This is a genomic window from Biformimicrobium ophioploci, from assembly GCF_030270605.1.
GTDB lineage: Bacteria > Pseudomonadota > Gammaproteobacteria > Pseudomonadales > Cellvibrionaceae > Biformimicrobium > Biformimicrobium ophioploci.
The window spans coordinates 230068-287738 of the sequence record NZ_BSYJ01000001.1; the positions used below are offsets into that span (position 1 = coordinate 230068).

Genomic DNA, 57671 nt, shown 5'->3' on the forward strand with positions numbered 1-57671 from the left:
GGTATCCTGCCCGCCCCGGTAATCTCGTGCATGGCGGCAATGGCGTCGCGCCGGAACTGGCCGGCGGAATAACTTTCGGAAGGGTCACAGATATCGATGAGGCGATGCGGGTAACGCGCCAGCTCCCCCGCGGTGGGTTTGGCGGAGCCGATATCGAGGCCGCGATACACCAGCGCCGAGTCCACACTGATCAGCTCCACCGGCAGCGCATCGTACAGCGCCATGGCAAGATCAGTCTTGCCCGACGCGGTCGGCCCCATCAGGAAGATTGCTTTAGGTTTCGGGGCCATTTACTGTCCGCGTAAAAACCATTTGTCCATATCGGCCAGTTTAACCTGCGTCCAGGTAGGGCGCCCGTGATTGCACTGGCCGCTGCGCTCGGTGTGCTCCATATCGCGCAGCAGCGCATTCATTTCCGGGATGCTCAGACGGCGGTTGGCGCGCACGGAACCGTGGCAGGCCATGGTGCCAAGAATGGTGTTGATATGCTCGCGAATACGGTTGCTGCTGCCCTGCGCAATCAGGTCGGCCAGCACATCGCGCACCAGCTGTTCCACCGGGCCCCGCGCCAGCAGTGAGGGCGCCTGGCGCACCAGCAGGGACTCCGGCCCGGCACGCTGCAGCTCAAAACCCAACTGCCCGAACACTTCGGCCTGCTCCTCCGCCACATTCGCCTCTTTCTGGCTGACTGCAATGCTGAGCGGCACCAGCAGTGGCTGCGCCTGCAGCCCACCCTCATCAAGCGCCGCCTTCATCTGCTCGTACACGATGCGCTCATGTGCCGCGTGCATGTCCACCACCACCATGCCATCGGCGTTTTCCGCAAGGATATAGATGCCGTGCAGTTGCGCGATGGCGAAGCCCAGCGGCGGGACTTCCTGCTCCGCGCCGTCCGCCGGTGGCTGGGCCACGGCGTAGGGATTGTGCGAGATTTCCCGTGCAGCGGTTTCCGCCGCGCCCTGGTGCAGCGCGCCGAGGCCTGCGATGGCCGCCGGGGAGGGCACGGACGCACCCTGCTGCCAGGCCGGCTGGCCACCGCCGTAGCCGGCGCCTGTGCCAGTCCCACTGCTCGCTAAACTGTTTGCCGGCATGGCAGGCGCCAGTGGCATGCTGCCCTGGCCGGCAAATTCGCCCGCCTGCAGGCCGCTGACCGGCGCCTGGTTCACCTGGGCCGGGCTGTCGCTGCCGTCACCCGGGCGTACATCGGCCAGCGCGCGGTGCAGCGCACTGTAGAGAAAGTCGTGCACCAGGCGCCCGTCGCGGAAGCGCACCTCGTGCTTGGTCGGGTGCACATTGACGTCGACCGAGGCCGGATCCAGCTCCAGGTACAGGACAAACGCCGGATGGCGCCCGTGGTACAGCACATCGGCAAAGGCCTGGCGCACCGCATGGGTCACCACCCTGTCGCGGATCGCACGGCCATTGACGTAGAAAAACTGCAGGTCGGCCTGGGAGCGGGAAAACGCCGGCTGCGCCACCCAGCCCCACAGGCGCAGGCCGCTGCGCTCCATATCGATATGCAGTGCATTCTCCATAAATGCGGGCCCGCACACCTGGGCCACGCGGCGCTCCTTCTCCACCCGGGCTTCACCGGCGCGCAGGTTGTGCACACCCTTGCCGTTGTGACGCAGGTGGATGGCCACGTCAAAGCGCGACAGGGCCAGGCGCTTGACGGTCTCGTCGATGCGCCCGAATTCGGTTTTCTCGGTGCGCAGGAACTTGCGTCGTGCCGGCGTATTGAAGAACAGATCGCGCACTTCCACCGAGGTACCGCGCGGGTGTGCCGCCGGCTGCAGCTGCGCTTCCATATCGCGGCCCTCGGCAGTCACCTGCCAACCCTTGCCCGAGTCATCGCGACTGGAGGTCAGCTCCAGGCGCGCCACAGAACTGATGGAGGCCAGCGCCTCACCGCGGAAGCCCAGGGTGCCGACCGCCTCCAGGTCATCGAGCTCATAGATCTTGGAGGTGGCGTGACGCGCCAGCGCCAGTGGCAGGTCTTCGCGGTAGATGCCTTTGCCGTTGTCGCGCACCTTGATGCGCTTGATACCACCCTTCTCAACATCGATATCGAGGCGCGTAGCACCGGCGTCGAGGCTGTTTTCCAGCAGTTCCTTGATTACTGAGGCGGGACGCTCCACCACCTCGCCGGCGGCGATCTGGTTGGCGAGGCGCGGCGACAGCGACTTGATGTGTTGGTTCATGGGCGCACAAATCTTCGGGAAAGCGCCAGTTTACCGCTGACCGGCGATTCGGCGAAATGGGCGCGGCGCCCGAATTGCGCCGCTCAGGGAATCCGCAGCTTCTGGCCCACCCGCAGCGCCGAGCTGCGCAGGCGGTTGGCACTCTTCAGCGCGGCCACCGAGACGTTGTAGCGCGCCGCGATACCGGACAGGGTATCGCCGCGGGCGATGATGACCTGGTCCGGCTTCTGCGGGCCGGCTTTGGCCAACAGGCTGTCTTCCGGCGGCTTGCGCTCGAAATAGGAGGCCACGCCCCGCGCCACCTGCCGCGCCAGCTTGCGCTGGTAGGCCGGGGTTGAGAGCGCCCTGGCTTCGGCGGGGTTGGTGATAAAGCCGGTTTCCACCAGGATGGAAGGCACATCCGGGGAACGCAGCACGGCGAAGTTGGCCTGTTCCACCCTGGGCTTGTGCAGGCGGGTCACCTGGCCCATCTGCTCCAGCACCGAGGCACCCGCCTCCAGGCTGTCATTCATGGTGGCGGTCATGGACAGGTCGAGCAGCACCCCGGCCAGCATTTCATCCGCATCGCTCAGGTCGAGCGTGCCGCCGACACCACCGATCAGGTCGGACTCATTCTCGCGCTGCGCGAGGAAGCGCGCCGTCTCCGATGAAGCACCGCGCTGCGAAAGCGCGAATACCGATGCGCCATTGGCACCCTTGCGGGTGAACGCATCCGCGTGGATCGATACAAACAGGTCGGCCCCGAAGCGCTTGCCCTTCTTCACCCGGTCACGCAGCGGGATGTAGTAGTCCCCGTCGCGCACCAGCTTCGCCTTGAAGCCGCGCATGGCATTGATTTCCTTGTGCATCGCCCGCGCGATGGCGAGCACCACATCCTTCTCGCGCACCCGGCCGGGACCCAGGGCACCCGGATCCTCACCACCGTGGCCGGCATCGATCGCAATGATGATATCGCGGTCACCACCACTCGATTTCACGTCTGCGATGGTCTTCTCAACCGGCGCCACGGTGTCGTGCAGGTCGATCACCAGCCTGTCCGGCATCTGCTGCAATGGTTTCAGGGGAAAACTGCGCGGCTTCACCGCCCGGCTGAGATCCAGCACCACACGCAGGTTGGCCCCGTCGTGCACCGCATGGCGCACCCGTGAGATCGGGGTTTTGTCCAGTTCCAGCGCATCGAAGTCCGCGGCGTTACTCGCCCCCTTCATATCGATCACGATACGATCCGGGCCGCGCAGGGTCATGAGGTTGTGCTCGACCGGACCACTCAGGTCCAGCACCAGGCGGGTGTGATCCGGGGCGCGCCACAGGCGCACGCCTTCCACGCTGACCGTCTGTGCCAGCGAGATCGCCGGGAGCAGCAGCATTGCCGCCAGCGCTGATAAGGTGCGGGTAAAGCCTGCACGCATAGATCGGACCCGTATTTTTTATTGCCGTGGCATGATCGCGCCGCGCGCGTCATGCCCGTTTTTTATTTCAACAGTTTATTTACCGCATCGAGCCAGCGATTGCCAGCCTCGGTACCGGCACTGAACGTCAGCTCTCGCCCGCTGCCCACCACGCTGATATCCAGCGACAGGTCCGGCTCGGGCAAAATTCCCTGCCCCTGGGAGGGCCATTCCACCAGGCTCAGGCTTTTTCCGCGGAAATAGTCGCGGATGCCCATGTACTCCAGTTCCTCGGGATCACTCAGTCGGTAGAGGTCAAAGTGATAGACCTGGAAGCTGCCAAAATCATAGGGCTCCACCAGCGTATAGGTGGGGCTCTTGACCGCGCCGGTGTGACCAAACGCGCGCAATACGCCGCGACTGAACGTGGTCTTGCCAGCACCCAGCTGCCCCTGCAGGAAAATACACAGGGGTTGCTGTTGTGCCAGCGCGGCCGCCGCCCTGCCAATCGTCTCGCCCGCGGCCACCATCTCGGCCTCGCCGTCACAGCGGAGTGTCAGCAGCGCATTTGCATGCATCGTCATTCTATTCAGCCAATAATTTCACGCACGACGGGGAGCAGGTCCGTTGCCAGCATGCCGCGCATACCCTGCGCCGCGACCCTGTCCGCTGCCTCGCCGTGCACCCAGGCACCCTGGTACGCCGCTTCCAGCGGCGACAGGCCCTGCGCCATCAGCCCTGCGATTATGCCGGTCAGCAGGTCGCCCATGCCGCCGGACGCCATGCCGGGATTGCCGGCACGGACAATTTCGCAGCCACGCTTATGCGCAATCACAGTGCCATACCCTTTTAATAGCACCACGCCGCTGAATTTTTCCTGAAGGGCTTTTGCCGCCCCGAGCCGGTCGCGCCCGATTTCAGCGCTGGAGCAGCCCAGCAGCCTTGCGGCCTCGCCGGGATGCGGGGTCAGCACCCAGTCATCGCGACGCACACCGGCCAGCACACGACCGCCGGCGAGGATATTCAGGGCATCGGCGTCCACCACGAGCGGCGCCTGCGCGCGCCCTGCGCGGGCCAGCATCTGCTCACCCCAGGGACGCTGGCCGAGGCCCGGCCCCAGCGCGATGACGCTCGGCGCTTCCAGCAGTGGCTCCAGCTCCTGCCCGGATACCACGCCACTGGCCATCACCTCCGGCACCCGTGCGAGGGTCGCGTTCACGTGTTCGGGCCGGGTCGCCAGACGCACCAGGCCGGCGCCAGTGCGCGCACTGGCCTCGGCGGCGATCATCGCCGCCCCGCCGTAGCCGCTGTCGCCACCCACCACCAGTACGGTGCCATAAAGGTTCTTGTGTGCATCCGCCGGACGCGGCGCGAGATGTACGCCACCCCCGTATTGGTGCGCCAGAGGCTCGAGCCCCTCGCGCACTTCCGCCGGCACCCCCAGATCATCGAAAACGATTTCCCCGGCACAGGCGCCACCCGCGCCTGTATAGAGGCCGGCCTTGCGCCCGATAAACGTCACGGTACAGTCAGCGCGCACGGCCAGGGGCGCATGGCCGGTATCTGCCTCGACCCCGGAGGGAATATCCGCAGCGATCACCGGCAGGCCCGAACTGTTGACCTGCTGCACCGAAGCGGCAAATTCGGCACGCAATTCCCCGCTGAAACCGGTGCCGAGCATCGCATCCACAAGTACACCGGCAGGGTCGTCGAGCTGCGTCCGGGGCAAGAACTCAACCCCTTCCTGGCGCGCAAACTCCATCGCCGCGCGGGCATCGCCCTTCAATTCGTCCGGCGCTACCAGCCACGCAACCCGCGCGCGCAGGCCGCGCTGGGCGGCAATCGCTGCCACCACATAACCGTCACCGCCATTGTTGCCGCCGCCACAATAAACTGTAATTTCCTTACAGTCCGGCCAGCGTACCTGCAACTGTTCGAACACGGCGCGACCGGCACGCTTCATCAGCAGGCTGCCGCTTATACCGATATTGTCGATCGCATTGGAATCCATGGCGCGCACCGCGGCGGCGCTGTAGAGGGACAGGAAATAGGGAGAATCTTGCTGCATGGCGTTCCGTTCAGATTAATATGCCAGAATGACGCCCTGAAGATTATACGTAGTTTGCCACCATCCATGTACGATTCTGCCGACCTGAATCATCTCGCCGCACTGATCAGGGACTGGGGACGCGACCTCGGCTTCCAGCAGGTAGGCATCAGCGATTGCGATGTCACCGATCACGCCGCGCGCCTGCAGCAATGGCTCGATGCCGGCTATCACGCGGATATGGAGTGGATGCGTACCCACCAGGCCTTGCGTGCCGACCCGCCCGCGCTGGAGCCCGGCACCCTGCGGGTGATCAGCGCACGCATGGACTACCTGCCGCCGGATACAGAACCGGTGCGGATCCTCAAGGATTCCCGCAAGGCGTATGTATCGCGCTATGCGCTGGGGCGCGATTATCACAAACTGATCCGCAAGCGCCTCGCCCGGCTGGGCGAACAGATCAACCGCTTCGCCAGCGAACATGACTGGGACAGCAGCAACCGCGCCTTCACCGACAGCGCGCCGGTACTCGAGCGCGGTTTCGGCGAAAAAGCCGGGCTCGGCTGGATCGGCAAGAACTGCATGCTGCTCAATTCCGGGGCCGGCTCCTGGTTTTTCCTGGGCGAACTGTTCGTCAACCTGCCACTGCCCGTGGACCAGAGCGAGCAACCCGACCGCTGCGGCACCTGCAGTGCCTGCCTCAAGGTCTGCCCCACCGATGCCTTTATCGGCCCCTACCAGCTCGATGCATCGCGCTGCATTTCCTACCTGACGATAGAATACGACGGCGTGATCCCGGAAGAGTTGCGCGAGCCGATGGGCAACCGCATCTTCGGCTGCGACGACTGCCAGGCAATCTGCCCCTGGAATCGCTTTGCAAAACCCACAGGCGAAGGCGACTTCCATCCGCGCCACGGCCTCGGCGACAGCGACCTGCTGCAGCTGTTTGGCTGGTCGGAACAGGAATTCCTGGACAATACCGCCGGCTCCGCAATCCGGCGCTCCGGCTACGAGCGCTGGCGGCGCAACCTTGCGGTAGCACTTGGAAATGCAGAACCGAGTGCGGAAATCATCGAAGCTGTGCGCGCTGCCATCGACGAGGACACACCACTGGTCGCCGAGCACCTGCGCTGGGCGCTCTCGCGCCTGCAAAGCCCGCGCCGGCGCAAACGCAAGATACGCCGCAACCGCTGAACTTCCGGGAAATTCCGCGGCCCCTAACTGCCTGCTATCTATTTTTTATCGACCGAGTCGGCTGAGCGCGACTGCGATTCGGGTTATCCTGTGCGACAACCACAGTACAGAGGGGCTTCACCTTGCAGTACAAAACCATCCTGTCGCCGGCACGCAAACGCATCGCCCTGGTAGCGCACGATAACCGCAAGCCAACCCTGATTGGCTGGTGCCAGCGCCACCGCGAAGTACTCGCGCAGCACGAACTTTTTGCAACCGGTACCACCGGCGGGCTTATCGGCAGGGAAACCGGGCTTGAATTGAGTGCGCTGTTGAGCGGCCCACTCGGCGGCGACCAGCAGATCGGCGCCAAGATCAGCGAAGGCGGTATCGATATGCTGGTGTTTTTCTGGGACCCGTTCGAGCCGATGCCGCACGATCCCGACGTCAAGGCACTACTGCGGATTGCGGCGGTGTGGAATATCCCGGTGGCCTGCAACCGCGCCTCGGCGGATATGATGCTGACTTCCCCCCTGATGGCCGGGTCCTACGAACGCGATATTCCCGATTACGAGGGCTACCTGGGCGCGCGCAGCTGATCCCGTTCAGGGCTGTGGTGTTTCCGCGCGGAAAAAATGCGCGCGGTAATGGCGCAGCTCATTGATGGAGTCGAGCACATCGTCGAGCGCCAGGTGATTGCCCTGTTTGACCACACCCTTCAGGACGTCCGGACGCCAGCGTCGCGCCAGCTCCTTGACGCTGCTCACATCCAGGTTGCGATAGTGGAACCAGGCCTCGAGCTTCGGCATATAGCGGTTGAGAAAACGCCGGTCCTGGCCAATGGAGTTGCCGCACATCGGTGATCTCCCCTCCGGCACCCACTTGCTGATGAACTCCAGTGTGCGCTGCTCCGCAGCCGCCTCGCTGACCTTGCTTTCGCGCACCTTGGCCGTCAGGCCACTGTTACCGTGCTGGCGTGTATTCCACTCATCCATCGCATTGAGCAAGGCGTCGTCCTGGTGCACGACCATCTGCGGGCCGGTCGCGAGGATATTCAGGTCGCTGTCGGTAACGACGGTCGCGATTTCGATAATCCGCTCCCGCTCGGGGTCGAGGCCGGTCATCTCAAGGTCGATCCAGACCAGGTTGTTTTCGTTCTGCATAATCGCCCCACAGCCAGATTTTCCGTGCAAGTTACCGTATTTTACGGCACACGCCTATAATCGGCGCGTCGCACAAGCAGATTCTTCATGAGCAAACGTAAACTCAACCGCCGCCAGCAATGGCGCATCAACAAAATCCAGGAAGAGCGCGAGCGCCGTGCATCCGGGCGCGAGGAAAAAGCGCTGCAGCAGCTCGACGAGGGCATACTGGGGCCAGAGCAGACCGGACTGGTGATTGCGCATTACGGCACCCAGGTGCTGGTCGAGGGGGAAGATGGCAACCGTCAACGCTGCCACATGCGCGCCAACCTGGACCCGCTGGTGACCGGAGATCGAGTGGCATGGCGGCCATCACTGGCGGAGAAAGATGCACTCGGCGTGGTGGGGGCGCGTATGGCGCGTGACTCGGAACTGCTGCGGCCGGACCGGCACGGCGACCTGCGTGCCGTGGCAGCCAACATCAACCGCATTGTGATTGTGGTGGCACCCTACCCGCAGGCGCATGCCAACCTGATCGACCGTTATCTGGTGGCCTCGGAATCAGTGCATATCCCGCCACTCATCCTGCTCAACAAGACCGATCGTATCGACGACAGCAATCGCGACGAGCTGGAAGCGCTGCTGGCACCCTACCCGGAGCTCGGTTATCCGGTATTGCCTGTCTCCACCAAAACCGGGGACGGACTCGGCGAACTCAAGCAGCTGCTGGCGCAGGGCGCCAACGTATTTGTCGGGCAGTCCGGGGTCGGCAAGTCCTCACTGATCAATGCACTGTTGCCCGGTGTGGATACGCGGGTCGGGGCCCTGTCTGAGGCCCGCCAGAAAGGCACCCACACCACCACCACCGCCGAGCTGTTCCATTTCCCGGATGGCGGCCACCTGATTGATTCTCCCGGCATCCGGGAGTTCGGCCTGTGGCACATGTCGGATGAGGAGCTGCTGGAGGGCTTTGTCGAGTTTCGCCCGTTTATCGGCCACTGCCGTTTTCGCGATTGCCGCCACCAGGCCGAACCCGGCTGCGCCATCAACCAGGCCGTCGAGGATGGCGCCGTTAGCCAGCGCCGCATGGACAGCTACCTGCACCTGCGCAACAGCCTCAGTGAATAGCGCGGCCCATCGGCCAGCAGGTGACCCGGTAAACAGGCTGAACCCGCGCCGCGCATTGCGCTAGAATGGCGCCCCACCCAGGAAAGGAGCCCAACTTGGCCGACAACCTGCCCTACATCCTCGAGCCGCAAGAACTGCAGGCTGCCATGGACCGCGGTGACAAACTGCTGGTTCTCGACCTGTGCGCCGAGGACCGCTATACCCATGGCCACATTCCCGGCGCCATCTATGTGCCCCCGCGCCAGTTGATGGCTGGTACACCCCCCGCCCCGGGCAAATTCCCCCCGCACGAGCGGATCACTGCACTGCTGCGCAGCCTTGGGATCGAGGCGGACACCCATGTGGTTGCCTACGACGACGAGGGTGGTGGCTGGGCCGGGCGCCTGCTCTGGACCCTGGACGTAGCCGGCCACCGCAACAACAGCTACCTGAACGGCGGTTACCACGCCTGGGAGGCCGCGGGCCTGCCGCTGTCGCAGGAAGTGCCAGCGCCGACCCCATCGGATTTCGAGCCTGCCTGGGATGAGGCCAGCGTATCGATCGACCTGGAAGAGATCATGCAACGCCTGCAGGCAGGCACCCTGCAGGTACTGGATGCACGCTCCCCTGCGGAGTATCGCGGTGAGCGAGTACTCGCCCTCAAGGGCGGCCATATCCCCGGCGCCATCAACTGCGAATGGACCAGCCTGATGGACCCGCAGCGCGACCTGCGTATTCGCACCGACGCCGCCGAACACCTCGCCGCGCTCGGCTTTGACAAGGAGCGGGAACTGGTTACCCACTGCCAGTCCCACCACCGCTCGGGCTTTACCTACCTGGTAGGCAAATCCCTGGGCTACAGGATGCGCGCCTACCCCGGCTCCTGGAGCGAGTGGGGCAACACCGAACACACGCCTGTTGAGCCCTGAGGCACAACCGTAAAAACTGAAGACCCGGATCCATGCAAGAAAAACTTTTTATCGCACTGCAATACATCACCCCGCAGAGACTGCTTTCCCGCGCGGCGGGATGGCTGGCCGAGACCTCCATCAGCTGGATCAAGGATCCCTTCACGCGCTGGTTCGTGGACCATTTCGACGTCGATATGGATGAAGCGGTGGAGGAGGACTGCACCGCCTACGGCAGCTTCAACGATTTCTTCACCCGCGCACTGAAACCCGGCGCACGCGAGATTGTTTCCGGCAGCAAGACCCTGGCCTGCCCCGCAGACGGTGCCATCAGCCAGCTCGGTGACATCCGTGACGGTCGCATCTTCCAGGCCAAGGGCCAGGACTACAGCCTGATAGAACTGGTGGGCGGCGATCCCAAGGTAGCGGCGCCTTTCATGGGCGGCCAGTTCGCCACGGTTTACCTGTCGCCGAAAGACTACCACCGCGTGCACATGCCCCTCGGTGGCACACTGCGCAGCATGATCCATGTGCCGGGCGACCTGTTCTCGGTCAACAAGGCAACCACCGAGAATGTGCCGCGCCTGTTCGCGCGCAACGAGCGCGTTGTGGCGATCTTCGACACCGACGCCGGGCCCATGGCCATGATCCTGGTAGGCGCCATGATCGTGGCCAGCATCGAAACCGTATGGGCCGGCCAGGTAACCCCGGTTCCGCGCGAGATCCGCGCCACCCACTATAGCGAGCAGGAAGAGATTCGTCTGGAGAAAGGTGAGGAGATGGGCCGCTTCAAGCTCGGCTCTACCGTGATCATGCTGTTTGGCAAGGACCAGGTGGAATGGCTCGAGGCACTGGGTGCCGATAGCGAAGTGCGCATGGGCGAGCACTTCGGCGACCTGGATTAATCACCCCCAGAAACTGAAAAGGCCGGCTGCAATCGCACCGGCCTCCTGTTTTTCGTTCTGTAACCCGTCCGGGTTCGTTTATTCCCGCTAACGCCCTGTTCAGCGCCCAAGCAGCGCCCCCAGCAGGGTCTTCTTCTGCTGGTGGAACATGTATTGATCCCTGATCTCACCCACTTTCACAGTTGGGTAGACCCCGGGCTCGACATCCTTGGTAATGCTGAGCGGCGCCGGACCTGCGGCATTGACCTTGCCGCGCTCCAGCAGGCTCTGGCGGCGCTGCTGCTCCTTGAGCAGGTCGATCAGGCGCGGCCTGGCGAGCAGTTGTTTGTTCGCATCCAGCACCACCATGACCTTGGGATGCAGGCGATTGTGGAAAGTCTGCTCCACCACGACCCCGATTTCGCCGCTGCTGAGCTCGACCTGGGTACCGGTGGGGTAGATGCCGATCGACTGGATGAATTCCAGCGCAAGCTGTTCCTGGAATGCCCTGCCGCGCAAATCATACAGACGGCTCACCGCCCTCGATGGCGCCACCGGGAATTCCGCGCCGCGCGGGTTGGTGGCCTCGTCGTAGAACGACACGATGCCGCACATTCGCGCCAACACCGGGACCTGGTCGCCGCGCAGGCCGCGGGGGTAGCCGCTGCCGTCGTGCAATTCACGGTGGCACAACACGATGTTGAGTACGTCCGGGTCTATGTCCGGAATGGAGGTGAGGATATCCACACTGTGGCGGATGAAAGTGCGGAACTCCAGCTCCTCGCGCGAGCTGCGCTGGCGCGCCTTGAGCAGGTCGTCCGGCAGGCGGGTCTTACCCACATCCTTGAGCAGGGTGGCAACGCCCAGCGCTACCAGTTCGCGCCTGGCAAGGCCGATATGGCGACCAAACACGATTGCCCAGATACCCGCGCGGATGGAGTGTGCGTAGGTGTATTCATCCTTGCTGCGGATTCGCGCCAGCCACGAAAATGCATCCGGGCTGCGCAGCACGCTGTCGACCATCTCCTCCACGGAGCGGGTAACCTGCTGCACCGGCAGGGGCATCTCAGCGTCCAGCTGCACCATCACTTCCTGCATGGCATCGTGCAGGCCCTTGTGCAGGCGCGCCGCATTGAAAGCCTCGCGCTTGAGTGGCGCAGGTTCCGGATAGGAGTTATGAGAGACCTTGACCGGGCGACAGGGAATGACGACTGGTACCGCAGCCCCTGGCTTGGCCGAAAACTTATTGATGCCGCTGGCCGAGCTGGACTGGCGCCGCAGCGCCACCCCCGCATCACCGACACTCTTGACGATATCGACATAGACGTAGCGGCAATGGTGCTGGAGCTGGCGGATTTCCTCGCGGTCACGGATATAGAAACCCTGCAGGGCGAACGGCGTCTGGGTCCAGGGCTTATCCAGCCTGGAAACAAACATGCCTTTTTGCAGGTCTTCAACAAAGACCCGTGCCTGCTTCAGTGCCACGGTAAATGATTCCGTTACGGTAGGTTTATCCTTATTGTCCCGTCCAGTGCAACACTACCTCTGGCACCAGGGTTCCATTTGAAAACAGGGCGGCGGGACTTCTCCATGTTCACCCGGCAGTCTAGCCATACAGGCGGCACAAACTGTGCGGACGATCACATATCTTATCCCCGCGCCCCGCGACATACAATCACTGCTCGTGATATTTCCCCGAAAGCTCCACTACCGCATCAAAAAATGCACCGGCGTGCGCCGGGTCTACCTGCGGGGTTACGCCGTGGCCCAGGTTGAAGACATGGCCGCTGCCGCGACCAAAGGATTCCAGGATCACGCCAACCTCTTCGCGGATGCGCTCGGGGCTCGCATAGAGCACCGCCGGATCCATATTGCCCTGCAACGCCACGCGATCGCCCACACGCTTGCGAGCCACGCCGATGTCTGTGGTCCAGTCGAGACCCAGTGCCGTCGCACCAGTGTCCGCCATCGCTTCGAGCCACTGGCCGCCGCCCTTGGTAAACAGGATCACCGGCACCTCGCGGCCCTCGGATTCCCGCGTGAGGCCCGCCACAATACGTTGCATGTAATGCAGGGAAAACTCACGGTAGGCGCGATCACTCAGGGCCCCGCCCCAGGTATCAAAGATCTGCACCGCCTGGGCGCCCGCGCGGATCTGCGCATTCAGGTATTCCGTCACCGCGTCTGCCAGCTTGGTGAGCAGCTTGTGCATCACCTCGGGCTGGTCGTAGGCCATGGCCTTCGCACGGCGAAAATCCTTGCTTGAGCCGCCTTCGACCATGTATGTGGCCAGCGTCCAGGGGCTGCCGGAGAAACCGATCAGCGGTACCCGGCCATTCAGCTCGCGGCGGATAGTGGACACGGCCTTGACCACGTAATCCAGGTCGCGCTCGGTATTCAATGCCGGCAGCGCGTCGACCGCGGCCTCATCGCGCACGGTCTTGCGGAAGCGCGGGCCCTCACCGGTCTCGAAATAGAGGCCCAGGCCCATGGCATCCGGGATGGTCAGGATATCGGAAAACAGAATGGCGGCATCGAGCGGATAGCGCTCCAGCGGCTGCAGGGTCACTTCGCAGGCGGCGTCGGGATTGGTGCACAGGTCCATGAAGGAGCCGGCAGCGGCCCGGCTGGCGCGGTACTCCGGCAGGTAACGACCGGCCTGACGCATCATCCAGACGGGCGTGCGATCTACGGGCTGGCGCAGCAGGGCGCGCAGGAAGCGGTCGTTCTTGAGTTCGGTCATGGGATACTGCTCGGCAATTATGCAAAACGGCGTATTCTAAGGGCGCCCATCCGTGGGCGCCACCGTTTGCACGCAGGTCAGCGGCAGAATCCCGCTCAGACAGGGCCGCGCAGTCAGAGGTCCAGGTAGTCGAGAATGCCCTCGGCAGCCTGGCGACCCTCCCAGATGGCCGTTACCACCAGGTCGGAGCCTCGCACCATGTCTCCGCCGGCAAAGACCTTGGGGTTGCTGGTCTGGAAACGGTACTGCTGCTCTTCCTCGGCCACCACACCGCCCCACTCGTTGGTGTCGATGCCGTGCTGGACGAACCATTCTGCCGGGCTCGCCTGGAAGCCGAACGCCACCAGCACCACGTCCGCCGGAATAATCTCCTCGGAACCCGGTACCGGCTGCGGGCGGCGGCGACCGCGCTCGTCGGGCTCACCCAGCTCGGTGGTCACTACCTTGACGCCTTCGACCTTGCCGTCGCCGACAATGGCTACCGGCTGGCGGTTGAACAGAAAGTTCACGCCCTCTTCGCGGGCGTTGGTCACTTCGCGGCGTGAACCGGGCATGTTTTCCTCGTCGCGGCGGTAGGCACAGGTCACGCTGCGCGCGCCTTGGCGGACACTGGTGCGGTTACAGTCCATCGCGGTATCACCACCGCCGAGCACCACCACGCGCTTGCCGCGCACAGAGATAAATTCGTCCGCGTCCTTTTCCCAGCCCATGTTGCGATTCACGTTGGAGACCAGGAACGGCAACGCATCGTACACACCGGCCAGGTCCTCGCCAGGGAAACCGCCCTTCATGTATTTGTAGGTACCCATGCCCATAAAGACCGCATCGTAATCGCGCAACAGGTCATCCATGCTGACATCGCGACCGATCTCGGTGTTGAGGCAGAACTCGACACCCATCTCCTCGAACAGCGCGCGACGCTTCTGCATCACCGATTTTTCGAGCTTGAATTCCGGGATACCGAATGTGAGCAGGCCACCGATTTCCGGGTAACGATCGAACACCACCGGGGTCACGCCGTTGCGCACCAGCACATCGGCGCAGGCGAGGCCTGCCGGGCCGGCGCCGATGATGGCCACCTTGCGATCGGTTTTCTGCACATTGTCCAGGTTTGGCTTCCAGCCCAGGGCCAGCGCGGTATCGGTGATGTATTTCTCGACGTTGCCGATGGTCACCGCCCCGAACTCGTCGTTCAGGGTACAGGCGCCCTCACACAGGCGATCCTGTGGGCAAACCCGGCCGCACACTTCCGGCAGCGAGTTGGTCTGGTGCGACAACTCGGCGGCCTCAATGATATTGCCTTCCGATACCAGCTTGAGCCAGTTCGGAATGTAGTTGTGTACCGGGCACTTCCACTCGCAGTAAGGGTTGCCGCACTCGAGGCAGCGATCCGCCTGACCCGCCACTTCGCGCTGGGTATAGGGCTGGTAGATCTCGACAAATTGCTGCGTGCGCGCATGCAGATCTTTCTTGACGGGATCCTTTCGCCCCACCTCGACAAACTGAAATACGTTCTTTGCTTTGTTTTCCATAGGGCCCCCTTACTCGCCTCTCGCCCGCACGTCCTGCAACAGGCCACTGAGGCTGGCTGCCTTGGGTTTCACCAACCAGAAACGGCCGATGTAATCGTCGAGGTTTTCGCAGAGTTCACGGCCCCACGCGCTGTCGGTTTCCTCCGCGTACTCCTCGATCACACTGCGCAGGTGGCTCTGGTAGGCCTCCAGCTGCTCGGTGTTGATTCGACGCAGTTCCACCAGCTCGTGGTTGACCTTGTCAAAGAAGTCACGGTCCATATCCAGTACATAGGCAAAACCGCCGGTCATGCCCGCACCGAAGTTGACCCCGGTGCTACCGAGCACCGTGACCACACCGCCGGTCATGTATTCACAGCAGTGATCACCTGCTCCTTCGACCACCACATGGGCGCCGGAGTTTCGCACGCCGCAGCGCTCACCCGCACGGCCCGCAGCAAACAGCTTGCCACCAGTGGCGCCGTACAGGCAGGTATTGCCGATGATGCTGGTTTCATTGGAGGCGAAGGTGCTGCCCTGCGGCGGACGGATCACGATCTTGCCGCCGGCCATGCCCTTGCCCACGTAGTCATTGGCATCGCCCTCGAGATACAACTCCAGGCCACCGGCATTCCAGACCCCGAACGACTGCCCGGCAACGCCGCGCAGGTGCAATTTCACCGGTGTGTCCGCCATCCCCTCATTGCCGTACCGGCGGGCGATCTCGCCGCTCAGGCGCGCGCCGATGGAGCGGTCACAGTTGGTGACCTCAAACTCGAAGTCGCCACCGGAGCGCGCCTCGATCGCCGGCAGGATTTCCTGAACCATGCGCTCGGCAAGCTGGCCCTCATCCCAGGGGTGGTTGCGTTCCACCTGGCAGGTCTGCGGCTTGGTCTGCAGCACCGCATCGGTGTGCAATAGTGGTGCCAGGTCGAGCTTCGCGTGCTTGTCGGTCTTGCCGGCAAGCGGCTGCAGCAGCTCCACGCGGCCGACCAGCTCATCCATGCTGCGCACGCCGAGTGCCGCCATCCATTCGCGCACTTCCATCGCCACAAAGCGGAAGAAGTTCATCGCCATTTCCACGGTGCCGTGGAAATGTTCGTCGCGCAGCTCCTGGTTCTGGGTCGCGACACCGGTTGCACAGTTATTCAGGTGGCAGATGCGCAGGTATTTACAGCCCAGCGCCACCATTGGCGCGGTGCCGAAGCCAAACGTCTCGGCGCCGAGGATCGCCGCCTTGATCACATCGAGGCCGGACTTTAGGCCGCCATCGGTCTGTACCCGCACCTGCCCGCGCAGGTCATTGGCGCGCAGCGTCTGGTGGGTTTCCGCAAGGCCCAGTTCCCACGGCGAGCCGGCGTAGCGGATCGAGGTGAGCGGGCTGGCGGCGGTGCCACCGTCGTAACCGGAAATCGTGATGAGGTCCGCGTAGGCCTTGGCCACGCCGGCGGCGATGGTGCCCACGCCCGGGCGCGACACCAGTTTTACCGAGACCATGGCCTGCGGATTGACCTGCTTGAGGTCATAAATCAGCTGCGCCAGGTCCTCGATGGAATAGATATCGTGGTGCGGCGGAGGCGAAATCAGGGTCACGCCCGGCACCGAGTAACGCAGCCGTGCGATCAGGTCGTTGACCTTGCCGCCGGGCAACTGACCGCCCTCACCGGGCTTCGCACCCTGCGCCACCTTGATCTGCAGCACCTCTGCATTGACCAGGTAATGCGGCGTCACGCCAAAGCGGCCGGAGGCGACCTGCTTGATCTTGGACACCCGGTTGGTGCCGTAGCGGGCCGGGTCTTCACCGCCTTCACCACTGTTGGAGCGGCCACCCAGCGTGTTCATAGCCTGCGCCAGCGCCTCGTGGGCCTCCGGTGACAGGGCACCGAGGGACATCGCGGCGGAATCAAAACGGCACAGGATCTTCTCGATCGGTTCCACCTCTTCCAGCGGTACCGGCTTGAGGTCAGCGCGCGGCGCCAGCAGGTCGCGCAAGGTCGCCACCGGGCGCTCATTGACGAAACCGGCGTAATCGCGCCAGGCATTGTAGTCGCCCTGCTGCACAGCCCGCTGCAGGGTCTGCACCACGTCCGGGTTGAACGCGTGATACTCCTGTCCGTGTACGTACTTGAGCAGGCCACCCGGGTTGACCGGGTAACGGTTTTTCCACGCAGCCGCGTTACGCTGCGCCTGGTCGGCCTGCAACTCGGCAAAACCCGCACCGCCAATGCGGCTCGGCGTATCGCCGAAGCACAGCTCGATCACTTCCCTGTCGAGGCCCACCACTTCGAACAGCTGCGAGCTGCGGTACGAGGCAATGGTGGAAATGCCCATCTTGGACATGATCTTCATCAGGCCCTTGTTAATGGCCTTGCGGTAATTCTTCTGCCCGCTGGCGGCATCGAGTTTCAGTTCGCCACTCTGGATCAGGTGGTTGATCACACTGTAGGAAAGGTACGGATGCACCGCGGTGGCGCCGTAGCCGAGCAGGCACGCCACCTGGTGTGCGTCCCGGGCGCTGGCGGTGTCCACCACGATATTGGTGTCACAGCGCAGGCCGGTGCGCACCAGGCGCTGGTTCACTGCACCGGTGGCCAACAAGGCCTGGATCGGCAGGGTGTCGGCGCTGATACCGCGGTCACTCAATACCGCAATGCCGATGCCGCCGCGTGCCGCTGCCTCGACCTCGTCACAAAGCGCGCGGATGGCGCTGCCCAGATCCTGTTTTGCCGGGTCATAGTGCAGCGAAAAGACTTTCGCTTCGAAGCCGGGCATATCCAGGTCCAGCAGCGCGGAGTACTTGATGTGGGACAGAACCGGCGAGGACAGGATCACCCGGTTAGCGTGCTCCGCGGTTTCCTGGAATACAGAGTATTCACGGCCCAGGCAGGTTTCCAGCGACATGACGATCGCCTCGCGCAGCGGGTCGATCGGCGGATTGGTCACCTGGGCAAACTGCTGGCGGAAATAGTCGTACAGCGAACGGTCTTTCTCCGACAGCACCGCCATCGGGGTATCGTCGCCCATGGAACCGACAGCTTCCTGCGCCGACTCTGCCATTGGCCGGATTACCTGGTCGCGCTCCTCCAGCGAAGAGCTGAACAGCTTCTGGTAAGCCTTGAATTCTTCGGTGGAAAAGCGGTTATCCACCGGGTCCACCACCAGCGTGGAACGAATGCGTCGCGCGTTCTGGCGCAGCCACAGCTTGTAGGGCTTGGAGCCCTTGAGCATGTTGTCGACATCGGTGGTATGCAGCAGGCGGCCGCTTTCGGTATCGACGGAGAGTATCTGGCCGGGACCGAGGCGACCCTTGGCTACCACGCTCTCCGGGGCATAGTTGTGGACGCCCACTTCCGATGCCACCGTGATCATATCGTCATCGGTGATCACCCAGCGCGACGGGCGCAGGCCGTTGCGGTCGAGCGTACAAACGGCATACCGGCCGTCGGTCATTACGAGGCCCGCGGGACCGTCCCACGGCTCCATGTGCATGGACATGTACTCGTAGAAAGCGCGCAGGTCCATGTCCATGCTGTCGACATTCTGCCACGCCGGCGGCACCAGCATGCGGATCGCCTTGTGGATATCCATACCACCGGCGAGCAGCACTTCCAGCATGTTGTCGAGGCTGGAGGAATCGGAGCCGGTACGGTTCACCAGCGGGGTCAGCTCCTGCAACTCGGGCAGCAGCTCGGAGACAAATTTCGGAGTGCGCGCAACCGACCAGTTGCGGTTGCCGGTGATGGTGTTGATCTCACCGTTGTGCGCGAGCATGCGGAACGGCTGCGCCAGGGGCCAGCGCGGCATGGTGTTGGTGGAGAACCGCTGGTGGAACACACAGATTGCAGTCTGCATCTGCGGGTCGGCGAGGTCACTGTAGAAGCGCGGCAGGTCGGCCGGCATCATCAGGCCCTTGTAGACCAGCACATCGACAGAAAGGCTGGCGATATAGACGTCGGCAAGGCCCGCCGCACTGATGGCCTGCTCTGCGCGGCGACGCGCGACAAACAGGCGGGTGTTGAGCTGGCGACGGTCCATGCCCGGCGCCTGCACGAAGACCTGCTGGCAATCCGGCAGCGACGCAAGCGCTATTTCACCGAGGCACGATGGATCGGTTGGCACAGTGCGCCAACCGACCAGCTGCAGGCCTTCACCGGCAATGGCCGAATCGATTTTTTCGCGAGCGGACGCGGCCGCAGCAGCGTCGGCCGGCAACATCACTGCACCCACGCCGTAGGTTGCTTCGAGGTCGCAGCCAAATGCCTCTTTTGCCTTCAGGCGCAAGAAACTGTCGGGTTTCTGCAGGAGCAGACCACAGCCATCACCGGTCTTGCCGTCGGCATTGATGCCGCCGCGGTGGGTCATGCAGGTCAGGGACTCGATGGCAGTGGCCAGCAGCTTGTGGCTCGCCTCACCTCGCAGGTGCGCGATCAGTCCGAAACCACAGTTATCCTTGAATTCATCCAGCCGGTACAAGCCGTCACTCATAAGCCCCTCTCACAGGTCGCTATCACTATTTTATGCAGTGACGGAGGCTTCGCAGGGTCAGTAAATTACCCCGGGTTCGCGCTGACTTTGCTCATGATTTTGGGTTTTATTGTTGTGCAATGATCGCGGCTGCGGACTTTTCGAAAAGCTCCAGTCACACCAGACAGAGAGTACCCGGCGCGGGCATTCTTGAATGGGGTAGCAATACTACAAACGTACCCCTGATTTTGCAACCAAATACAGATTTTTGCTCTGTAAAACAACTGCTTAGCCGCAAGATCGGCGGCGTGAACCTAGGTTCGCCGCAGCAGTCACACGGCGCCGCACGCGCGCAGGGTTTCTTCCACCTGTGTGCGCGGCACCCCGGATTCGATCGTCGCACCGCCCAGGGCACGCAGCAGCACCAGACGCAACTGTCCATCCAGGTTCTTCTTGTCCACCGCCATTACCTCGAGGTAGCGAACGGTACTCATGCCCTCCGGTGACCGCACAGGCAAGCCCGCGCGCTCGAACATGCTGCGGGTGCGCGCACCGACCGAGGGATCTATCCAGCCCAGCCGCGCCGACAGGTCCAGCGCCATAATGGTACCGACGGCCACCGCTTCGCCGTGCAGCCAGTTGCCATAACCCTGCACGGTTTCGATCGCGTGGCCGAAGGTATGGCCCAGGTTCAGGATCGCGCGCAAGCCGCCTTCGCGCTCGTCCGCAGCGACCACCCGCGCCTTGTTGTGGCAGGACCGTGCAATCGCATAGGTGAGCCCTGCCTCGTCACGCGCAAGCAATGCTTCCAGGTTCTGTTCCAGCCAATCGAAAAACGGCGCATCGGCGATGAGGCCATACTTGATCACCTCGGCGAGGCCGGCGGCCAGTTCCCGATCCGGCAGGGAGCGCAGGCTGTCGGTATCCGCCAGCACCAGCGATGGCTGGTAGAAGGCACCGATCATATTTTTACCAAGCGGATGGTTGACCGCGGTCTTGCCGCCCACGGAGGAGTCGACCTGCGCAAGCAGCGTAGTCGGCACCTGCACAAAGCCGACACCGCGCTGGTAACAGGCTGCGGCAAAACCGGCCATATCACCCACCACGCCACCGCCAAGCGCGACAATGGTGGTGCTGCGGTTGTGCTGCTTCTCCAGCAGGGTATCGAAAATACTATTCAGGGTATCGAGGTTTTTGTGGGCCTCGCCGTCCGGCAGGACCACGGTATCGACCTTGTCGAGGCTCGAAAGCGATGCCTGCAGCGGCTCGAGAAACAGTGGCGCGATGGTGGTATTGGTAACGATGCAGACCTGGCGCCCGCGGATGTAGGGCAGTATCAGATCGGCCTGGCCGATCAGCTGCTTGCCAATACAAATCGGGTAGCTGCGCCCACCCAGCTCGACGGTTACCTGTTCCATAAAACCCCGGCCTAGTTGCGGTGTGGCGCAATACTCCCTGCGCCATTCAGGGTTCCGCAGTTTAGGGGCAGGCGACGGTGAATGCTAGCGCTCTTCCAGCCAGCGCGCGATCCGCTGTGCAACCTGGCGCGGTGAGGCGCTGGCGGTATCGCAGGTGAGGTCGGCCACATCGCGGTAAAGCGGGTCACGCTCGCGCAACAGACGCTCGATGGTCTGGCGCGGGTCGTCTACCTGCAACAGGGGCCGGTTGGAGGATTTACTGGTGCGGGCCACCAGCAGGTCGGTGTCGGCGGTGAGATAAATCACGATACCGCGGCTGACCAGCAGCTGGCGATTTTCCGGCGCCAGCACGATGCCGCCACCGGTGGCGACAACCTGCACCACATCCTCACATAGGTCGGCCAGCACGGCGGACTCGCGCCTGCGGAAACCCTGCTCGCCCTCGACGTCGAAGATCCAGGGGATGTCAGCGCCGGTGCGCTCTTCCAGCACCCGGTCTGAATCGACAAAAGGCAGCCGGAGTTCGGCTGCCAGAAGCTTACCAATGGTGGTTTTGCCGACCCCCATGGGGCCGACAATAAAGACCGGCTGTTTGAGCATTAACGCTTACTTGCTGAAACCGCCACCAAACACTTCGTCCTCGACGATGCGCGGAGTGATGAAGATCAGCAGCTCGCGCTTGTCGTCCTGGCGAATGGTTTTCTTGAACAGGTTGCCGAGGTACGGGATATCACCCAGCAGCGGGATCTTGGTCTCGCCTTCCACCTTCTGGTTCTGGAAGATACCGCCGAGCACCACGGTCTCGCCATTGGCAACCAGCACCTTGGTCTGCAGCTGGGTCACGTCAATGGTCGGGACACCGGTCACGCCCACGTCGCCAACACTGTCCTGGTTAATCTGCAGATCCATGATGATGTTGTCGTCCGGGGTGATCTGCGGGATCACATCCAGTTTCAGAACCGCTTCACGGAATGCGATGGAAGCAGCACCGGAAGAAGTGGCTTCCAGGTACGGCACTTCGGTACCGGACTCGATGGACGCCTGCTGCTTGTCACCGGTCACAACCTTCGGCTGGGATACGATCTCGGCCTTGCCCACGTCTTCCAGTGCAGACAGCTCAAGGCCCAGCTCAAGGCCATCCTTGAAGATGGTATAGGCAATCTGGCCGGCCGGGTTGGCCACACCCAGGTCCACCAGCAGGGTGTCTGCCAGGCTCGGAGTCCAGAACTTGTCTTCCACTTCGATAGGTTCGCCGTTTGAGTCGAAGCCGACGATCACGTCTTCTTCGGTCTGGTTGTCCTCCAGGAAGAAGGAACCGCCCAGGTTACCGGTTACTTCCTGGTCGACGGAATCGACATGGCGCTGGAAGGTCTGACCGGTAGTCGGATCCACCACAATCGGGTTGTTGCGGTCGTGGCTGTGGTACGCCGTATTCCAGCGCACACCCAGCTCCTTCATAAAGTCGGAATTGGCAATCACGATACGCGCCTCGATCATGACCTGACGAATCGGGATATCCACCGCCGCGATCAGCTCGCGGAACTGGATGATCTTCTCTTCGGTGTCGGTCAGGATGATGGAGTTGGTGCGCTCATCGACAATAGCGCTGCCCCGCTCGGACAGGATGCTGCGGGTGCTGTTCTCATCCTGACGACCCTGGCCGAAACCGCCGCGCTGGGCCGCATCGTCACCGCGCTCGCCCTGGAACAGCTTGAACAGCTCCTTGGCATCGGCATAGCGAACCTGGATAAATTCGGTGCGCAGCGGCGCCAGGCTCTGCAGTGCCTTGCGGGTCTCCAGCTCCTGGCGCTCGCGCTCGGCGATTTCCGCTGCCGGGGCCACCATGATCACGGAGCCTTCCTGGCGCTTGTCCAGGCCCTTGGCCTTCAGGATCAGGTCCAGTGCCTGGTCCCAGGGCACACCGTCGAGGCGCAGGGTAATACGACCTTCAACCGTGTCACTGGCCACCAGGTTCAGGTCGGTGAAGTCGGCAATCAGCTGCAGTACCGAGCGTACTTCGATGTCCTGGAAGTTCAAGGACAGCTTCTCGCCGCTGAACTGGAACTCCTTCTTCTGCGCGGCCAGCTCGCTGCGGGTCAGCGGCTTGACGCTGAGTACGTACTCGTTGTCGGTCTGGTAGGCCAGGTAGTCGTATTCGGTATCGGTCGGGTCCACGGTGATAACGGTGTTGCGGCCGTCATAGTCCACCACGATGTTTTCCACCGGGGTCGCGAAGTCCGTCACGTCGAGTCGCTGGCGCAGGGAGTCCGGCAGGGTCGCGCCCAGGAATGTCAGCTGGATGCGGCCCTTGTTGCGCTCCACATCGATGTTCACCGCCGGGTCGGTCAGGGTGACGATGACCTTGCCCTCGCCGCCTTCACCACGACGGAAGTCGACATTGCTGACACCGACTCCGCTGGCCGCCTTGAAGCGCTGCTGGCCGCCACTGCTGGCAGTGCTCGCCGGTGCAGCGACGGTACCGGCCACAGCCTGATCGGCACCGACCTGGATAATGACGTCGTTGCCCTCACGGCGCGTGCTGTAAAGCGGCAGCTCGTCGAGGTTGATGATCAGGCGGGTGCGATCCTCGCTGGAGATAATCACCGCGCTGCGGGCAGCGCCGATATTCAGCGGATACTTCTTGGCCTCCAGTGCGCTCTCGACACCGGCAAAATCCATCACAATACGGGCCGGTTGCTCAATGGTGTAGCCAGCAGGTTCCGGGGGCAGCTCGGAGAAGCTCAGGCGCATTTCCATGCGATTGCCGGGCAACTCCGAGAACTTGATGTCATTCAGCTCGTTGGCCCAGGCCTGTACGGCCATGGCAGCCATGGCCAGTCCGGAAAGCGCAACCCTGGCGACTTTGGTCAAGCTTGTCTTATTCATTTATTGGGATCCTTCTCGTCCAAAGTAAGTGCGCGCGGACGCTCCAGCCAGCCGCCCATACCATCCGGAACAATTTCCATAATATCGATTTGCGCTGTTGAGGTATTGACGATGCGACCGTGGTTCTTGCCGACGAAGTTGCCGACTGTCACCCGGTGAATACCCCCGTCACCGTCATTAATCAGCGCCCACAGCTGGCCGCGGCGCTCGAGCGTGCCGACCATCTGAAGGGCATCAAAGTTGTAGCCCTCGAGCATTTCCCGCTGGCGGTTCATATCCGGGGTAATTCCGGAGCGCTGACCCACGAGGCGGTTATCCACCTCCGGGATCGGCGGCGAGAACGGACTGCGCAGTGCAGTCGCCGCGTATATAAACGGGCTATAGGGCTCGAAGATCGGCACCGGCTCGATGGTGCCCTTGGGTTTGCGCTTGACCTCGCCGATGCGGCGCTCTAGGTCGCCGTGACCACTGTCAAACGCGCAGCCACCCAGCAGGGTGGCGGCGACCAGCACTAGGGAGAGAGACTTGCCTGCTTTCATTGACCGTCCTCCTCATCCTTGTAGCGATAGGTCCTGGCCTCAACGGTCATGGTCAACAGGTTGCTGTTGTCCTTGGAAGCCTGGATTTCAAAGTCGTGCAGGGTCACGATGCGCGGCATGCCGGCGACGCTGCTGATGAAGTTGCCGAACTCATGGTAGCCGCCCTCGACCTCGATCTGGATCGGTAACTCGACATAAAACTCGCCGACACGCTCATCTTGCAGGTCGATTTCCTTCTGGGTCAGGCCGGCGCCGTGACGGAAATCATCGATATCGTCGATCAGGCCCGCAACCTCGGTCTGCTTGGGCAGCTGCTGCAGCAGCGCACCGAAGGACTCGTTCATCTGGCGCAGCTGCTCGCGGTAGTCATCGAGGTTCGCCGCCTGGAACGCCTTGCGTTCGAACTCCGCAAACAGCGTGGTTTCCTTGCGCTCGACAATCTCCAGGGTCTGGTAACGATCCTTGATCGCAAAGAAGTAGCCGCCACCGATAATGACTGCGGAAATGATCACCAGCAGGGCCACGCGGCCCGCAAGCGGCCACACGCCCACCCGGGAGAAATCCAGGCTGGCGAGGTCCAGGTTATTCAGCTCTTCGAGGGTATCCTTTAAAGCCATTATTTTGCCCCCTTCGCCTTACCGGCACCCTTTTTCTGGGCGTCTTCCTCGATTTTGCGGCCTACCAGCGAGGTGTTCAGTTTGAACTTCATCGCCTGTTCGCCGAATTCCGGGTTCGCCGTGATTTCATCGAGGTCCGAGTTTGTGTACCACTCCGACTGGTCCAGGTTGCGCATCAGCGACGAGATCCGCGGGTTGGACTCCGCGATGCCCTCAATTTCCAGCTTGTTGCGCACGCGCTTGACGTTGGTGAGCCACAACCCTTCCGGCGCGGCGCGCACCAGCTCGTCAAAGTAGCGTACGGCCAGCGGACGGTTGCCCTGCAGCTCCTGGATCACGCGCATGCGGTCCAGCAACTCCTGCTTGCGCTTTTTCAGGTCCTTGATTTCCGCGACCTGCTTGTCGAGCACACGGATTTCATTCTGCAGGCGCGCGTTGCGGGCATTCTGGTTGTCGATCTGCCCGTCGACGGTCTTCATCCAGCCAAATGTCGCACCGGCGGCCGCAAGTACCACTACCACCGCGAGGTTGGTGAATTCTTTCTGTTTCTGTTCCCGATATTCCTGTCGCCAGGGGAGCAGGTTAATTTTTGCCATGATTAATACTCCCGCTCCCGCATTGCCAGGCCGGCCGCGATCATCAGCGATGGCGCATCATTCGCGAGCGCCACACTGTTTACCCGTGAAGCCACGGTCATGTCCTTGAATGGGTTGGCCACCAGCGTTGGCTTGCCGAGCTTCTCGCTGATCATATCCTGCAGGCCTTCCATCGCGGCCACGCCACCAGCCAGCACTATGTAGTCAATATCGCTGTAGGAGCTGGAGGAGTAGAAGAATTGCAGTGAACGGGTAACCTGCTGCACCACCGCATCGCGGAAGGGCTCCAGCACCTCGCTCTGGTAGTCGTCCGGCAGGCCGCTGCCGCCCTGGCGCTTGGCCGTGGCCGCTTCTTCCGCGGAAAGCCCGTAACGACGCTGGATTTCATCGGTCAGCTGCTTGCCGCCGAACAGCTGCTCGCGGGTATAGACCGTGGTGCCATCCACCAGAATGGAAAGCGCACTCATGGTCGCCCCGATGTCCATCACAGCCACCACCAGCTGTTCCTGCGGTGGTAACTGCTTGTTCATCAGGCCGAACGAGCGCTCGATCGCGTAGGCCTCGACATCGACCACGCCCGGATCCAGGCCGGCCTCCGACAGGGCGCCGACACGTTGCTCGACGTTTTCCGAGCGGCACGCGGCCAGCAGCACGCGGACCTGGCCTTCGTTTTTCTCGGATGGACCCTGCACCTCGAAGTCCAGGTTGACCTCGTCCAGCGGATAGGGAATGTACTGATCCGCCTCAAGCGCGATCTGCGCTTCCAGGGCATCGTCATTGAGCCCGGACGGCATCTCCAGGATCTTGGTGATCACTGCGGAACCCGATACGGCAACCGCCGCCCGCTTGACCTTGGTCTTGGAGCGCTGGATTACCTTGCGCACGGCCTCGGCCGTGGCTGCAGGGTCATTGATATTCTTGTCAACGACAGCATTGGGTGGCAGCGGCTCGACCGCATAACTCTCCACCCGGTACTTGTCCCCGGACCGACTCAGCTCCAAAAGCTTGACCGCGGTGGAACTGATATCCAGCCCGATCATTGATTTTGGACCCTTCTTCAGAAATGGCAGGATCCCCATTTTCTTATCTTTTTCCGTAGGTTATGGGAGTTTCATGTTATAGCACTTTAAATTACCGCTGCAACAGGGTTTTGAATAGGTATCAGCGCACATTCTCCGTATAATGAATCTGATTAAATATGGTCAGATGTTCAGCACCGAGAATTATGCCCGATATGTCCCGATTTGGCCGGTCCAGACTCATTTCCCTGTTTTTCCTGGCACTGGCTGCAGCCGGCGGCGGAGTCATGGGTTTTGCCAGTATTTTCCTGTACCTGCAGCCCGGGCTGCCCGCCGTGGACAACCTGAGGGACGTGCGCCTGCAGACTCCGCTGCGGATCTACTCCGCCGATATGCAACTCATCGGTGAATTCGGTGAGAAACGCCGCAAGCCGATTGCCTTCGAAGACACCCCGCCACTATTCGTCCAGGCCATTCTCGCCGCAGAGGACGACGGCTTTTACGAGCACCAGGGCGTATCGCTCAAAGGGCTGGTTCGGGCGGCGGCAGAGCTGGCCAGGACCGGCTCCATCCAGTCCGGCGGCAGCACGCTCACCATGCAGGTGGCCAGGAACTTCTTCCTGAGCCGCGAGCAGCGCTTCATTCGCAAATTCAACGAGATACTGCTGTCCCTGCAGATCGAAAGGGAGCTGACGAAGGACGAGATCCTCGAACTTTACATCAACAAAATCTATCTGGGTAATCGCGCGTACGGCTTCCAGGCCGCATCACAGGTTTATTATGGCAAGAATATAGACCAATTGACGCTCGCGCAGTGGGCAATGATGGCTGGGCTGCCAAAAGCGCCCTCCGCCTACAACCCGATCGCCAACCCGTCGCGTGCGTTGCAGAGGCGCAACTGGATCCTGCGCCGCATGCTCGACCTTGGCCATATCGACAAGGAAAGCTATACGCTCGCGATCACCGCCCCGGTGACGGCCAAATACCACAGCCGCAACCTGGATATCAGCTTCCCCTACATTGCGGAAATGGCCCGCAAGGAAGCTGTTGGACTGTTTGGGGAAAGCGCCTACACGGATGGCTACCGGGTGATCACCACGGTGGACGCGCGCCTGCAGGCCGCGGCCCGTGATGCGCTGCAGAAAGGCCTGCTGACCTACGACAAGCGCCACGGCTATCGCGGACCGGAGCAACGCCTCGACCCTGCCATCCTGCACGACAGTGACAAGTTGATCGACGCACTGAAATCCGTACCGGTGCTGGGTGAAATGGTGCCAGCAGTGGTAACCGAGGTCGAGGAGCGATCCCTGAAAGTCCAGCTGGACGATCGCCGCGTGGTTACGGTCGAATGGGAAAACGGCCTGTCCCAGATTCGCCCCTATATCTCGGAAGACGCGCGCGGCCCCAAAATCAATGCCGCTGCGGAGATATTCGCCCCCGGTGATATCGTGCGCTTGCGGCACGAAGTGGTCGAGGTGGAAACCGGCTCCGAGGAAGGTTACGCGGACGTTGGCGACCCCTTCGCGGCCAATGTCGACTCCATCCAGGTCGAGCCCACCACTGTGACAACCGAGCGCTGGATCCTGGATCAGGTCCCGGAAGCCCAGGGCGCACTGGTTGCACTGAACCCGTCAGATGGCGCCATCCGCGCGCTTATGGGCGGCTTTGACTTCAGGCAGAGTCACTTCAACCGCGTTACCCAGGCAGCGCGCCAGCCTGGCTCCAGCTTCAAACCGTTCATCTATGCGGCGGCACTGGCCAACGGGTACACCGCGGCAAGCATCATTAACGACGCCCCCATCGTATTCGATGATGCCAACCTCGAGGATGTATGGCGACCGGAAAACGACGGCGGCACCTTCCTCGGCCCCACGCGGCTGCGCAAGGCCCTGTACCTGTCCCGCAACCTGGTTTCGATCCGCTTGCTGCGCGCACTCGGCATGCGCCGTGCAATGGATTTCGTGGAGGGCTTTGGCTTTGACACCAGCAAGATGTCCCGCGACCTCTCTGTGGCGCTGGGCAGCCAGGCGCTGACCCCGCTGGAGATCGCCACCGGCTACGCGGCATTTGCCAATGGCGGCTTCCGGGTGGAGCCCTACCTCGTAAACCAGGTACTGGATGTCAACGGCAGCGAGGTTTACACCGCACTGCCGCCGACCGTGTGCAACATGTGTCCTGATGAAACCGAGATGGAGCCGCTGGACCTGCAGGTAATCCAGGCCGAATCCGTCGAGGTTGGCGAGACCGAGGAAGCAATGGAACTGGAGGCGCTGTCCATTTCCCCGGCAAGCGGGGCAGCACTGTCACTGCCGCGCGCGCAGCGCATCATGAGCCCGCAGGTGGCGTTCATCATGGACTCCATCCTCAAGGATGTGATCCGCAAGGGTACGGGCAAGAAGGCTCTGGCCATGGGGCGCTCCGACATCGGCGGCAAAACCGGCACCACCAATGGCCCGCGGGATGCCTGGTTCTCCGGTTACAGCCAGCACCTGGCCGCTTCGGCCTGGGTAGGCTTCGACAGCAACACCCCGATCGGGCGCAACGAGTACGGCGGCTCTGCAGCACTGCCCATCTGGATCGACTTTATGTCGACAGCACTGGAAGGGCTGGAAGAGAAGAACATGCTGCAGCCGGAAAATATCGTTACCGTGCGCATCGACCCGCGCACCGGTCGCCGCGCCCGCGGCGGCAGTGGCATCTTCGAGATTTTCGAGGCCGATACGGTTCCCGGCGGCAGCAGCACACGACTGGGCGGCAACCCGGATCCGCAGCCCGCACCGGCGGACAACAGCCGCGTGGTCAACAGCACAAACGAGGAGGCGCTGCCGGAAGAGCTGTTCTGACCGGGCAGGTTCGCGAAACTCGCATCATTGTGCAAATAAAAAAGGGGCGAATGCCCCTTTTTTTGTTACCCGCCCAATACTGCCAGCTGGTGAATGGACTAACTCAGTACCGTACCCCGGCGCCACTCGGCACAGGCCTGCTCCAGCATGGGCAGGTCCGGAATCACGGCATCCTCGCCACTCACCGAAACGTGTACGAGTTCACCCTGCTGGCAGGGGTTGGTCCTGGCCACCAACTCTGACTCCTCTACCCGAACCAGTCTCGGTGTGCCCTGCACCACCATCGCGTAAAAAGGCAACTTGCTGTCATCGCCGGCATTGGCGATGACAGCAATGCGGCAATTACTTTTCAGGGTCGGCTGATTGCCACCGCGCATGACCTCATACGAGATAAGCGGCAGGCGCTGGTCACGCCAGCTGATTTCGCCGAGCATCCACGCGGGGGAGTCATAAACTGCGACCGGAATCTGCAGCCCGACAATTTCGACCAGGGTTTCCACTGGAACCAGCAACTGGCCGTCGGACAGGTGCAGCAACAGGCTGCTGATTTCCTCGGGGTTCTGCTGGCCAATGAGCTCGGGGGTTTTCATATCGATTACTCAGTGCTTATCTCAGATCGCTTCCACTTCGCTCAGGTTTTCGCGAATGGCATGCAGCAGTACATCTTCCTGGTAAGGCTTACCGAGGTAGTGGTTCACGCCCAGCGACAGTGCGTGGTCGCGGTGTTTTTTACCGGTACGAGAAGTGATCATGATGATCGGGATATCGCGCAGCGTATTGCTCGAACGAATATGGCGAGCAACCTCGAAACCGTCCATACGTGGCATTTCGATATCCAGCAAGATCAGGTCCGGCGTGTAGTCCTGCAACTGGATCACCGCATCCTGGCCATCCTTTGCAGTAGTCACTACAAAGCCCTCACGCTCGAGGAAGCGGCTGGTGACCTTGCGCACGGTAACAGAGTCATCCACCACCATGACATTGATGGGGCGATCCTCCGCGACCGGCACAACCTCGGCATCATCGATGAGCAGCTTGGGCTTGGCCTGCAGCGCGGCATCGCGACGAATCAGCGCATGCGTATCGAGAATCACCACCACGGTGCCATCACCCGTTACAGTTGCACCGGAGAGGCCGTCCACACTGGCAAACTGCGGACCCAGGCTCTTCACCACGATTTCCTGGCTACCCATGATGCTGTCTACCTGCAGCGCCATGGCATGGTCCTCGCCGCGCACCAGCAATACCGGCAACTGTAGCTGCTCGGTGTTCAGCTTTGGCTGCGCGCGCGATTGCAACAGGCTGCCAAAGTAATTCACGGCATAGTGCTCACCGGCGTACTCGAAGCGCGCATCACTGCTGCGGTAGTAGTGCTCGAGTTCAAAGGGGCTCAGGCGCACGATACCTTCGATAGTGTTGAGCGGCAGTGCGAATACGTCGTCACCAGTGCGAACCATCAGGGCCCGGTTGACGGAAACGGTAAACGGCAGGCGAATCACGAACTCGCAGCCCTCACCGGCTACGGAACTGATCGCGACGGTACCGCCCATCTGCTTGATCTCGGCGCTCACCACATCGAGGCCAACACCGCGGCCGGAGATCTGGGTAACCTGCTCGGCTGTGGAGAAGCCGGCCTGCAGTACAAACTGCAGGATCTCGTTATTGGACAGCTCGGCGTCCGGGCGCATCAGGCCATTTTCGACCGCCTTGCGGCGTACTTTCAGCAGGTCGATACCGGCACCATCGTCATTGATGGTGAGCACCACATCACTGCCCTCGCGCGCCAGGGCGACGGAAATCCGGCCGGTGGCCGACTTGCCATTGGCACTGCGCAATTCAGGTTTCTCGATGCCGTGGTCGATGGCGTTACGCAGCATATGCTCCAGCGGCGCCACCATGCGCTCAAGCATGGAGCGATCCAGTTCGCCCTCGACATTGGAGAAGTCCAGCTCAACCTGCTTGCCGAGCTCCGAACTCACCTGCCGCACGATCCGGCGCAAACGCGGTACCAGGCGCGAGAAAGGTACCATGCGGCTGCGCATCAGGCCTTCCTGCAGTTCGGTGTTGATACGCGACTGCTGCAACAACAGGGTTTCTGTATCGCGTGCCTTGCCGCCGAGGGTGCTGCGGATATCCTGCAGGTCGGAGGTGGCCTCGAGCAGGGAGCGGGACAGCTGCTGGATTTGCGAATAGCGGTCCATCTCCAGCGGGTCGAAATTCGCATCCGCTTCACTGAGCTGCTCCTGGCGGAACATGATCTGCGCTTCGGTTTCAGTGTCCAGACGGCGCAGCTGGTCATTGAGGCGGCTCAGCGTCGCGTCCATTTCGTCGAGCACGAAACCGAACTCGGACATCTGCTCCTCGAGCCGGCCGCGGGAGATGGAGGTTTCACCGGCGAGGTTTACCAGCTCCTCAAGCAGTTCCGAGGCAACCCGCACCATTTCCTGCGGCTGGCCGCGGCCGCCAGACTGCTGGCCACCGCGAGCGGCCTGCTTGCGCCCGAACGGCAGTATATTGCTGGCCGGTTCCAGTGCGGCAGATGCGGCGGGTGCAACGGGCAGGTCCGGCGTTGCGGGCGGTGCCGGCGGCATCTCAGGAGTTGCCGGTTCGATCACCTCAGCCGCGGGCGCATCGGCTTCTCTGACATCGTGCTCAATGACTGGCTCGTCGGATTCGACCGGCAGCTCCGGCGCGTCCTCTTCGGTTTCGTCAGTGGCCGCCAGCGCGTCCGCCCACTCAGGCTGCAATAGCGCGGTAAACACCGGCGAATGTTCGCCGTTCATCCATGTGCGCACAGCTTCCACACCCGCCGCCATCAGGTCGTAGGCGAGATTCGCGCGGCGGAACAGTGCAGGGCCGGGTTCGGCACCCGGGGCAAGGGATTCAATTTCGGTTTCGAAGCGGTGCGCAACTTCACCAAGGCCCATCAGACCGGCCATACGGGCACCGCCCTTGAAGGTGTGCAGGACGCGCTTGAGCGCATCGGCGGGACCGGTGTCGAATGGTGCACCCTGCCATGCCTGGATGTGCTCATCCAGCTCATCAACCAGGTCCGGGGCTTCTTCCATGAATACTTCGACAATGTCGGGATCGACATCATCGAGGTCATCAGTGGATTCGGCAGGAGCGCCCGGGCTTTGCACTGCCTCGGCCGCAACTTCAATATCAAACGGTTCTTCAGGTTGTGTCTCGTCAGACTGCGGCTCGTCGGGCGGCGAGACTTCGACAACCGGCGCCTCGATGCCAAACCCGGGCACCTCAACGTCAAGCAAGGGCACCTCGGCAACAGCCTCGGGCGCCTCGATATCGGACGCCTCATTAACTGGCTCGTCGAATACCGGGGCAGCAGGTGCCGGTGCCTCTGGTTCCGGTGCCTCTGCTTCCGGTGCATCTGCTTCCGGTGCATCTGCTTGCAAGGTCCCGGTTTCCGGGCTTTCCGCTTCGGAAGCCTGCGCCTCTGGCTGATCAAAACCTTCGAGGAAAGCCGGATCGAATTCGAGCTCCACTTCCTCTTCCGGTTGCGGCTCGCCGGCGCTCTCCAGCAATACCTGCAGTGCCTGGCAGACCGCCTCGCTTACTTCGGGCAGGTTCTGGGTGGCCGCCACCGCGTCGACCATATCGAGCAGCTCGTTGTGGCCCTGCGACAGGGTGGACCAGAGCGCAGGCTCGCATTCGAGGCGACCCTGCAGGATTTCCTCGTAACAATTGAGAAGCAGGCCCGCAATCGATTCGAGTGGCGGCAGGGCCGCACGCGAGGCGGCTTCCTGCAGAATACGCAGCTCGTCGCGCACCGGTACCAGCACTTCAACCTGGGCCGGCTCAGAGCGCCAGGCGGCGAGTACCTGCTCCACATCCAGCAGTACCCCCATGCCATCGGCCATGATCACAGCCAGCAGCTGCGGATCCACATCGATGGTGGTGGCGGCCTCGCGTTCGCGGATCAGGTGGCCAACACTGCGTTCCTTGAGTTCGGATACCCGCGCCAGGAACTGTTCCTCGCGCGGGATAAGGATTTCTGTAGCGCCACTTTTAATCTGGCCCAGGGCATCGCGCACGTACAGCACCATATCGTTGATCAGGTCATAGATGTCCTGGTCAATGGCTACCTGGTAGGTGCGCAGCTCTTTTACGAACAATTCGAGTGGCGCAACCAGCGCCGCTACCGGGCGCACGTCGGCCATATGCGCACTGCCCTTCAGTGTGTGCAGCGCACGATGCATCGGATCCGACGGTACCTCAAAGATCGGCGCGGCGGCCGCCATGGCCTGCAGGTATTCCGCGACGATCTCCAGGTGACCTTCGGCCTCGGAAACAAAAATGTCCCAGAGCTGGTCGCCGTCATCGTCCTCCTCAGCCTCTTGCAGGGCCGGTTCCGGCTGCAGTGCCGGCGCCGCAGGCGCTGCTTGCGGTGAATCCTGGTCTGCTCCGGCAGCCGACCCTGCCTCGAGCAGTGACAGCGCAGCCTCGACCTCACCCTTTGCAATCCTTCCTGCCAGCGCCTGCAGCTCTGCCGTGGCGGTGGCATCCGGGTCCGGGGTGCCGGTGCGGAATGCGTCGATCATGGAAGGCAGTTTTGCACGCACGCGCTCGATCAGCAGCGTGTGTGCAGCGTGGGCTTCGACGGTGCCATCGATGACCCGGTTGAGCATGTTTTCAACCGACCACGCCAGCTCGCCAATCGATTCGGCCTCAACCATGCGCCCAGACCCCTTGAGGGTATGGAAGCCACGGCGGAATTCGGTCAGTGCGTCGCGGTTGGAGAAGTCCTCCGCCCAGCGCGGGAACCACTCGCCGATGGTCTCGAGTACCTCGCCCGCTTCCTCAAGGAAAATTTCGACGATCTCGTCATCGATCAGACTCTCCTCTTCGCCCTCCAGTGCCGGGGCGGGCTCCGGCTGCGCCGCTTCAGCTGCGCTGACCACCATTTCCTCGGCGCTGGCAGGCTGGTGCTCGACAGCTTCGATATCGACGTCAGGCGTTTCGACGGCCGCTACCGGGTCGCCTGTGAGCCCCGTCTCCTCGGCGAGCGCATTCGCGGCGGAGGCCGCGTCTGGCTGGTAACCCGGTACGGGATAGCCCAGTTCGTAGACACTCTCCTCCGCCAGTGACAGCAGCATGGCCACATCGTCACTGCCCTCGAGCGTGCGCTCGAGGAAATATTCAATACTGGTTACCGCATCGGCGAGAACATCCAGCAGGCCCCATTCGGGCTGCTGCTCCGCCTCAATCATGCGTTCGCGCACAAATTCGGAGCACGAAACCAGGATGCTTGCAGCGCGGCGCAGGTCGACGATTTCCAGACCGCCGCAAACTTCCTGCAGGCGTTGTGGCACCTGCGCCAGGAACGTAACATCGTAATGGCCGGCGATGTACTCGACGATTGCTTCCTTGGCGATTTCAAGGCCGGTGCGCGCTTCGCGCAGCACCGTCTCCATCGCGTCGCCCATCAGGGGCTGCGCGGCATTCACCGGATCGCCCGCTGCTACCGCAGTCAGGCTAGCATCCAGTTCAATCAGGCCGGATGCGGCATTCAGTAAAAGCTCCTGCTGTTCAGGGCTGTCGAGCCCGAGGCGCGACGCATCCCGGATCAGTTCATAGACCTCGCGCGCGCGGGTGCGCTGTGCTTCGAGGCCCAGCACACTCAGGGTATCGCTCACGCGTTTGGCGGATTGGGCAGTTTCAGACAACGGCACCAGCTCGCCGGCGGCGACGCTCGGATCCAGGGCATCCTGGATCCGCCGCATTTCTTCCTGCAACGCTGCCACGGCGGAGCCCAGCGCTTCCGGGCCCATTGCCAGCGCATCACCGCTATCCGGGCGCGGCGCGCCGGGTACCGCTCGACCCAGCGAAAACACCTGGTAAAGCGCAGCGGCGCGTGGCATATCCGGGCCGCACATAAACACGTAGAAAAGCAGGTTGCGAACGAACCTCTCGTCCAGCGGTGCGCGCAGGACGCGGGCGCCCTGGCCTTCGAGCAGGCGGAATTCGATATCGATGCGACGCAGCAGCATACGCAGGGCCGGCTGTACCGCCAGCTTGTGCTCCGCCATGCCTTCCAGCAGGGATTGCAGGATCAGCCACAGGTGCCGGCGCGGTGAGCCCTGGTACAGAGCCAGCATTTTGTCGGTCACGCGCTCGAGGTACTCGAGGCTGTTGGAGCCGTTGACCTCGCGAATCAGCCCCGCGGCGGCGACGTGGTACATCTTGCGAAGCTTGCCGATAACGTCTTTCAGTCGTGCGGCATCCGCCACGATCGGCGACAGCTGCTCGGCCGGGGCTTTCAGTGCAGAGAGGTCGGGCGTAAACAGGGGGCCCTCGGTGACCAGGTTTTCGCGCCGCACGGCACGCAGGTCATTGAGGAGCGGCAGGAGCAGAACCGGGTTATCGCGGCGCTGGAACGCCGCCTTCTCCAGGTAGAGCGGCAGCTCCAGCAATGCACGCATCAGGAACTCGCGCGTTTCTTCGCTGTTCTCGAGGTCGCCCTTGCTGAGCGCGTGGATCAGCTGCTCCATTTCCTCGGCCAGCAGGCCGGCACCGGACAGCTCGGCCATATACAGGCTGCCGTGGACCTGGTGGATGCTGTCCAGGCAGTTGCGCAGCAGGCCAGCCTGCGATGCATCCGCGGCAAAGGCTTCAAGTGCCTGGCGCGCCTGCGCCAGGGTCTCGTTGATTTCGCCAATCAGCCAATCCAGGGCTACAAAGTTCGGATTGTCGCGGGTCACGGCAGGCCCTCAGTATCGTTTTCCGGGCGGGGCAAGCCATGCCCCGCTATTGCTGCTTGTGTGTTGCCCGCTTTCCAGAGCGCCGGCGGGCACACCATCAGGCAGGTGAGCGCTCTTCTTCCAGCGACTTCTTAAAAGACTCATCATCCAGCCCTTCGTAGTCGTCACTCACCAGTTCCGGATCCAGCTCCGGCAGTTCTTCGGTAACTTCGGGCAGGTCCACTTCAAAGTCTGCATCATCGACTGCAGTCTCGATGGTTTCCGGCAGTTTGAAGCCCGCCACCGATTCACGCAGGTCCATCGCGGTGTTCGCCAGGTTACCAATGGATTCCGCAGTGGCCTGGGTACCGGCGGACGTCTGCGAGGTAATCTCCTGAATCACGTTCATCGTGTTGGAGATGTGGCCCGCAGAGGAGGCCTGCTGGCGTGCAGCGTTGGAGATGTTCTGGATGAGTTCCGACAGGTGCGCGGATACGTCTTCAATCTCGCCGAGTGCAACACCCGCATCCTGTGCCAGGCGTGCACCGCGAACCACCTCGGTGGTGGTCTGTTCCATCGAGATAACGGCTTCGTTGGTATCGGACTGAATCGTCTTAACCAGCGCCTCGATCTGCTTGGTCGCAGCGGCGGAACGTTCCGCCAGTCGCTGAACTTCGTCCGCAACCACCGCGAAGCCTCGGCCGGCGTCACCGGCCATGGACGCCTGGATGGCAGCGTTCAATGCGAGGATGTTGGTCTGGTCCGCAATGTCGTTAATCAGGGATACGATGTCACCAATTTCCTGGGAGGATTCACCCAGTCGCTTGATTCGCTTGGAAGTGTCCTGGATCTGCTCACGGATGTTGTCCATGCCCTTGATGGTGTTCTGTACCACCTTGGAACCGTTGTGCGCGATGGATACCGAGCGTTCCGCTACCTGTCCGGATTCAGATGCGTTGGCAGATACCTGGTCAATGGTGACCGCCATTTCATTTACCGCCGCGGATGCGCCGGCAATTTCCTGGGCCTGGTGCTCGGATGCCTCGGCCAGGTGGAGCGCGGTCTGCTGCGTTTCCTGGGAAAGGCCGGTTACCACCTGCGCCGCAGAGTTGATTCGCGATACGAGCACCCGCAGCTGGTCAATGGTGTAGTTGATGGAGTCCGCGATCGCACCGGTAAACGCCTCGGTTACCGTGGCGGAGGTTGTCAGGTCACCATCCGCAAGGTCACCCAGCTCATCCAGCAGCTGCATAATCGCCTGCTGGTTACGCTCGTTGGTATCAGTCTCCTCGCCCAGGCGACGGCGCGTACCGCGGAATGCGAAAACCATCATGCCGAGGATTTCCAGTACGAACACACCGGCGACGATGGCGATGGTCTGGTCGTTTGGCTGGCGAATATCCGCTGCGGATGCGATTGCATCGTTAAGCCCGGTCAGGGACTCGAGCAGCTGCGGGGATGCGAAAATGATGCCGTCAGAAGCCTGGCGAGTTGCGAACAGCGCCGGGGTCGTTTCGAAGATCTCGCGCACGGAGGAGCTTACAAACTCGAACAGTTCGGTGATTTCATCCAGAGACTCACGCGCCTCGGCGTCGGTTACACGGGACATTCCCATCACCACATCGCCGTTCTTCATGCCGTCCACAACCTTACCGAACAGGCTGGCATCGGTGTTGAACTGGTCCGCTGCACTTTCTGCCTCGACACCACCCTGGAGCATCTTGTCGATGTTCCGGCCGATTCGCTCGGCTCGCCATACCTGTAGCTGGGCCTGTTCCACCTGGCTTGCCGGTGCGCCATTTGCCAGCAGGATCTCAACCACGTTGTTGTGCTCCGCCTGAAGTTCCGGCAGCGAGTCGTTCAGGGTGCTCGCTACATCGTTCAGGAAGATAATGGAGTCCTTGTTTCCAGTGATGGTGGAGGCACCGTCGCGAACCTGCTTCCAGACCTCGCTGAAGGCTGCGAGCTCTGCGCCCAGGGCATCCTTGGAAGTCGTGCCCTGCAGCTGTCGCCAGGCAGCATCCATATCCTTGATGACGCTTTCCAGCTGCCCAAAGGCAGCCTCGTTACCCGTGGTTGCCTGTGGCGCAAGGGACACAACCTGGTAGGACAACGCCCGGAGGTTTGCCACCTGCTGCAGGTCCTTCGCATCCTGGTCCGCACCCTTCTGCTGCAGCCACAGGGCCCCGAACAGGACGCCGAGCGTCAGAATGACAATAACGGCAAAGACAATCGCCGTACGGTTACCCCGCAACGCTGAAAAGTTGCTCTGGGAGTTTCTGTTCATATTGCACTCCTGGCCGACCCGATTCCGGGGCCACATCTTTTTCTTGGTTAACTTTTTTCAGCCGCACAACCTGGGTGGACTGACAAATCTAAAAAGGGCGCGGCCACCTAGCGGGCGGCAGCGTCCATAAAATCGGTATTTTCCAGCAGGGCCGGCATATCGAATACCAGCCAACGCCCCTGCTGCAGGTTGAACTGCCCGTGCACCAACGATGCATAGGGGGCATTCAGGCCCTCTGGCGCGTGATCACCGAACTCCACGGCGAGGTGCTGCATGCCGAACACCTCGTCGACCACCAGCCCTGCGTAAACCTTGTCCTTTTCCACTACGAGCACCCTGCGGCGCTGCCGCTGGCCCTGCAGGCGACCGCCGAAAAAAGCGGCGAGGTCAAACAGCGGCAGCAGGCGGCCACGCACATTGGCGACGCCGAGCACCCACGGTTTCACACCGGGAATAAAGGTATGGGAAGGGACTTCGAGGAGTTCCGCAACATCTTCCAGGGCAATCAGGAACTTCTCGCCCAGCAGGCTGAAACCCACACCACTCCAGTAGGGCTTGATTTCCTGTTGCGCGGGAAGCCCCGCAGCCTGGGCGCGGGCGCGGCTGGCAAGGCCAGCCAGCATCTGATAGGGCGTTTGGGCAGTCTGCACTTTATCGGGCTGCGGCACTTAGGCCAGCACCTCCTCGATGGTGCCCAACAGCTGACGCTCGTCCACCGGCTTGGTGAGATACGCCTTGGCGCCCTGACGCAAGCCCCAGACCCGGTCTGTATCCTGGTCCTTGGTGGTAACGATAATGATCGGGATGGCGGAAGTGCTGTCACCCTTACTCAACTGGCGCGTGGCCTGAAACCCGTTCAGGCCCGGCATGACGATATCCATCAGGATCACGTCCGGCCTTTCCTGGCGCGCCACCTCGACACCATCCTCTCCGGTGGGCGCGGTGATCACCGCATGGCCGTTCTTCTCCAGGAGAGAGGTCAGTTTATAAGTTTCAGTCGGAGAATCATCAACGATCAGAACCCGAGCCATAAACACCCCATTATTGGTCAAGTTGTCAATGGCGGCACTCGATTATCCGCAATGCGGCGCCGCCTGTTTTTATGGTTTTTATTCGCGGCCTTTATGCGGCGTGGGTGGGCTTGGTGTGCGAGGAGATCGCACCCAGCAGCTCACTCTTGCTGAAAGGCTTGGTCAAATACTGGTCACAACCCACAACGCGGCCCTTCGCCTTGTCGAACAGGCCATCCTTGCTCGACAGCATTACCACCGGCGTGGAGCGGAACTCACTGTTGTTCTTGATCAGCGCACAGGTCTGGTAGCCATCAAGGCGCGGCATCATGATATCGACAAAGATGATATCCGGCCGGGAGTCGGCAATCTTGGCCAGCGCGTCGAAGCCGTCGGTCGCAGTCACCACGGTACAGCCCGCCTTTTGCAGCAGCGTTTCAGCCGTGCGACGGATGGTCTTGCTGTCATCGATCACCATGACAGTCAGGCTTTCCCAGTTGATGTCCATAACTATTACATATCCCCTTATAAATTATTTTTACCAACCACTGACGGGGCCGCTTCCTCAGTCCTGATGCCGGACTGCACGCTATTTTGCTTTATCAGACAACTTGTACCACAGAAGCTAGGGTGAATCCAGACGTCACACGGCAATGGCGGGCGCGGCGAACAGCACCGGAAGTTGCGGATTGGCCCGTGAGATCTTACCTTTGCGCTGCAAAGCAACTTTCGGGACACCGGCATGGGTCACACACTTGGGGTCGTCATGGACCCCATCAGCAAGATCAATTTTAAGAAAGACACCACGCTCGCGCTGTTACAGGCCGCACAGCGCGAGGGGTACTCGCTCAAGTATTTCGAACAGCACGACCTGTTCCTGCAGGATGGCCGGGCCATGGGGCGCGGCCGCGCGCTGCAGGTGTTTGACGACCCCGAGCGCTGGTACAGCCTCGGCGACGTCGAAACCCGGCGCCTCGGGGAGCTGGACGCGATCCTGATGCGTGTCGACCCGCCGTTCGACAACGAGTACATCTACAGCACCTATATCCTGGAAGCCGCCGAGCGCGACGGCGCCCTGGTGGTGAACAAGCCGCAGTCCCTGCGCGACTGCAACGAGAAGATCTTTGCCACCTCCTTCCCGCAGTGCTGCCCGCCGCTGATCGTGAGCCGCGATGCGGATCTGCTGCGTGAGTTCCACCGCGACCACGGCGACGTCATATTCAAGCCGCTCGACGGCATGGGTGGTGCCGGCATCTTCCGCTGCAAGGGCGACGACCCCAACATCGGGGTCATCCTGGAAACCCTGACCAACCATGGCCAACAGCAGATCATGGGGCAGAAATTCCTGCCGGAAATCCGCGATGGTGACAAGCGCATCCTGGTGGTCGACGGCGAGCCAGTCCCTTATTGCCTGGCGCGCATCCCCCAGGGCGGCGAGACCAGGGGCAACCTGGCGGCGGGCGGCCGCGGTGAGGCACGGCCATTGTCCGAACGCGACCTGTGGATTGCACGCGAGGTCGCTCCCGTTTTGAAGGAAAAAGGGTTACTCTTTGTCGGCCTGGACGTCATCGGCGACTACCTGACCGAAGTGAACGTCACCAGCCCGACCTGCGTCAGGGAGATCGATGCCGCCTTCGGGACCGATATCGGGGGCCTTTTGCTGCGGGCGATCACAGAAAGGCTGGCGCAAAAAGCCTAGACTGTCGGCCCGGCCGGAACCGGCCGGGCACGCAGGCACCACTGCCAGCACAAAGAACAATAAAAGCCGGATCAGTTGAAGTACCGCCGAGCAGAGTTATGACACACCCCCAAGACACCGCGCACAATGATCGCTTCGTGTTCGCCCTGTTTCTGGCGGGCGCCTTTCATGCGGCGGTCATCCTCGGCGTCACCTTCAAGCTTCCGGAGGTGAGCAAGTCCTCCCCGACCCTCGAGGTCACCCTGGCCCAGCACAGCGTGGCCGAAGCCCAGCAGGACGCGGACTACCTGGCCCAGCACAACCAGGAGGCCAGCGGTACTGCAGAGGACCCGCGGGAGCTGTCCACCACACGGCGCGCCGAGATCGCCGACACCCAGATCCGTGAAATCAACCCCGCGCCACAGCAGATGGCGTCACGCCAGGCAGACAATCGCGTCCAGCTGGTGACTACCACCGGTGAATCGGAGCGCAACGCGCCGGAAATGCCCGCCGAGGACCGCCCCAGTGAGGAACAGCAGGGCGACGCCGCCCAGGACCTGCTGCTGATGAACCCGGAGATCGCCAGCCTGCAGGCTCGCCTCGACAAGATCCGCCAGAATATTGCCCAGCGCCCGCGGGTACGACGCCTCACCTCGGTCGCGACCCGTGCCTCGGCGGACGCCGCCTACCTGCACGCCTGGCGCGAGAAAATCGAGTCTGTGGGCAACGAGAACTTCCCGAAAGAAGCCCTGCAGCGCAGCATTACCGGCAAACTGCGCCTGCTGGTGCGCCTGCTGCCGAACGGCGCGGTGGAGGAAATCACCGTCCTGGAGTCTTCCGGGCAGCGTATTTTTGACGACGCCGCGCGGCAGATCGTGCGCCTCGCGGCCCCTTTCCAGCCATTCCCGAAGGAAATCCGCAAGGACACCGATCGCCTGGAAATCATCCGCACCTGGCACTTCCAGACCACCGGCCTCGTCACCGCCGCGGCACGGGCCGAATCCGGGCGCGGCTGAAGCGTCACCCTTCATCTTTAATTCCGGCGGCCGGTTGTACTGCCGGCAAATGCACCCAATACTAGGTTCATGCCCACCAATATCGACCACGACCTCACCCACGGAAACCTGCGCGGCCAGTTCCTGCTGGCGATGCCCGCCATGGAAGACCCGAATTTCCGCCAGTCGGTGACTTTTGTCTGCGACCACTCGGAAGACGGCGCCATGGGGATCGTGGTCAACCTGCCCACCAATGTGACCTGGCGCGATATCTTCCAGCAGCTGGACCTGCAGGATGCCAGCCAGCGCGGCGAGGAGATCGTGATGGCCGGTGGCCCGGTCGGCACCGAGCGCGGGTTCGTGCTGCACGGCACCGGCATGAAATTCGATTCGACCCTGGAGGTCTCCAGCGAAATCAGCCTCACCGCATCCAAGGACATCCTCGAGTCACTGGCCGCCGGACGCGGCCCCGATGACGTACTCGTTGCCCTTGGCTACGCTGGCTGGGGTCCGGGCCAGCTGGAAGCGGAGATTCGCGAGAACTCCTGGCTGACCCTGCCGGCAGAACCGGAAATCCTGTTCGCGACCCCCACCGAAAAGCGTCTCGAAGCGGCAGCCAGCCGCTTTGGCATCAACCTCTCCAGCCTCACAAGCGGCAGCGGAAACGCCTGAATGGCCCGCAGCGCACTGGCCTTTGACTACGGCCTCAAGAATATCGGCGTGGCCAGCGGCCAGACCATTACCGGCACCGCCACGGAGCTGGCACCACTGCCCGCCCGAGACGGGGTGCCCGACTGGGACCAGGTGAGCGCACTGCTGCGCGAATGGCAGCCGCAGGTCCTGGTGGTGGGGCTGCCGCTCAATATGGACGGCACAGAAAGCGAGCTGAGCGCCCGCGCGCGCAAGTTCGGCAACCGCCTGCACGGCCGCTTCGGGCTGGAGGTGATATTCGTCGATGAGCGCCTCTCCACCCGCGCCGCCAAGGAAGAAGCCGCCGAACGCGGCCATCGCGGTAATTACGCCAGCAGCCCGGTGGACTCTATCGCCGCACGTATCGTGCTGGAGGACTGGTTACGCGCCAACAGCGACCATTCGGGTTGAGCGTCGCAAACTGGTATCATCCGCGCACTTTTACCAGCCAGCAGGACAACCATGCCCCGCAAGACCCTAACGATTGCCACCCGCCAGAGCGCCCTTGCCCTGTGGCAGGCAAACTTCGTCAAGGACGAACTGGAACGTATCCACCCCGGGCTGTCCGTCACCCTGCTGCCGATGGTCAGTCGCGGCGACAAGATTCTCGACGTCCCCCTGGCGAAAGTGGGCGGCAAGGGTCTGTTCGTCAAGGAACTGGAACAGGCGCTGCTGGACGAACGCGCCGACATCGCCGTGCATTCCATGAAGGACGTGCCGATGGAGTTCCCGGAGGGCCTTGGCCTCAGTGTGATCTGCGAGCGTGAGGATCCGCGCGACGCCTTCGTCAGCAACCGTTTCGAGTCGCTCGCGGACCTGCCCGCCGGCTCTGTGCTCGGCACCTCCAGCCTGCGCCGGCAGTGCCAGCTGCTGGAAGCGCGACCGGACCTGGAAGTGCGCTTCCTGCGCGGCAACGTCAATACGCGCCTGGCCAAGCTGGATGCCGGCGAATACGACGCCATCATCCTCGCCGCGGCCGGCCTGGTACGGCTCGGCATGGGCGACCGCATCCGCACCGCTATCGAGCCTGAGACCTGCCTGCCCGCCGGCGGCCAGGGCGCCGTCGGCATCGAGTGCCGGGTGCTGGATCACGACACCCACGCGCTGCTCGAGCCGCTACAGCACCAGCGCACAGCACAGGCCGTGCTGGCAGAGAGGGCCATGAACCGGCGCCTCGAGGGCGGCTGCCAGGTACCAATCGGCTGCTTTGCGATCCACCAGGGCGAGGACCTGTGGCTGCGCGGGCTGGTCGGCGCCATCGACGGCAGCCGCATCCTGCGCGATGAAATCCGCGGTCCTGCCAGTGATGCCGAAACCCTCGGCACCACCCTGGCCGAGCGCCTGCTGGCCGCCGGTGCGGGAGAGATCCTCAGGGAAGTCTACGGTCAGTAACGTGCAGCTCAGCGGCAAGCGCATTCTCTCAACCCGCCCGCAGGACGCCCACTGCAGTTGGGCCAGCTGCCTGCAGGCGCGCGGCGCACAGGTCGACTGCATCCCGATGCTGGAAATAACCCGGCTTGAGGGTGACGCCGCCGAGCAAAGCATCAAGCCTTATATCCTCGACCTGGATCGCTACGACGCAGTGATTTTCGTGTCGCGCAATGCGGTTGCCTGCGGCATGGGCTGGGTCGACCGTTACTGGCCGCAACTGCCCGCCGGCCAGCGCTATTATGCGATTGGCAGCGCCACCGCCGAGGCGCTGCAGGCCTGGGACATCGAGGCGCGCAGCGCTGACGCCATGAACAGCGAAGCACTGCTGGCGCTGGAGGATTTCCATTGCCCGGACGGACAGCGCATCCTCGTCATGCGCGGTCGCGGCGGGCGACCCACACTGCAGGAGGTACTCGAGGCGCGGGGTGCACAGGTGGACCTGTGCGAGCTTTACCAGCGCACCCGCCCCGCCTCCGCGCCTGCGGCGCTGGCCGATTACCCCCACAACCCCGACGCCATTAGTGTGCACAGCGGCGAAACCCTTTCCAACCTCGGGAGCACCCTGGCGGCGCTGCCACAGGGGCGCCGCGATCAACTTATGGCGACACCGCTGCTGGTGCCCGGCAGCCGGGTCGCCGGGCTGGCCCGGGCGGCCGGGTTCAGCAGGGTCATAGAGGCGAATAACGCCAGCGCCGGGTCGATGCTCGAGGCGCTGGAGCGCTGGGCGGCCGGCGGCGAATAAATCCCCGGGCACCAACCGGGGACCAACCGGGGACCAACCGCCGCCCCCAAAGGAAAAAAGTTTCCCTCGCCAACCATACTCCAGTACCGGTTTTTAACCGGGGCGCCCGGCGAGCACATTCGTTTGGGTTTAGCGCTATAATTCGACGACATTCCCCATGTAATTCTCCAACCAGCGGCGACCGCAGCGGCATGACTAACGACAAAACAAAAAAAGATGCATCCCGACAGCCGACCGAAGCCGGCGACAGCAGCGCAAAGCCTGCGTCTGGCTTTGCCGCGGCGGACCAGAAAAATACGCCGGGCGCCGACCCGAAAAGCCCTGGCACCGGGACGGGCAAAGCCGCGGGCAAGAAAGACAAGTCCGGCGGCAAGGCCACCGGTGACACCAAGAGCGGCGGTCTCGGCTGGATCCTGCTGCTTGCAATCATCGCTGCAGGCTCCTGGTTCGCGTGGCAGTACTGGCCACAACTGAAGACCTACATCCCGATTTCCGGCTTCAGCACTTCACCGGAGCCCGAGCGAAATGCGGAGCCGGTAACCGCCGCCCGGTCCGGGCAGCCCGACGCCACAAGCGTCGAAGCAGAACCCGAGCCCGAATCCGAACCACAGCCGGAAGCCCGGGCCGCCACCCGGCCTGAAACCCAGACCGAATCCCCCACCCGCAGCGATGCCGGGTCTGCGACTGCCGCTGATTCCAGCGTGTCACAACCCGCAACCCAGCCCGCAACGCCGCCCGCAACGCCGCCCGCAACGCAAGCCGCTGCGGCGCCGGCGTTCGACAGCAGCGCGCTGGAAGCGGCAGATGCTGAACTGCAGAAAAACATCAGCGGGCTGCGCGAAGAACTCGAGGGCGTGGGCCGGCGCCAGGGCGTCCAGGATGAACAGTTCGGTAACCTGGAGCGCAAGTTCGGGCAGATGCAGAAATTGCTCGATGCCCAGACCAGCCGCATCCAGGCCATGGGCAATGTGACCCGAGAGGACTGGCAACTGGCGGAAGCCAACTACCTGCTGCGCCTTGCCAGCCAGAGGCTGCAGATGGAGCGCAATGCCGAAGGCGCACTCGGCCTGGTCACCAGCGCCGACAGGATCCTCAAGGAACTGGACATGCACGGCCTGTTCGCCACGCGCGAACAGCTTGCGCGCGACATAGCCGCACTCAAGCTGACCGAGAATGTCGATCGCGAGGGCATCTACCTGGCGCTGCGCGCACTCGAGCAGGCGTTTGCGCAGCTGCCGCTGCAGCCGCAGTTTGAACTGGAAAAACAGGCCGGTCCCGATTCGGAGACAGAGGCTGTGGGCATGGCCAGGCTCGAAGCCAGCCTCGAGGATTTTCGCGGTTTCCTCAAGGATGCCATCCGTATCCGCGAAGGTGCGGTCGACCCGGTACTGCTTGCACCGGAAAGCGAGGCGCGCGTCCGCCAGGCCCTGCGCATGCAGATAGAACAGGCGCAACTGGCCCTGTTGCGCGGCGAAAGCAAGATCTACCTGGATGCCCTGCAGCAGGCGAGCAAGCTACTGGGTGACTATGCCCCCGCCGGCAAGCAACGCGATGTGCTGCTGGAATCATTGCAGGAACTGTCCCAGCGCAATATCGAGCAGACACTGCCGGATATCGGCGGCTCGCTCGAGTCGCTGCAGGATTTCATTTACCAGATGCAGCGTCTCGAGCCTTCTTCTCCGCGCAATGGCAGCAACAGCGGCGATAGCGAGGACGGCGCATGAAACGATTCCTGTTCGCCATCCTGTGCTTTTTCCTGTTCGGGGCATTCCTGCTTGAAATGATCCGCAGCTATCCCGGTTACCTGCTGATTTCCGTGGCCGGCAAGCGCATCGAGATGAACCTCTGGGTCGGGCTGGTGGCATTGCTGCTGGCAGTACTCACCATCTTTTTCGCGATCTGGCTGATCCGCAGCATTGGCAAGATGCTCGGTACCGGTTTCAGCTCGGTCAAGTTCGGGCGCCGCCGGGTCGCACGCCGGCGCATGAACAACGGCCTGGTGGAATTTATGGAGGGCAACTGGTCCCGCGCCAAGCGCCACCTGCTGAAAAGCGCCTCACGCTCCGAAGCACCGGTGATCAATTACCTGGCCGCGGCACGCAGCGCGTTCGAACTCGGCAACCGGGACGAGGCCAATCGCCTGCTGGCCAAGGCAGAAGCCAGTCCCGGCGACCCCGCGCTTGCCGTGGCACTCAGCCAGGCACGCATGCAACTGGCAGAAAAGCACTACGAGCAGTGTATCGCCACACTGGAGCGGGCCAAGCAGCTCGAGCCGAAGCACCCGGCCCTGCTGCAGATGCTGATGCAGTCCTACCTGCAGCTGGGCGACTGGCAGCACCTGCGCGAACTGTTACCGGACCTGTCGAAGCACGGCAACCTGCCGCCCGGCGAACTCGAGGCGCTCGAGTTCAGTATTTACCGCGAGCTGCTCCGGGAAGCGGGTGCCAGGGGCAATGCGGAAAAACTGCGCAGTTTCTGGCAGGGCCTCAGTGGCCGCTGGACCAAGAATCTCGAACTGCGCAGCCTGTACGCGGACCTTTTGCACGGGGCCGGCGAAGACGTACAGGCAGAGAAAGAGAACCGCTGGATCCTCGACAAGGAGTGGCGCGATGACCGCGTTACCGCCTACGGCCTGCTCACCGGTGCCGATCCCGCGAAACAGCAGACCATTGCGGAAGGCTGGCTACGCGACCGTCCGGACAACCCCGCACTGCTGACCACACTCGGGCGCATCAGCCTGCGCAACCAGCTCTGGGGCAAGGCGCGGCAGTATTTTGACAAGAGCCTGCTGTTACGTGCCGACGCAACCACCTCCGCGGAACTCGCGCGGCTGCTGGAAGCCATGGGCGAGCAGCAGGACAGTGCGCGACAGTACCGCGACGGCCTCATGCAGGCCGTGCAGGATCTCCCGGACCTGCCCCTGCCAAAAGCCTGACTCCCGGCAATCGGGCAACCCGGAAGCGCGTGCCACTTACGCGCTCCCGTCGATTGCAGTAAAAACGTTCACATGAATTACCAGAAACCCATTCAGCTCGCGTACAAAGTCGCAGTCGGTCAGCCCCTGTACCGACGATCCTGCGATTTTCATCTCAGCGAGTGGTTCGACAATTGAGTTAACCGCTATCGCGTTTAGATAGTGGCTTGCCGGTAATTTCCTTTCCGCCTGCCCAGACCCCAATGAAGTAAAAAACGGCAGGTACGGTATCCAGCTTTTTCGATTTTCATCACTTTCTCCCTATTCCTTCAGGGTGCTGGCCCGGGTTTTGCGTATTTGCAAACCTTCGCGCCGTGGCGACCAGCGGTTTCATCCGCCCGGCCCTTGCTCGGTTACCCAAAGGGGCGTTCGGGGAATCAACGCTTTCCAACGCTTACGAAAACAAGGAGTCAAAAGGTAACCCTATGACCAAGCACAACAAGAAACTGATCGCGATCGCAATCGCCGCGGCCAGCGCCTCGCCGCTGGCCCTGCAAGCCCAGGAAACCGGCGAGCCATCCGCCGCCCTGGAAGAGGTGACGGTGACCGCCAGCCGCCGTGCCGAGTCCATCCAGGAAATCCCCTACAACATCACCGCAGTCACCGGCGAAGCGATCCAGAACATGGGCGCCGATGACTTGGGCAAGATGTCGCAGTTCATCCCGGGCATGCAGATGATCGACTCCGGCGCGCGCAGCACCGGCCTCGTTACCCTGCGCGGCATGAATGTCGGCGGCCTGCAGGCGGCCGAAAACCAGGGCGGCAGCGACATCATTTCCCGCTACGTCAACGACACCCCGCTGCTGATCGACTTCAAACTGGTGGACATCGAGCGCGTCGAAGTACTGCGCGGTCCGCAGGGCACCCTGTACGGGCGCGGCGCCATGGGCGGCACCCTGCGCTACATTCTCAACAAGCCCAGCACCGAAGCGGTTGAAGGTTCCGTAACCACCGAGCTGTACCAGAACAGCGAGAGCGACGGCCTGTCTTCCGACGTCACCGGCATTCTCAACCTGCCGCTGTCTGACGCCCTCGCCCTGCGCGTTTCCGCCAACATGGTCGACGATGCCGGTTATGTGGATTACGTGAACGTGCTGACCGAGCCGGGCGTCAGCAACGCCAGCCGGGTGGTTGAGGACAGCAACACCGAGGAAACCACTTCTGTGCGCGCCGCGCTGCGCTGGGAGCCGACCGACGACTTCCACGCGCAGTTCAGCTACTACCTGCAGGACCAGCAGGCCGGCGGTCGCAACGCGGTTAACCAGGCATTCACCGGCGACAAGTTCAGCTCCCCGCTGCGCTACCTGGAGGTGCGCGATAACCGCGACGACCTGTACAACGTCGAGTTCGGCTGGAATACGGAAGCAGTAGAGATTTTCTCCACCACCTCCATCGCGCGCTACGAGGGTGAGGGCAACCGCGACCAGACCGACCTGCTGTGTGTCGGCATCTGGCCGGGCTACTGTGACTTCCCCGAGTTCTCCGCCTACACCCTGGAAGAGGACGAGGAAGAAGCCTTCGTCCATGAGACCCGCTTCCTGTCCACCGATGCCAACTCGCCCGAGTGGCTCGACTGGATTGCCGGTGTTTACTTCGAGGAAAACGAGGGCACAGGTTCCTCCCGTGAATTCACCCCGGGCTACCAGGGCTGGGCCGGTATCGATACCGGTTACGGCGAAGTGGAATACTGGGCCTACAGCGGCAGCACCTTTGAGGAGCGCGCGGTATTCGGTGAAGCCACTTTCCACCCGAGCGAGCAGCTGCAGGTGACCGTGGGTGCGCGTTACTTCGAGCAGACCGAGGACATCGGCTACGACTGCACCGTACTGCCGGTCTACTGGTACTGGACCCGCGACGAGGTCACGCCGGAGTGTGACTCCGGCAAGTCCGAAATCGACGACACCGTATTCAAGCTGAACGCCGCCTACAACTTCACCGATGACGTGATGCTGTATGCAACCGCAGCCGAAGGCTTCCGTCGCGGCGGCACCAATATCGGCCCGCAGCTGCTGGACAGCGAAAAGGCCTTTACCTCGGACTCCGCGGTGAACTACGAGCTGGGCTGGCACACCACCCTGGCAGACGGTCGCGTGATCTTCAACGGTGCCATCTTCCGCATCGACTGGAAGGACCTGCAGGTGCCGGCCAAGTCCGAGCTGGCAGCGATCAACATCACCGGCAACGCCCGCCAAGGCCAGATCGACGGCATCGAGCTGTCCACCCAGGCCGCAGTAACCGACAGCCTCGGCATCAATGCCTGGCTGACCTACTACGACCACGGCCTCAAAGGTGACGCGCCGGAAATCGGCGGCTTCGACGGCGACGCCTTCCCGGGTGTGCCCAACCTGCAGGCCAACGTGGCCGTGGATTACGCGGTGGAAGTGCCGGTGGGCGAGCTGACCCTGCGCGGCAACGCCTACTACAAGGACGAGATCCAGACGCGCCTGAACAGCCTCGGCAGCTTCAACGACAACGAGGAACTGGACAGCTACGCCCTGTTCAACCTGTCTGCCGACTACCGCCTGGACAACTGGCGCGCGTCGCTGTTTGCCGACAACCTCACCAACGAGTACTACTACGTGGGTGGCCGCAGTGCCCGCCGCTACGGCGAGCGTGGTCAGTTCCACTACGTGGGCCTGCCGCGCGCCATCGGTGCCAGCGTGTCCTACGAGTTCTGATTTCAGATCTCGTTGAAATCTCAAGCGCGACCGCAAGCAGCCGGATGCGCATCTGGTACTGGGTCTCGCCGCAGCAGAGGCGGGCAAACTGGATATAGCGCTACGCGCTTTTGACACAGTGCTCGGTATAGACCCGCAACGTCACGATGCACGTATCCAGCGCGCCCGCTGCCTGGTGCAGGCGGGCAATCACGCAGAGGCAGAACAGGAGGCAGACCTGTGCCGGGGCGCCGTACAGGACAAACCCAAATTACTGGACCTGCTTGCCACCGTTTACAGTCATATCGGTAAGCAGGAGAAGGCGGAGCCACTGGCGCGCCGGGCGTCTGAGCTCGCCCCCGCGGACCTGGCGATCCTGTCCAATGCTGCGGCGATCCAGCTGTTTGTCGGCGAAGACCAGCGCGCAGCCGGCAACCTGACACGCACCCTGCAACTGGCGCCACAGCACTACCGCAGCCACTGGCAGCTATCCAAAGCACGGCGGGCGGCAGACGAGCACCACTGCGAGCAAATGGAAACCCTGCTCGCGGACCCGGCCTGCGCCGATGACGGCCGCGTTTACCTGCATTACGCGCTGGGCAAGGAGTACGAGGACCTGCAGCAGTGGCAGCGCGCCTGGGAACACTATCGCGACGGTACCGCACTGCAGCGCAACCGTATCCGGTATTCTGCCGATGATGGCGAGGCCCTGTTCGAGTGCCTCAAGCACACCTTCGATCGGCAATGGTTTGAGGAAACGATGGAAGCGGGGGGCAGTGCGCAGGGCCGCACACAGGACTCGCCCATTTTTATCCTCGGCCTGCCCCGCTCCGGCTCGACCCTGGTGGAGCGGATCATCGGCAGCCACTCACAGGTGCAGGCCCTCGGTGAACTGCCGCAGTGGCCGCTGGCAGTGAAGCGCCTGGCCCGGGTGCGCGCGCCCGGGCTGTTCCGACCCGATATCGTCACCGGTGCCGCGGCCCTCGCGCCACAGCAGTTCGCGGAGCGATATCGCGCAGAAATTGGCTTCCTGCGTGATGGCAGCCCCTTTTTCAGTGACAAGCTGCCGGACAATTTCCTTTACCTGCCGCTGCTGGCGAAAGCCTTTCCCGACGCGCGCATGGTGCATGTGCACCGCAACCCGATGGACAGCTGCTTTGCGATGTTCAAGCAACTGTTTGCCGACGCCCACCCCTATTCCTATTCACAGCAGGAGCTGGCCGACTATTACGCTGGCTACCGCCAGCTGATGGACCAGTGGCGCTCGCTACTCGGCGATCGCCTGGTGGAAGTGGATTACGATGCGCTGGTGCAGCAACAGGAGACCCAGACCCGGCAACTGCTGGAGCGACTGGGGCTGCCCTTCGAAGAGGCCTGCCTGGCATTTCACCGCACACCGGGCGCGGCCGCCACCGCCAGCGCCGCGCAGGTACGCCAGCCGATGCATAACCGTTCCGTCGGTCGCTGGCGCCAGTTCGAGGCGGGCCTGGCGCCGCTGCGGCAGGCCCTGGCGGCACGCGGACTGGATGTCTGAACCTGATCCGGCAGTAAAGTCCGGACGCTAGGGGTCGAGCCCGAGGGAATCCCAGATCGCGTCCACTTTCGCCACCACTTCCGGGTCTTTCTCAATCGGCTCGCCCCATTCACGCGTGGTCTCGCCCGGCCACTTGTTGGTGGCATCGAAGCCGATTTTTGAGCCGAGGCCCGACACCGGTGAGGCGAAGTCGAGGTAATCGATCGGGGTATTGTCCACCATCACCGTGTCCCGGGCGGGATCCATGCGCGTGGTCATGGCCCAGATCACATCCTTCCAGTCGCGCGCGTTGACGTCATCGTCAGTCACGATCACGAACTTGGTGTACATGAACTGGCGCAGGAACGACCAGACCCCCATCATCACCCGCTTGGCGTGGCCGGCGTACTGCTTCTTGATGGTGACCACCGCCAGGCGATAAGAGCAACCTTCCGGCGGCAGGTAGAAATCCTGGATCTCGGGGAACTGTTTCTGCAGGATCGGCACAAACACCTCATTCAACGCCTCACCTAGTACCGCCGGTTCATCCGGCGGACGCCCGGTATAGGTGCTGTGATAGATCGGATCCTTACGATGGGTGATGCGCTCCACGGTAAATACCGGGAAGCGATCCACCTCGTTGTAGTAGCCGGTATGGTCACCGAACGGGCCCTCGTCCGCCTCGTCGCCGGGATACAGGAACCCCTCCAGCACGTACTCGGCCGAGGCAGGCACCTGCAGGTCACTGAGCTGCGCCCGGGTAACCTCGGTCTTGCCACCGCGCAGCAGTCCGGCAAACGCGTATTCAGACAGGGTATCGGGCACCGGGGTAACGGCGCCGAGGATAGTGGCCGGGTCCGCGCCCAGGGCCACCGCCACCGGGAACGGCTCACCCGGGTTCTGCTGGCACCACTCACGGTAGTCCAGCGCACCACCACGGTGCGACAGCCAGCGCATGATCAGGCGGTTCTTGCCGATTTTCTGCATGCGGTAGATGCCGAGATTCTGGCGCGGCTTGTGCGGCCCGCGGGTAATCACCAGCGGCCAGGTCACCAGTGGTGCTGCATCGCCGGGCCAGCAGGTCTGGATGGGCAACCGATCCAGGTCCACCGCGTCCTTTTCGATCACCACTTTCTGGCAGGGAGCGCGGCTGACTTCCTTCGGCCCCATATTCAGCACCTGCTTGAAGATCGGCAGCTTCTCCCAGGCGTCGCGCATGCCGGCCGGTGGTTCCGGCTCTTTCAGGAAGGCCAGCAGCTTGCCCACCTCGCGCAGCGCAGCGACGTTATCCTGGCCCATGCCGAGGGCGACGCGCTCGGGCGTGCCAAACAGGTTGGCCAGTACCGGCGTGTCGAAGCCCACCGGGTTTTCGAACAACAGTGCGGGGCCACCCGCGCGCAGCACGCGGTCGCAGATTTCCGTCATCTCCAGAATGGGGTCGACGGGCCGGTCAATACGTTTCAGCAGGCCGCGCTTTTCCAGCAGCGCAATAAAATCGCGCAGGTCAGCATATTTCATACAGGGACTTCCGTAGATTACGGAGCAAGAGTGTGCAGGCTGCGGAGCCTGGGAGCAACTTTTTGCGAGGGACGCAGGGAGCGGGGAGGGGAAGGGGGAAGCCGGGGCGGAAAGCCCCGGCCAGAAACTCAGTAGCGCGGGCGACGAGGACGATCTTCGCGCGGCTTAGCTTCGTTTACGCGGATGTTACGGCCGCCGATGGATTGTTCGTTCATTTTTTCGATGGCTTCGCGCGCAGCGTTGTCATCAGGCATTTCAACAAAACCAAAACCCTTGGAGCGACCGGTTTCACGATCCATGATCACATTTGCACGTGATACTTCTCCAAATGCGCCGAAGGCCTCAGACAGATCTTCAGAAGTAACGCTGTAGGCAAGGTTTCCAATATAAATATTCACTTAAGCTCTCACAAAATAACGCAGGTCCACCAGTTACCGGAACCAATACCGGCCGGCTCCCCGCTTCGAAAAAGAAACGCCACACATTGGTGTGGCGTTAAGGATAGTTGCAGATCAGCCCCGGGCTGTCTACCGAAAATTGTGCAATTTGGCGACTATTTGCGCTTCATCGACATAAAGAATTCGTCGTTGGTCTTCACGTCCTTGAGTTTGTCGACCAGAAATTCAGTTGCGTTCACATCTTCCATATCGTGCAGCAGCTTGCGCAGGATCCACACGCGCTGCAGCTCGCCTTCCGGCATCAGCAGGTCTTCACGGCGGGTACCGGAGCGGCGCACATTAATGGCCGGGTAGACACGCTTCTCCGCGATCTTGCGGTCCAGGTGCAGTTCCATGTTACCGGTGCCCTTGAACTCCTCGTAGATCACCTCGTCCATCTTGGACCCGGTATCCACCAGCGCAGTGGCCACAATGGAGAGGCTGCCGCCCTCCTCGATATTGCGCGCTGCACCAAAGAAGCGCTTGGGGCGCTCCAGCGCATGGGCATCCACACCACCGGTCAGTACCTTGCCCGAAGACGGTACGGTGGTGTTGTAGGCGCGCGCGAGGCGGGTAATGGAGTCCAGCAGGATGATCACGTCTTTCTTGTGCTCGACCAGGCGCTTGGCCTTCTCGATCACCATCTCCGCCACCTGCACGTGGCGCGCCGGCGGCTCATCGAAGGTCGAGGCCACCACTTCGCCGCGGACGGAGCGCTGCATCTCGGTCACTTCTTCCGGGCGCTCATCAATCAGCAGCACGATCAGGTGGCACTCGGGGTTGTTGCGGGTAATCGCCTGCGCCACATTCTGCATCATGATGGTCTTACCGGCCTTGGGCGGCGCCACGATCAGGCCGCGCTGGCCCTTGCCGATGGGGGCCACCAGGTCGATGATACGGCCGGTCAGGTCCTCGGAGGAGCCGTTACCGCACTCCAGCACCAGGCGATTGTCCGGGAACAGCGGCGTCAGGTTCTCGAACAGGATCTTGTTGCGCGCGTTTTCCGGCTTGTCGAAGTTGATCTCGTTGACTTTCAGCAGCGCGAAATAGCGCTCCCCTTCCTTCGGCGGGCGGATCTTGCCGGCAATGGAATCGCCGGTGCGCAGGTTGAAGCGGCGGATCTGGCTCGGCGATACATAGATATCATCCGGGCCGGCCAGGTAGGAGGAATCTGCCGAACGCAGGAAACCGAAACCGTCCTGCAGGATCTCCAGCACACCATCGCCGTAAATATCCTCACCACTCTTGGCATGGCGCTTGAGGATATTGAAGATGATGTCCTGCTTGCGGGAACGGGCAACGTTCTCCAGGCCCATTTCCTTGGCGATCTCAATCAACTCTTCAATGGGCTTGGTTTTCAGTTCGGAAAGATTCATAGGGTTACTTTATTGATTTTGCTGCTTTGAATAGCGCGATCGCGCCGGCTTTCAGAAGAGGTTGGTTAGGCACGCAATTGCCGCTGCACCTGAGCAATGAATGATGGCAATCATTGATGATTAAGCCTGGAGCATTTGCCGGGATTAAAAGGGGCAGGGCCCATGCGGGCTAGACGAAAACTTGTTGAATTAACAGGAGTATAACGGGGGAAACCGATACTGCAAAGCCAATTTACCATTGGCTTTGCAGCGGTGCGGGATCAGATCTGGCCGTCGATGAACTCGGTCAGCTGGGCGCGGGACAATGCGCCGACTTTCATGCCCTCGACATTGCCGCCCTTGAACAGCAGCAGGGTCGGGATACCGCGCACATTGTACTTGGCAGCGGCCTGCTTGTTGGCATCCACGTCCACTTTGCAGATCTTCAGTTTACCGGCATAGGTGCCGGCCAGGTCGTCCAGAACCGGCGCAATCATCTTGCACGGACCACACCAGGTCGCCCAGAAGTCCACCAGTACCGGGACATCGGATTTCAGGACTTCAGCTTCAAATTCTGCGTCGGTTACATTTACGATCGCGTCGTGGCTCATAATTCTGTTCTCTCTTCGGTTGCGCGGCGGCTGCTTGCACCGCGAAGGCGGCAGCCATGATAATGATTGCGCAATTGCGGTGGCAAGCCCGCCGTTGGGAACGGCCGGTCGCAAACTTGCACCGCGCGCTGTTCCCTGAAATGGGGCCACCAGCCCCGCAATTCAAGCTTTGCGCGGAATCTCGTCGAAAATGCTATCAAAAAGAGCGATCCTGCTGCTAACCATCGCGTTAGCGCTGCTCCTTGGAGCCTTCCTGCTGGCCCAGCCAGAGGCCCTGTCACCCCAGCGGCTGCGCGATATCTACCAACAACAACCGCTCGCCAGTGCCGCGGGATACTTTGCCCTGTACCTGCTGGTAGCGGCGCTGGCGCTGCCCGGCGCCGCGATTATGACCATGGCCGGCGGTGCCATTTTCGGCTTCTGGACCGGCCTGCTACTGGTTTCCTTCGCGAGCAGCATTGGCGCCACCCTGGCTTTCCTGCTGGCGCGTACCGTCGCACGCGACTGGGTCGCAAAGCGATTTGCCGGCCCGCTGGCAAAAATCAACGCCGGCATCGAGCGCGAGGGGGCCTTCTACCTGTTCAGCCTGCGGCTGATCCCGCTCATTCCATTTTTTGCCATCAACCTGGCCTTTGGCCTCACCCGCATGCCCACGCGTACTTTCTACTGGGTAAGCCAGCTGGGTATGCTGGCGGGTACCGCGGTATTCGTGAATGCCGGGCATCAGATCGGCAATATCGAACAGCTGAACGCCGCCGGCATTCTCACCTGGCAGCTCTGGGGCGCCTTTGCCCTGCTGGCAATATTTCCCTACCTGGCGCGGTGGCTGTTGCGCCTGCTGGAACTGCCACTGACTGGCTGGTGGCGCGGTCGCCGCGCCTATCGTGGCTGGAGCAAGCCGGCGGCCTTTGATTACAACCTGCTGGTGATCGGCGCCGGCAGCGCCGGGCTGGTCAGCGCCTATATCGCCGCGGCACTCAAGGCGAAAGTCGGCCTGGTGGAGCGGTATGCCATGGGCGGCGACTGCCTCAATACCGGCTGTGTGCCATCCAAGGCCCTGCTGGCTGCGGCAAAGGCCGCTCAGCACGCGCGCGAGGCCGATCGCTTCGGCGTCCGCACCGGCACGGTCGAAGTGGACTTCAACGCAGTCATGACGCATGTCCGCCAGGCGATCCGCCAGATTGAGCCGCACGATTCAGTCGAGCGCTTCGAAGGGTTGGGTGTACGCTGCCTGCAGGGCGACGCGACCCTGACCTCACCGTGGACGGTATCGGTCGACGGCCGCGAGATCAGCGCCCGCGCCATCATCCTCGCCACTGGCGGGAGGCCGCATGTACCGGACATTCCCGGCCTGGATACGGTCGATTTCCTTACCAGTGACAGCGTGTGGTCGCTCTCGGCGCTGCCCCGGCGCCTGCTGGTGGTGGGCGGCGGCCCGATCGGCTGCGAACTGGCGCAGGCATTTGCACGGCTCGGCAGCGAGGTGACGCTCGCGGTGCGCGGGGAACGCCTGTTACCGCGGGAAGACACCCGCGCCAGTGCGTTGCTGGAGGCGCAAATGGAAGCCGAAGGTGTGCGCATCCTGC

General features: G+C 62.3%; 44 protein-coding genes (2 of these 44 only partly in view). 17 read left to right on the top strand and 27 right to left on the bottom strand.

Translation table 11 applies throughout. The features are described from left to right. The 5 genes from miaA to QSJ80_RS01045 all read right to left on the bottom strand — a co-directional run. Positions 1 to 290, bottom strand: partial view of a tRNA (adenosine(37)-N6)-dimethylallyltransferase MiaA gene (gene miaA, locus QSJ80_RS01025; RefSeq protein WP_285762407.1) — the 5' portion only. 664 nt of this gene lie to the left of the window's left edge; only the first 290 of its 954 coding nucleotides appear in the window; it begins with the start codon at positions 288 to 290; its stop codon lies beyond the left edge, outside the window. Then, entirely contained in the window at positions 291 to 2201 is a 1911-nt protein-coding gene (mutL, locus tag QSJ80_RS01030) for a DNA mismatch repair endonuclease MutL (RefSeq protein ID WP_285762408.1), read from the bottom strand. 83 nt (positions 2202 to 2284) lie between these two features. Further along, positions 2285 to 3610 (bottom strand): N-acetylmuramoyl-L-alanine amidase, encoded by a 1326-nt coding sequence (locus QSJ80_RS01035; protein WP_285762409.1) that lies wholly within the window; start codon positions 3608 to 3610, stop codon positions 2285 to 2287. 62 nt (positions 3611 to 3672) lie between these two features. After that, entirely contained in the window at positions 3673 to 4173 is a 501-nt protein-coding gene (tsaE, locus tag QSJ80_RS01040) for a tRNA (adenosine(37)-N6)-threonylcarbamoyltransferase complex ATPase subunit type 1 TsaE (RefSeq protein ID WP_434219153.1), read from the bottom strand. Positions 4174 to 4178: 5 nt separating this feature from the next. Beyond that, entirely contained in the window at positions 4179 to 5657 is a 1479-nt protein-coding gene (locus QSJ80_RS01045; RefSeq protein ID WP_285762410.1) for an NAD(P)H-hydrate dehydratase, read from the bottom strand. Positions 5658 to 5723: 66 nt separating this feature from the next. On the opposite strand from QSJ80_RS01045, the gene queG reads away from it, so the two are divergent. After that, positions 5724 to 6830, top strand: a complete 1107-nt coding sequence (gene queG / locus QSJ80_RS01050; protein ID WP_285762411.1) for a tRNA epoxyqueuosine(34) reductase QueG — start codon at positions 5724 to 5726, stop codon at positions 6828 to 6830. Positions 6831 to 6952: 122 nt separating this feature from the next. Then, a complete protein-coding gene (locus QSJ80_RS01055; RefSeq protein WP_285762412.1) occupies positions 6953 to 7408 on the top strand; it encodes a methylglyoxal synthase in 456 nt (151 codons plus the stop codon). 6 nt (positions 7409 to 7414) lie between these two features. On the opposite strand, the gene orn is transcribed toward QSJ80_RS01055, so the two are convergent. Continuing rightward, positions 7415 to 7972 (bottom strand): oligoribonuclease, encoded by a 558-nt coding sequence (gene orn, locus QSJ80_RS01060; RefSeq protein ID WP_285762413.1) that lies wholly within the window; start codon positions 7970 to 7972, stop codon positions 7415 to 7417. 87 nt (positions 7973 to 8059) lie between these two features. On the opposite strand from orn, the gene rsgA reads away from it, so the two are divergent. The 3 genes from rsgA to asd all read left to right on the top strand — a co-directional run bounded on the left by rsgA (position 8060) and on the right by asd (position 10871). Beyond that, on the top strand, positions 8060 to 9079 hold the full coding sequence (rsgA, locus tag QSJ80_RS01065) for a small ribosomal subunit biogenesis GTPase RsgA (RefSeq protein ID WP_285762414.1): 1020 nt from the start codon (positions 8060 to 8062) through the stop codon (positions 9077 to 9079). 95 nt (positions 9080 to 9174) lie between these two features. Next, positions 9175 to 9987: a sulfurtransferase gene (locus QSJ80_RS01070; RefSeq protein ID WP_285762415.1), complete on the top strand. Its 813-nt coding sequence runs from the start codon at positions 9175 to 9177 to the stop codon at positions 9985 to 9987. 32 nt (positions 9988 to 10019) lie between these two features. Beyond that, entirely contained in the window at positions 10020 to 10871 is an 852-nt protein-coding gene (gene asd, locus QSJ80_RS01075) for an archaetidylserine decarboxylase (RefSeq protein ID WP_285762416.1), read from the top strand. A gap of 99 nt (positions 10872 to 10970) precedes the next feature. Here the strand turns inward: asd and QSJ80_RS01080 are convergent, their stop codons facing one another. The 11 genes from QSJ80_RS01080 to QSJ80_RS01130 form a co-directional block, all read right to left on the bottom strand. After that, complete coding sequence (locus tag QSJ80_RS01080) at positions 10971 to 12335, bottom strand: cyclic di-GMP phosphodiesterase (protein WP_285762417.1); 1365 nt, start codon at positions 12333 to 12335, stop codon at positions 10971 to 10973. 190 nt (positions 12336 to 12525) lie between these two features. Beyond that, positions 12526 to 13593, bottom strand: coding sequence for a uroporphyrinogen decarboxylase (gene hemE, locus QSJ80_RS01085; protein WP_285762418.1), 1068 nt, complete (start codon positions 13591 to 13593; stop codon positions 12526 to 12528). A gap of 113 nt (positions 13594 to 13706) precedes the next feature. Next, positions 13707 to 15125, bottom strand: a complete 1419-nt coding sequence (locus QSJ80_RS01090; RefSeq protein ID WP_285762419.1) for an FAD-dependent oxidoreductase — start codon at positions 15123 to 15125, stop codon at positions 13707 to 13709. 9 nt (positions 15126 to 15134) lie between these two features. Continuing rightward, complete coding sequence (gene gltB / locus QSJ80_RS01095) at positions 15135 to 19589, bottom strand: glutamate synthase large subunit (RefSeq protein WP_285762420.1); 4455 nt, start codon at positions 19587 to 19589, stop codon at positions 15135 to 15137. Positions 19590 to 19900: 311 nt separating this feature from the next. Then, positions 19901 to 20986, bottom strand: coding sequence for a 3-dehydroquinate synthase (gene aroB, locus QSJ80_RS01100; RefSeq protein WP_285762421.1), 1086 nt, complete (start codon positions 20984 to 20986; stop codon positions 19901 to 19903). A gap of 84 nt (positions 20987 to 21070) precedes the next feature. After that, complete coding sequence (gene aroK, locus QSJ80_RS01105) at positions 21071 to 21586, bottom strand: shikimate kinase AroK (protein WP_285762422.1); 516 nt, start codon at positions 21584 to 21586, stop codon at positions 21071 to 21073. Between the two features lie 6 nt (positions 21587 to 21592). Next, on the bottom strand, positions 21593 to 23872 hold the full coding sequence (locus QSJ80_RS01110; protein ID WP_285762423.1) for a type IV pilus secretin PilQ: 2280 nt from the start codon (positions 23870 to 23872) through the stop codon (positions 21593 to 21595). Continuing rightward, complete coding sequence (locus QSJ80_RS01115; RefSeq protein ID WP_285762424.1) at positions 23869 to 24411, bottom strand: pilus assembly protein PilP; 543 nt, start codon at positions 24409 to 24411, stop codon at positions 23869 to 23871. Before QSJ80_RS01115 ends, QSJ80_RS01110 begins: the two co-directional genes overlap by 4 nt. After that, complete coding sequence (locus tag QSJ80_RS01120; RefSeq protein WP_285762425.1) at positions 24408 to 25028, bottom strand: type IV pilus inner membrane component PilO; 621 nt, start codon at positions 25026 to 25028, stop codon at positions 24408 to 24410. Before QSJ80_RS01120 ends, QSJ80_RS01115 begins: the two co-directional genes overlap by 4 nt. Next, complete coding sequence (locus tag QSJ80_RS01125) at positions 25028 to 25624, bottom strand: PilN domain-containing protein (protein ID WP_285762426.1); 597 nt, start codon at positions 25622 to 25624, stop codon at positions 25028 to 25030. Before QSJ80_RS01125 ends, QSJ80_RS01120 begins: the two co-directional genes overlap by 1 nt. Before the next feature lie 2 nt (positions 25625 to 25626). After that, the gene (locus QSJ80_RS01130; protein ID WP_285762427.1) at positions 25627 to 26703 is read right to left on the bottom strand and encodes a pilus assembly protein PilM; all 1077 of its coding nucleotides are present in this window, start codon (positions 26701 to 26703) and stop codon (positions 25627 to 25629) included. A 155-nt stretch (positions 26704 to 26858) separates the two neighbouring features. On the opposite strand from QSJ80_RS01130, the gene QSJ80_RS01135 reads away from it, so the two are divergent. Further along, positions 26859 to 29486 (top strand): penicillin-binding protein 1A, encoded by a 2628-nt coding sequence (locus tag QSJ80_RS01135; RefSeq protein WP_285762428.1) that lies wholly within the window; start codon positions 26859 to 26861, stop codon positions 29484 to 29486. Positions 29487 to 29584: 98 nt separating this feature from the next. On the opposite strand, the gene QSJ80_RS01140 is transcribed toward QSJ80_RS01135, so the two are convergent. The 6 genes from QSJ80_RS01140 to pilG all read right to left on the bottom strand — a co-directional run bounded on the left by QSJ80_RS01140 (position 29585) and on the right by pilG (position 39992). Then, complete coding sequence (locus QSJ80_RS01140; protein WP_285762429.1) at positions 29585 to 30076, bottom strand: chemotaxis protein CheW; 492 nt, start codon at positions 30074 to 30076, stop codon at positions 29585 to 29587. 21 nt (positions 30077 to 30097) lie between these two features. Continuing rightward, the gene (locus QSJ80_RS01145) at positions 30098 to 36208 is read right to left on the bottom strand and encodes a hybrid sensor histidine kinase/response regulator (RefSeq protein ID WP_285762430.1); all 6111 of its coding nucleotides are present in this window, start codon (positions 36206 to 36208) and stop codon (positions 30098 to 30100) included. A gap of 97 nt (positions 36209 to 36305) precedes the next feature. Then, positions 36306 to 38474, bottom strand: coding sequence for a methyl-accepting chemotaxis protein (locus tag QSJ80_RS01150; RefSeq protein WP_285762431.1), 2169 nt, complete (start codon positions 38472 to 38474; stop codon positions 36306 to 36308). 107 nt (positions 38475 to 38581) lie between these two features. Continuing rightward, entirely contained in the window at positions 38582 to 39142 is a 561-nt protein-coding gene (locus QSJ80_RS01155; RefSeq protein ID WP_285762432.1) for a chemotaxis protein CheW, read from the bottom strand. Then, the gene (gene pilH / locus QSJ80_RS01160; RefSeq protein ID WP_285762433.1) at positions 39143 to 39505 is read right to left on the bottom strand and encodes a twitching motility response regulator PilH; all 363 of its coding nucleotides are present in this window, start codon (positions 39503 to 39505) and stop codon (positions 39143 to 39145) included. A 91-nt stretch (positions 39506 to 39596) separates the two neighbouring features. Next, positions 39597 to 39992 (bottom strand): twitching motility response regulator PilG, encoded by a 396-nt coding sequence (pilG, locus tag QSJ80_RS01165; RefSeq protein WP_285762434.1) that lies wholly within the window; start codon positions 39990 to 39992, stop codon positions 39597 to 39599. A gap of 234 nt (positions 39993 to 40226) precedes the next feature. Between pilG and gshB the strand changes: the two genes are divergently transcribed. From gshB to QSJ80_RS01215, 10 genes are all read left to right on the top strand, one after another. Then, positions 40227 to 41183 carry a glutathione synthase gene (gene gshB / locus QSJ80_RS01170; protein WP_285762435.1) on the top strand — a complete coding sequence of 319 codons (957 nt, stop codon included), beginning with the start codon at positions 40227 to 40229 and terminating at the stop codon, positions 41181 to 41183. 98 nt (positions 41184 to 41281) lie between these two features. Further along, positions 41282 to 42178 carry an energy transducer TonB gene (locus QSJ80_RS01175; protein ID WP_285762436.1) on the top strand — a complete coding sequence of 299 codons (897 nt, stop codon included), beginning with the start codon at positions 41282 to 41284 and terminating at the stop codon, positions 42176 to 42178. Between the two features lie 69 nt (positions 42179 to 42247). Beyond that, positions 42248 to 42829: a YqgE/AlgH family protein gene (locus QSJ80_RS01180; protein WP_285762437.1), complete on the top strand. Its 582-nt coding sequence runs from the start codon at positions 42248 to 42250 to the stop codon at positions 42827 to 42829. Then, positions 42830 to 43258 carry a Holliday junction resolvase RuvX gene (gene ruvX / locus QSJ80_RS01185; RefSeq protein ID WP_285762438.1) on the top strand — a complete coding sequence of 143 codons (429 nt, stop codon included), beginning with the start codon at positions 42830 to 42832 and terminating at the stop codon, positions 43256 to 43258. Positions 43259 to 43309: 51 nt separating this feature from the next. After that, positions 43310 to 44239, top strand: a complete 930-nt coding sequence (gene hemC / locus QSJ80_RS01190) for a hydroxymethylbilane synthase (RefSeq protein WP_285762439.1) — start codon at positions 43310 to 43312, stop codon at positions 44237 to 44239. Position 44240: 1 nt separating this feature from the next. Beyond that, positions 44241 to 45020, top strand: a complete 780-nt coding sequence (locus tag QSJ80_RS01195) for a uroporphyrinogen-III synthase (RefSeq protein ID WP_285762440.1) — start codon at positions 44241 to 44243, stop codon at positions 45018 to 45020. 191 nt (positions 45021 to 45211) lie between these two features. After that, on the top strand, positions 45212 to 46744 hold the full coding sequence (locus QSJ80_RS01200; RefSeq protein WP_285762441.1) for a uroporphyrinogen-III C-methyltransferase: 1533 nt from the start codon (positions 45212 to 45214) through the stop codon (positions 46742 to 46744). Beyond that, complete coding sequence (locus QSJ80_RS01205; RefSeq protein ID WP_285762442.1) at positions 46741 to 47955, top strand: heme biosynthesis HemY N-terminal domain-containing protein; 1215 nt, start codon at positions 46741 to 46743, stop codon at positions 47953 to 47955. The genes QSJ80_RS01200 and QSJ80_RS01205 overlap by 4 nt, the downstream gene beginning before the upstream one ends. Positions 47956 to 48419: 464 nt before the next feature. Continuing rightward, a complete protein-coding gene (locus QSJ80_RS01210) occupies positions 48420 to 50672 on the top strand; it encodes a TonB-dependent receptor (RefSeq protein WP_285762443.1) in 2253 nt (750 codons plus the stop codon). A gap of 58 nt (positions 50673 to 50730) precedes the next feature. Continuing rightward, positions 50731 to 52185 (top strand): tetratricopeptide repeat-containing sulfotransferase family protein, encoded by a 1455-nt coding sequence (locus tag QSJ80_RS01215; protein WP_285762882.1) that lies wholly within the window; start codon positions 50731 to 50733, stop codon positions 52183 to 52185. 27 nt (positions 52186 to 52212) lie between these two features. Here QSJ80_RS01215 and ubiD read toward each other — a convergent pair whose 3' ends face one another. From ubiD to trxA, 4 genes are all read right to left on the bottom strand, one after another. Further along, entirely contained in the window at positions 52213 to 53682 is a 1470-nt protein-coding gene (ubiD, locus tag QSJ80_RS01220; RefSeq protein WP_285762444.1) for a 4-hydroxy-3-polyprenylbenzoate decarboxylase, read from the bottom strand. A 128-nt stretch (positions 53683 to 53810) separates the two neighbouring features. Then, positions 53811 to 54080, bottom strand: a complete 270-nt coding sequence (gene rbp / locus QSJ80_RS01225; protein ID WP_285762445.1) for an RNA-binding regulator — start codon at positions 54078 to 54080, stop codon at positions 53811 to 53813. 155 nt (positions 54081 to 54235) lie between these two features. After that, complete coding sequence (gene rho / locus QSJ80_RS01230; protein WP_285762446.1) at positions 54236 to 55495, bottom strand: transcription termination factor Rho; 1260 nt, start codon at positions 55493 to 55495, stop codon at positions 54236 to 54238. Between the two features lie 260 nt (positions 55496 to 55755). Further along, positions 55756 to 56085, bottom strand: coding sequence for a thioredoxin TrxA (gene trxA / locus QSJ80_RS01235; RefSeq protein WP_285762447.1), 330 nt, complete (start codon positions 56083 to 56085; stop codon positions 55756 to 55758). A gap of 190 nt (positions 56086 to 56275) precedes the next feature. On the opposite strand from trxA, the gene QSJ80_RS01240 reads away from it, so the two are divergent. Beyond that, on the top strand, positions 56276 to 57671 hold the 5' portion of the coding sequence (locus tag QSJ80_RS01240; RefSeq protein ID WP_285762448.1) for a dihydrolipoyl dehydrogenase family protein. It continues 758 nt past the right edge of the window; the window shows 1396 of its 2154 coding nt (coding positions 1-1396); the start codon lies at positions 56276 to 56278; the stop codon falls past the right edge of the window.

What these genes read in the sequence shown, in the direction of transcription:
- aroK (WP_285762422.1), bottom strand. Translation starts at nt 21,586, where the DNA reads ATGCTCAAACAGCCGGTCTTTATTGTCGGCCCCATGGGGGTCGGCAAA.
- QSJ80_RS01135 (WP_285762428.1), top strand. Translation starts at nt 26,859, where the DNA reads ATGTCCCGATTTGGCCGGTCCAGACTCATTTCCCTGTTTTTCCTGGCA.
- QSJ80_RS01175 (WP_285762436.1), top strand. Translation starts at nt 41,282, where the DNA reads ATGACACACCCCCAAGACACCGCGCACAATGATCGCTTCGTGTTCGCC.
- orn (WP_285762413.1), bottom strand. Translation starts at nt 7,972, where the DNA reads ATGCAGAACGAAAACAACCTGGTCTGGATCGACCTTGAGATGACCGGC.
- hemC (WP_285762439.1), top strand. Translation starts at nt 43,310, where the DNA reads ATGCCCCGCAAGACCCTAACGATTGCCACCCGCCAGAGCGCCCTTGCC.
- queG (WP_285762411.1), top strand. Translation starts at nt 5,724, where the DNA reads ATGTACGATTCTGCCGACCTGAATCATCTCGCCGCACTGATCAGGGAC.
- QSJ80_RS01035 (WP_285762409.1), bottom strand. Translation starts at nt 3,610, where the DNA reads ATGCGTGCAGGCTTTACCCGCACCTTATCAGCGCTGGCGGCAATGCTG.
- QSJ80_RS01115 (WP_285762424.1), bottom strand. Translation starts at nt 24,411, where the DNA reads ATGAAAGCAGGCAAGTCTCTCTCCCTAGTGCTGGTCGCCGCCACCCTG.
- QSJ80_RS01110 (WP_285762423.1), bottom strand. Translation starts at nt 23,872, where the DNA reads ATGAATAAGACAAGCTTGACCAAAGTCGCCAGGGTTGCGCTTTCCGGA.
- QSJ80_RS01180 (WP_285762437.1), top strand. Translation starts at nt 42,248, where the DNA reads ATGCCCACCAATATCGACCACGACCTCACCCACGGAAACCTGCGCGGC.
- QSJ80_RS01150 (WP_285762431.1), bottom strand. Translation starts at nt 38,474, where the DNA reads ATGAACAGAAACTCCCAGAGCAACTTTTCAGCGTTGCGGGGTAACCGT.
- QSJ80_RS01130 (WP_285762427.1), bottom strand. Translation starts at nt 26,703, where the DNA reads ATGGGGATCCTGCCATTTCTGAAGAAGGGTCCAAAATCAATGATCGGG.
- gltB (WP_285762420.1), bottom strand. Translation starts at nt 19,589, where the DNA reads ATGAGTGACGGCTTGTACCGGCTGGATGAATTCAAGGATAACTGTGGT.
- QSJ80_RS01045 (WP_285762410.1), bottom strand. Translation starts at nt 5,657, where the DNA reads ATGCAGCAAGATTCTCCCTATTTCCTGTCCCTCTACAGCGCCGCCGCG.
- gshB (WP_285762435.1), top strand. Translation starts at nt 40,227, where the DNA reads ATGGGTCACACACTTGGGGTCGTCATGGACCCCATCAGCAAGATCAAT.
- ruvX (WP_285762438.1), top strand. Translation starts at nt 42,830, where the DNA reads ATGGCCCGCAGCGCACTGGCCTTTGACTACGGCCTCAAGAATATCGGC.
- QSJ80_RS01120 (WP_285762425.1), bottom strand. Translation starts at nt 25,028, where the DNA reads ATGGCTTTAAAGGATACCCTCGAAGAGCTGAATAACCTGGACCTCGCC.
- hemE (WP_285762418.1), bottom strand. Translation starts at nt 13,593, where the DNA reads ATGACCGAACTCAAGAACGACCGCTTCCTGCGCGCCCTGCTGCGCCAG.
- rsgA (WP_285762414.1), top strand. Translation starts at nt 8,060, where the DNA reads ATGAGCAAACGTAAACTCAACCGCCGCCAGCAATGGCGCATCAACAAA.
- pilG (WP_285762434.1), bottom strand. Translation starts at nt 39,992, where the DNA reads ATGGACATCAACTGGGAAAGCCTGACTGTCATGGTGATCGATGACAGC.
- QSJ80_RS01210 (WP_285762443.1), top strand. Translation starts at nt 48,420, where the DNA reads ATGACCAAGCACAACAAGAAACTGATCGCGATCGCAATCGCCGCGGCC.
- rho (WP_285762446.1), bottom strand. Translation starts at nt 55,495, where the DNA reads ATGAATCTTTCCGAACTGAAAACCAAGCCCATTGAAGAGTTGATTGAG.
- QSJ80_RS01205 (WP_285762442.1), top strand. Translation starts at nt 46,741, where the DNA reads ATGAAACGATTCCTGTTCGCCATCCTGTGCTTTTTCCTGTTCGGGGCA.
- trxA (WP_285762447.1), bottom strand. Translation starts at nt 56,085, where the DNA reads ATGAGCCACGACGCGATCGTAAATGTAACCGACGCAGAATTTGAAGCT.
- QSJ80_RS01140 (WP_285762429.1), bottom strand. Translation starts at nt 30,076, where the DNA reads ATGAAAACCCCCGAGCTCATTGGCCAGCAGAACCCCGAGGAAATCAGC.
- QSJ80_RS01125 (WP_285762426.1), bottom strand. Translation starts at nt 25,624, where the DNA reads ATGGCAAAAATTAACCTGCTCCCCTGGCGACAGGAATATCGGGAACAG.
- mutL (WP_285762408.1), bottom strand. Translation starts at nt 2,201, where the DNA reads ATGAACCAACACATCAAGTCGCTGTCGCCGCGCCTCGCCAACCAGATC.
- pilH (WP_285762433.1), bottom strand. Translation starts at nt 39,505, where the DNA reads ATGGCTCGGGTTCTGATCGTTGATGATTCTCCGACTGAAACTTATAAA.
- tsaE (WP_434219153.1), bottom strand. Translation starts at nt 4,173, where the DNA reads ATGACGATGCATGCAAATGCGCTGCTGACACTCCGCTGTGACGGCGAG.
- QSJ80_RS01200 (WP_285762441.1), top strand. Translation starts at nt 45,212, where the DNA reads ATGACTAACGACAAAACAAAAAAAGATGCATCCCGACAGCCGACCGAA.
- QSJ80_RS01090 (WP_285762419.1), bottom strand. Translation starts at nt 15,125, where the DNA reads ATGGAAAACAAAGCAAAGAACGTATTTCAGTTTGTCGAGGTGGGGCGA.
- ubiD (WP_285762444.1), bottom strand. Translation starts at nt 53,682, where the DNA reads ATGAAATATGCTGACCTGCGCGATTTTATTGCGCTGCTGGAAAAGCGC.
- asd (WP_285762416.1), top strand. Translation starts at nt 10,020, where the DNA reads ATGCAAGAAAAACTTTTTATCGCACTGCAATACATCACCCCGCAGAGA.
- aroB (WP_285762421.1), bottom strand. Translation starts at nt 20,986, where the DNA reads ATGGAACAGGTAACCGTCGAGCTGGGTGGGCGCAGCTACCCGATTTGT.